We start from the raw sequence: 57,671 nt of genomic DNA on the forward strand, positions 1-57,671 counted from the left end.
TACTTTCGTACCCATTAGTAACATTCCAGGTGCCCCACGTTATTCCAACAAATGGTCGCGCACCGATCCCCCTGGACATAGCCTGCCGTTCGAAGCGCTGACGCAAGTTGTCGCGACCGCTCCGAAACAGTTGCCCAGTCAGATCGACTGGGATTTCCATCCGTTCCTATCGACACAATCTCAGCGTCTCCATGGTAGCGAGCAGCATGGTCGATCAAGGAATTCACGGTGAGCTCCATGTTCATCATTTGGCCAAGCACGTTTATCTCCTCTCCATTTCTACTGCTCGTGGGACGGAATAGTTGGCGTCAGTAGTGTCCGCGGTGGGCGTGGGCGTCATAACCCGAGCCTGAACCGTGACATTTCCCAGGAGGATGTCGGCTGCATTTTCGGCAATCATCATGGTGGGTGCGTTGGTGTTACCGGCAACCAAACTGGGCATTATCGAAGCATCGACGACTCTAAGCCCTTCAATGCCTCTGACTTTCAACTCTGGATCAACGACTGACTCCGGATCCACGCCCATACGGCAGGTGCCAACGGGGTGGTAGATAGTCTCTGCATTTTCCCGGATGAAGTCCGCAATCTGATCGTCCGAGGACACAGAGTTTCCGGGCATGACTTCTCGCTTACTATGCAAAGCCATTGTCGGTGCCGCGAGTACTCGTCGCCCGAATTTAACGGCGGAAATCATTGTCTTGATGTCTTCGGGGTCACTCAGATAATTGGGCTGAATCAACGGATCGGCTAATGGATCAGGGCTTTTCAGTCCAATAAAACCCCGGCTTTTGGGCAGCAGATCGCAAATGTGTAAGGTGTAGCCATACCCGGTCATCACTTTTCGCCCATGATCCTTCAAAAAAGTTGGCAAAAAATGGAATTGCACATTCGGTCGTTCACACGAAGGGCTGGATTTAACAAAGCCTCCTGCCTCGGCTACATTACTGGTGAGAAACCCGCGTCGCGCAAAAATATAGGAAAAAAGTGCGCTCACTCCCCGAAGCAGGAAGCTGGGGGCAACACCAATAGGCAAACGTGAGTTCGCCGCGTGCATCAGCGTAATATCCAAATGATCGACCAGATTCTTGCCCACCTCAGGAAGGTGATGGACCAGAGGGATTCCGTGTTTCCGAAGCTCTTCGCGATCACCGATTCCCGAAAGCATAAGTAGTTGTGGTGAATTAACCGCACCACCAGACAATATGACTTCACCGCCGTTATTGAGTCTAAGCTGGCGATATTCGCCCCCCTGGTTCAGTGTCACGCCGACTGCCCGCTTACCGTCCATTACCACCCGGGTTACCCGAGCGTCCGTTAGCACATCGAGGTTAGGCCGTTTCTCTGCGCCACGCAGAAACGCCTGCGCCGAACTCCAGCGCCGACCATTTTTTTGTGTCACCTGGTAGAGGCCCAGTCCCTCTTGCGTTTCGCCATTGAAATCCGTGTTCACCGGGACATCCACATGGGAAGCGGCGCGAACAAAATCCCGACTTAACGGATTGACCGATCTCAGATCGCTTACGCTGAGTTCACCGCCCTTGCCGTGGTAAGCATCCGGTCCGAAACGTTCGTTATCTTCCAGTCGGCGAAACAATGTTAATGCGCGGTCCCATCCCCAAAGGTCGGTTCCGGCAGCCTGACCCCAGTGTTCATAATCGGCTTTGTGGCCCCGGATGTAGACCATGGCGTTGATGGAGGAGGAGCCGCCAAGAGTTTTACCCCGGGGCCAGAACAGACGGCGCCCCTTGAGATGTTCCTGAGGCTCGGTTTCGAAGGCCCAGTTCACCTGCTTGCTATTGGCAAGAAGTGCAATACCCACAGGCATATGTATGAGCGGGCTCTTATCCTTTGGCCCTGCTTCAAGTAACGCTACTCGCTTCGAGGGATCGGCAGTCAGTCGGTTAGCCAATACACAGCCAGCCGACCCGGCGCCAACAATAATGTAATCGTACATAGTGACTCTCTTGTTATTGGATTATGCTCAGCCCAGAATACGAACAGCAGCATCTATGAGCCGCCGGACCCAGCGTGTATAGGGAGGAAAAAGCAGGTGGATGAGAGAATGCTTATCCTCCATCAGCGCCTTTTCATGGGAAAAAGCGCGGAAACCGTATTCACCGTGTGCCGCCCCTATCCCGGAATTATTAACTCCACCAAACGGCAGGCCCGGATGTAGAAAATGCACAACTGTAAGGTTGACTCCTACAGCGCCGGAACTTGTTCGTTCGATAATACTCCTGGCAAAAGACTTGTTTTTGTCGAATACGTAAAGCGCCAGCGGCTTGGGGTTATCATTTATTTTATTGATAACCGAATCAATATCATCGAACTCAATAACCGGTAATATCGGGCCGAATAACTCCTCACGTGAGATATCCATGTCGCTGGATACATTTGCAATCAACGTCGGAGCAATAAAATTTTCTTCAGCATCTGTAACGCCACCTTCAAAGACTTTTGCGCCTTTGCTTTTGGCATCATCTATAATGTTTGATACGCGCTGGAAATGACGGGCATTTACAATCCGGCAATAGTCAGCCGTCGATTTTTGAGCTTCCGGTGTTTTTCCGTAGGTGCGCCCGATTTGCTTTTTAAGTGCTTCATTGAATTGGTCTGCGATACTTCTGTGTACAAAAACGTGGTCTGGAGCGATGCAGGTCTGGCCGTTATTGGCAAACTTCCCCCAGACAATATATCTGGCAGCCTTCTTTATGTTGGCATCCGGGCCTACGATGGTCGGGGATTTCCCGCCCAGCTCCAGTGTCACTGAGGAAAGGTTCCTGGCAGCAGCCTCCATGACCAGCTTGCCTACCGCAGGGCTACCAGTGAAGAATATGTGGTCGAAGGGCAAGGTCAACAGTTTCTGCGCTACCGCAGCATCCCCCTCAACCACGGAAACCAGGTCAGGAGAGAAGGTTTCGGCGACAATATCAGCGATCACCTTTGAGGTATGGGGTGTCATTTCCGAGGGTTTGATGATCGCACCGTTTCCTGCAGCCAACGCCGAGACCAGAGGTCCCAGCGCGAGATTGAGCGGATAATTCCACGGTGCAATGATCAGGCACACCCCCTTTGGTTCTGGCCGAACATAAGATTTCGTACCCAGAACGCCAACGGAGGCAGCCACCCGCTTCGGACGCATCCATTTACGCAAGTGTTTTTTAGTGTGTCGAATTTCCTGAAGCACCGGCAGAACTTCGGTTAATTTGACTTCGGGAGCGGGTTTCCGAAAGTCTGCCGCGCACGCCGCAATAATTTTTGGTTCGTGGCGTTTAATCGAATCCCGCAGTTGGTCGAGCTGCGCTATTCGAGCCTCCAGGGTAAAACTGCCGCGGCGTGCAAGCTGTGCCTGCTGCATGGCCGTGAAAGTTGCTTCAATTGTATCGGTGGTTGACCTGTTGGTGGCCCCGACCTCAACCAGGCTGGCAGTCTGCATTATAAATTACCTCTTGCCGAACGAGACTGTTGTTATTTTCCATCGGATTACTAGTCTTCATAGAGGACATAGTCCTCTTTTGTGGCACCACAGTCCGGACAGCACCAATCGTCTGGAATATCTTCAAAACGAGTGCCGGCAGGGAAGCCTTCGGCTTCATCTCCGAGAGCTTCATCGTAGATATGGCCGCAAGTGATGCAGACCCACTTCCGATAGGTATCTTTTTGAGTCGAGTCTTTGGGCGATTTTGAAGAGGTAGGCTTCGGTTTCGCTTTGGGCTTTGTTTTATTTTTAGCTGAAGGAGTAGATGCGTCCGTTGCTTTCTGCGATGCTCCCTCGGTCTTAGCTTGGCTGGCAGTACGGACCGCTATATTGGTTGCGGACACCGAAAGTTCCGAGTTCGCTTCTTGAAGCGCAACGAAGTCAACCTTATCCCTGACGGCACAGTCTGGACAGGACCAGTCTTCAGGAATTTTTTCCCAGGTCGTTCCTGCAGGAAAGCCTTCGTGCGGATCACCAACCACTTCGTCGTATACATAACCACAATCCGGGCATTGATGTTTAGCCATTTAAAGCACCTTTCAAACGATATTATTGTCTTTGTTTTGGTAGCGCCCGACGCGCACCCTCTTTCAGGTGCACGTCAGAGGCTCTTTTTCTGCAACGTAAATAAAGTAAACGACGTATATAAGTTCTAATTAGCCGATCATTTAGACGCTGCGGTATCGACTGATTCAGAATCAGTCCCACCAAATTTACGCACATAGAATTCACGCTTGCCGGGTTGAATCTGAATCTTATCGAGATCTCCTTTAGCCCAATCCAGCACCCGGTGGTCCATTATCGACCGAAACCATGAGGGAAACATTGCGACCAGGAACATTCCGGGATATCCCGATGGTAAGGAAGGCAGGTCTTTGAAGTCGCGAAGCGATTGATAGGACCTTGTAGGATGGGCGTGATGGTCGGAATGTCGTTGCAAATGAAACAGAATCAGGTTCGACATAATATGGTTTGAGTTCCATGAGTGGTGCGGTTGTTGACGCTCATAACGTCCATCCGACATCTTCTCGCGCAGCAATCCGTAATGCTCAATGTAGTTGGCGCTGGTCAGCTGCCACCAGCCAAAGGCCATCTGGATGGGCAGGAAGATCAGCATTAACGGACCAAAAAACGCCAGCAATGCGGCATACAGCACGACCGTCAGAATCATCGGCTGAAGCACTTCGTTCTCCAGGCTCCAGACACTTTTGCCGCAACGGCTCAGGCGCTGCTCTTCCAGCGTCCATGCCCGCTTGAAAGCACCGGGAATTTCACGCAATGAAAATGCGTAAATGGACTCGCCCATGCGGGATGTCGCCGGGTCCATCGGTGTTGCCACATCACGATGATGCCCCTTATTGTGCTCAATGAAGAAATGGCCGTACCCGACCACGGCGAGAACCAGTTTGGCCATCCAGCGGTCAAACGTCTCTTTTTTATGGCCGAGTTCGTGGCCTGTGTTCAGAGCCAGGCCATTGATGATGCCCATGGAAAAGGCCAGTGCGACGAACTCGAAAACATTCATTGGATGCGTGGCCACCCACCAGCAACTGACAATCAGAGATGCGTAGTGAACGGGCACGGTCAGGTAGGTCAGCACCCGATAGTAACGGTCCTGCTCAAGCCGGGGCACAGCCGACTCGGGGGGGTTGGAAAAATCTTCTCCGAACATGGCATCAATCAAGGGAACGGCACCATACCAGAAGATTAATACCAGCCCGTACCAGATGCTCCATCCGGTCTGGGCGACCAGATAAAGGCTGATAAGGGGTGTCGCTGGCCACAGCACGGAAAGGACCCACAGGTGGCGCTTTCTGTCCACATAGTTTTCGGCACCAGGGTCCCTCTGAAGAGACTCTGTTACTACATTTTCTGACATTGACATCAGGATCACCTTATTGTTATCGGATTCATCATCTTTTTACATCTTGTTCTGACCGGGCCACTCAGATGAGCGGGACGGTTGTGCACAGTGACAGGATTGGCTATAAACTGAGGTCAGACAACTACCCGAACGGGTAGGTTTGGGTCAGAGATCTGTCGATATGCGTCATGCCCTGGCGCGGGCGCGTTCCGGGCTGGCAAAGCAGGAGACTTGACTGTCATGACACGCCATAGCCTGGAAGATTGGTGCAGAAAGATGTCCGCCCGGATGTGGGGTCGTCAGCGTTTCATCACTCAAGGCTGTACAGACCGCCAGCGCCTGAGTGCTTCCGCGGTGCCTGGAGCAAAAGTCGTTCTGTACCGGGCTCCGCCGGGCTCCGGAAAATCTGTACAGGTAGCCCTGGCAGCGAACATCCGCGATCCGGAACACGAGAGTGCCGTCTATATCAATAGACGATCGTACCCGGACCCGCGCGAAGTCACTGACAGCCTGTTTGCGGCGTTGGTTTTATATCAGCTTGAAGGACCTGAATCCCGGGGAGCGCTGAAAAGCGACACCGACACCATCGAAGCGCTTCGGGATGCCTTATTCAATGCAAAAAAGACCATAAGAATTTGCCTTGACGGGCCCGGTGAAGGGGCGGATAACGGGGATCTGATTGAGGATCTGATCTGTGAAACACCGGACAATGTAAAATTTTTTATTGCGCCTGGCAGCACCGGGGCGTTGCCACGTTTGTCGCTGATGACGGGTGTTGTGACCTATGGTGCTGATGAGCTTGCCTTTACAGAAGAGGACCTAAAGGAGCCGGAGAAGCTTGGTGAGGTAACGGGTATAGGTGGCTCCGAAGCAGGCAACATTATACAAGCCACGGGCGGATGGCCCGCACTCGTCAGGCTGATGTGCCAAACCCCGAACCCGGACCTGCCTCCCGAATCCTGGCCGGAAACCCGCTCGTATTTCAGGGACAATCTCTTGTCCGTGCTACCCAGACATGCGCGAAGGTTTGTTTGCAACGCCGCGATGCTCGAGGAGGTCAGCGCGGAGTGCTATGACTATGTCTATAAAACGCAGCAGGCTGATCAGGAAATTTCGTTTGTTAACGAAAAATTTGCACTTTTAGCCCCCACCGTTTCCTCCGGCGAGCGCCTGGCCATGCACCCTGTGCTGAGAGGGTATTTGCGTAGTGTGTTTAATGCCACTCAACGGGAGCGCCGTTCGTATGTACTGAAACGCGTCGCCTTCTGGCATTGGCGCAGGGGGGAGTACCTCCATTCAATCAACGTCGCCCTGGAAGCCAGTGACCATCGCTGGGCGCGCGTGGTCAGTGACAGCATTATTCTGGACGTGGCGCTCCGGCAAGGTGAAATCGAAGTGCTTCGCACATGGTTTGAAAAGGTGCCGGCCCGCACGATAAAAAAAATCGCTTCCTTAAGCATAGGCTATGCCTGGACTCTGTATTTCAGCCAGCAAGCGCGGCAGGCAGAGGAAATGCTGGCGAGTTCCCGCCATCCGATTTCCAGGGGGCTGGGCAGCCTTGATGAGGAAGGGTGGCGGGAACTGGTTAAGGCAATAGGTAAAGCCACACACGATGAATTGTCGGAGAGCCAGACGCTCTGTGAAAAGTGGATTGACGCCTTTGGCGATCGCAATATGGTCGGTAAAGGCGCGGCCCTTACATGCCAGGCATTCATTGCCTCCAGCGATCGCCGCTTTGAAGAGTTAGAAGAACTATTGCACAGAGCGGCGGTGGCCAACCAGTCATCCAATCAACTCTACGCGTTTATCTGGCTTAAAACGGCGGAAATCCAGACAGAATTGTTCAAAGGCGACATGGTCCGGGCAATGTACCTGTTGCGTCAGGCGAATAAAACCGCAGAAAAGATTGGCGTACCAAAAAGCTTTTTAAGCAAGATGCTTGGTGTTCTTGAGGTACAAATCCTGCTCGAACAGGATCATCACCTGGTTTCCCCGGAATCTGCACAGGCATCCTTTGATTTCGCCTTGAATTATGGCGTTACCGACATTCTGTGGGGATGTACACAGACCTGCAGCCGTTTGCTGTACCACCAGGGATTCCGGGACAGAGCCATGGCCCTGTTGGAGCAAGCCCGCCTGGCCGCCAGCGAGCGCGAGCTCCCGCGCCTCAATATCCTGACGAAAGTTCAGCTGGCTGAGTTCACTCTCCTGAACAACGAGGAATTGGAGCCACCGATACTTCCCGATGAATCCGAGCTGATATTTACGCCGAATCAAAACCGGGCCATTCAGGCGCACATTGCTTTAGTGCGCTCAATGTACAGGCTAAGGCTTGGGAAGCAGTTTGGTGTGGCCGGGAACTATGCCAGAGAGGCGCTTCAGGCTGCCAGTGCCATCTCAGATGCCAGAACCAGGGTCGCCGCCCAGTATTGCCAGGCCCTGGCAGCCTTTGCCCTCGGTTCCTCAAAACCGGCAAAGCGCCTGATTCTTGATGCCAACCTGCATGCGGAGCATCTGAATTGCCACTTTACACCGCTGTGGATAAAAGAAGCGCTGCTTTCCCTGAGTCCCCTTGCCCGGAATCTTTTTGATGACCTGCCGGACACCGCTGAAGCAGCCACTACAAAGGACCCCGAGGTCCGGGCAGACGACCTCAGCGCTGCACCGGTACCGGGACATACCGACTCCGTTATCACGGTCAGGCAGATTTCCATACTGAAGTGCATAAGTAATGGAATGACCAACAAAGCGATCGCTGAGCGGCTTCTTGTGACCGAGGATGCTGTCAAATGGCATCTGAAGAAGATTTTCAGCGAACTTGGAGTAACCAACCGGGTTCAGGCGGTCACTGAAGCGCGACTGCGCGGACTCTTATAGTGAGACGTAACCGGTGCTCTGCTGGTTGCGGAGCCGGGGTATGGGCAGGGGTGTATGGGCAGGGGTGTATGGGCAGAGAGTGCCACCTTTTCGCGGCGCTGGCAGGCGGCCCGGCTTCGCCGGGCAAACAAAAAGCCCTGGCTGGTAAGCCAGGGCTTTTTGGGGTTACTGCTGTGTCGTTGGTGAGAGATAGGTGAGAGAAAGCATCTCTTGCGGGATTTCAAGATGGATGACGGTGTCTGCGTTCAGTCCCAGAAGATCGATGATCGGGTTACAAAGGTCAGGAACCAAGCTGCAGAGGCCATCGACGTTGTCCGATGTGAGCGTAATATCTCCTCGCACTTCAACGTCAATCGGGACTGCCTCGACATTGGCCAGTTTGATCTGTATACGGCCATCCTGGAGAAATATCACCGGCCCTCTTACCGTCAAGGAATCAAGAGGATAGCTGTATAGGTTATGGTCAAGATAGGCCGGCCCAATGCTTGGATTGAGGTAAGGGGCATCCAGGTATACGTCCAGATTAAGCTCGAAGGTAAACTGACCCTGATCATTGGTATAGAGAAAGCCATTCAGCGGTTCGACATTGCCACTGGCATCCCTTGGGTACCTCATGCGCATCATGAGCGGGCCGGTCGGGATGAGTTCTTCGGCCTCAATGCCGGTGTCTGCAAGCCCAATTCTTGCAAACGCATCCAGCAGTTGAGTATCTATTTTGACCCACACATCGCTGGATGTGGTGGCTAACACAGAGGGCAGAATTTCCACCGGTACCCGGCCCTGGTCGTCCGGCTGTCCTGCTACGATGGTATCGAGCATGGCTGTCAGATAAATGAACTTGTCTTCGGGGCAGATGTCGGGGGATCCATCTCCTCCTTCTTGCTCTGTGGCGAATCCACATCCAATGTTAGCGTCAACAACAAGAGAATCCTGTTGAGGAGGATCCAGTGAGCTGACCCCATTGGATGCCAGGCCTACCGCGTTGGCAACGCTTTCTCCTGCTTGAGAGCCGGCCTCAAGATCTTTTGTATAGTCCAGATCCGCATTGGCATCGGCCGCCGGCAGGTTTCTCAGCGGCAGGTAGGTGGCATTCTTTTTCTCGATGCCGGTGAAGTAGTTCACCAGCGCCGTGCCGCCCTCGGTTCTGTGGGTTGCCTCCCATTTATCCTGGGTGAGCAGGACGGTTTGCAGAGGCAGCCCCGCGGCTGACTCTATCGCGGAGTCATTGGCATTCAGCGTATAGCGGTAAAGCCTGCCTGTCTCCCACGGAACCAGGGGCGTAATGGTCAGGGACCGTGGCTCGGTGGTGAGGGTGTATTCGGAGATATCAAGTTTTTCCCATTGGCCAGTATCCGTTTGCCTTTCAACGGTCAGACTGTCGCCGGGGATGATGGTTTCCGGGTTCATGTTCTGGGAGAAACGGACGATAATGGGCTTGTCGGTTTCGAGTTGACCAATGGGTAGCAGGTCGTCATCGTCTTTGCCCCCGGTACAACGTCCCTGGTTACCATTACTGACATTCGTATCGGTAATATCTTTGGCACAGGGGAACCCCGGGTGGGTTATCAGGGCAAGCGGTGACTGGTCCGTTGGCGTGCCCGGTTCGGTCGGGCTGAGTTGGAAGGGGAGGGCAACCTGGCTGGCAAAGGTGTTTCCGGCCAGATCCCGCAAACCGGACCCGTTTTGCGACGAGGCACCATCGGGATTGAGCCTGAGAACGTAGGCCGGACCATGCTCCAACGGCTCCACGGGATCAATGACAACACTGCCGCCATTGGCTTTCAGGTTCGCATCAACCGGTACTCCATTCTTTTCCAGCTGAATGTTGTCTGAATGGATGGATGAGGGGAGCAGCGGTTCGTTGAAGTAGACCACCAGATTATCGCCCGGGCGAAGCTTGTCCTGATTATCATCCCCGGGCACCCAGCTCTTGATGAAGGGCGCTTCGGTGTCCGCGAAGCCGGCCTGCAGCGGGGCATCTTCGACGTTGCGGAAGCCGTTCAGCTTGAAGGAGATCAGGCCTGAGGCCGTGTCAATGCCCATCACGTCCGGCTCAATAACGCCAACGGCTTCGATGCTCAGCTTGCCGTCCTCGACGATGGCGGTACCCACCAGCTGCACGTGCATGAGCTGCTGGCCAAGGGCACCGTTGGCAATGGTGTTCCCGGTATTGAGGGCCATATCGACGTAGAGTTCGAGCGATCGGGGTGCATCCACTGCATCGGTGTAGGGATTGGGCATCAGGAAGCCATTGGCGTCCGAGAGAAAGCGAACCTCGACGGCGTCGGATTCAAACCCGGCCGGTACGGCACCGGCGACCTTGACCACTACGGAACTCCCGGTCAGCAGGGTGCCCCGGTCGATCCTCAGGGGAATGCTCTGGCCGGCCGCTTCAAATTTGGGAATAAAACCCAGCTCCGCGAACACGGTGCCGGTGACGGCCGTCGGGTTGTCCGGGCCCAGAAGGGGAGAACTCAGGTTCACCGAGTTGTAATCCTCGCCCGTCAGCGGTAGCTGGCCAGACAGGGTTTCAGCAGCCTGGGCCATAATCTGCCGCTTGCCCGTCGGGGAGCGGGAGTCGATCGGGTTGAAGGTCAGTGTGCGATCTTCGGACAGGGCATCATCGAGCAGAGCGCTTTTGATGCCGGTAGTCACTTTCAGGGTATAGGTTTTGGTGGGGTCCAGGTAGCCTTCCGGGTCCACCGTGACCCGGTGACCCCTGACGTATACTTCGGCATTCACCGGTTCACCGGCCTGGTCCGTCAGGCGGATGGTGTCGCCGTAAACCACCGATTGCGGGTCGACGGGCTCGGTAAACTGAAGCCGGAATGACGTAAAGTCCGTGACGGGGTAGTCGCTTCCTCCGTCCGGAATGGTCCGCGCCAGTTCAAATCCGGTGCCTTCGGTCTGGCTCAGAATCGGGCCGGATGTGGCCGGTGCTGTCCTGAATCGGATGCCATCCGCGGTCAGTGACACCGGTGTGCCGCCAACCTCAAGGCCCTCTGCGGTCAGGGTGTAGCTGGTTCCCGGCGCAAGCGCCGTGTCCGGCTTTGCCGCCAGCCCCATCTTGTCTTCACCAGTGAACATCACGTCGGTGAGGGTAACCTCGTTCCCGGTGGCATCCTTCAGGACCAGGACATCGGGAAGGTCAGTCAGCGGTGTATCGATGGACTTGTTGAAGCGCAGGAAGACCGGTGCTGTTGTGGGGACGGTGGACGTGACACCGGGCTGATCGCCGCCGGGGGACGTACTGTCAGCCGGATAGGTAAATGTCAGCGATCCGGGTGTCGGAGCCCGGGTAACGGTCTGCTTGTCTCCGCTACCCCCGCAGCCTGCGAGTGCTGTGGTGACAATCAATGCAATGGTTGTTTTTTTCATGCCGCACCTCTTCAGAATTTCAGCGTAACCGAACCGCTGAACACGTGAATGTCGCCGTCTGCGGTAACGTCTTCTTCATTGCCGTTATAGTCGACAATGGTGAAATCACGCTCTTGCAGCTTCTGGTACTGGTAACCAAGGTCCACGCGAACGGGGTAGGCCAGAAGACGGGTGCGGTTGAATGTGGCGCTTAAGCCAAGCCCGACAGAAATCTTGTCTGTGTCCAGGTAGTTGATTTCCGGGTTTCGGGTGGTTTTCAGAGGGGATTCTTCATAGGCGACGCCGGCACGCAAACTGAAGTTATCGTTCAGCATAAACTCGCCACCGAGACGGGGAATCAGGGTGTCGTCAAACTGCATGCGGGCAGCAGGGGAGAGGCGGTTCTGATCCTTGATGGTGTCGCTGGCAAATTCATCTTCCAGTTCTGACCAGTTCTGTTGTTCTACGCTGCCCCCGATACGCCAGCCGTCACCCTGATACTGGGTACCAATGACCCAGATTTCCGGCTGAAAGGAGTCTATCGTGGTAACCGCAAGCGCAAGCCCCGGATCGGGAATCGTCTGGTCGACAATGACGTTTGCGTCGATACTGGTGGAAGCCGATGATTCTGCCCGGTAAGCAAGGGCCGTTTCCCAGCCGCTCAACCAACAGCCGCTTTCAGGGCAGAAAGTTTTGCCCCAGTCGATGGAGGTACTGAGAATCGACTTTACAGAGGGTTCGGCATTGACTGACAGGCGCTCACGTCGTGTCTCACCGGCCAGGTTCGATAACGTATCCAGCTTGGCTGTGGCTTCGAGGGTGACTCTTGCCGAGATTCCGGCGTCAATACCTCGCCAGATGTTGGTGGCACCACCGATATTGAGGAACAGGGGTTCCCTGCCATACTCCATGAACTGGCCGCTTTCTGATGTGTTTGAACTGAAGGCCAGCAGTTCCTTGCCATACTTCTCTACTCCCGCGATGAAGCCAAAGTAAATGGGGTGCTTAAAACGGGTCAAGGAAGAAAGATTTGTTTTCATGCCGATGAGCACATGCTGACTCGGTGAGTCGGCGAGTACGTCGCCATCCCGCAGGGGGCCATCCGCTCTCAGTTCCTGTTCTGCATGAAGCAGGCCTAGGGTCAGCTCTCCCCGGGGATCTTTTGTCAGATAAGCCGGGTTATAGTAAGTGGCAGACACCTGATCGTTGAACATAGACAGGGATTGCGCTGTAGCCACGTCGGCTGCCATTACCCCGTAGGTGGTGCCGATGTTGCCCATGCTGGCCTGAGTGGGAAAAGAACCCCCAGCGGACAGAATTGCGATTGCAAGGCAAGAGGTAGGGCCCTTAGTAAAAAGGGGAGTCTTAGGCATTAATATGCTCCGTTTTCTCGTTATTGTTGTCAGTACATCTATACAGCGCTTGTTGAGGCGGTCAGATGCTGTTCAGCAAAAAAGCTTACTTAAACTGTTTTTTCGGAACATTGGCCCTCTTGACGCCACAGATCGTCTTTAACTCAGCCAGGCTTTTTCGTGAGAAAGGTTTTGAAAGGACGTCGCTCAAGTAGATTGCCGAAGCGCTGCTTGTCGAGCTGATGCGCCGGGGAGTCGACCTGGTTACCGCAGAGGTCGAGTCGGCTTACGCCAGCTCGGACGACCCGGTTGAGCGTTTGCGTCTTTGTATCAACGCACATCTGCGAGCCCTGTTGTTAGGTTCGGATGCGGTTTACGTGCTGTTGTTTGAATGGCGGGCGCTGGGCCCGGAGGCTAGTAAGGAAATCATCGAACTGCGTGACCAGTACGAGTCCCTGTGGGCCGGTATCCTCGAAACAATGATTGCGCAGGGCGTGGTCCGGCAGAATGTTGACGGCCGTTTGCTTCGCCTGATCGGCCTTGGGGCGCTCAACTGGGTTGCAACCTGGTTCGACCGGAACGGAGTCCATTCACTCGACGCCATTGGTGATTTTATCTGGCAGATCGCTATGGACGGTGTCATCAATAAAGGTGTCCAGGCATAATCGGGATTCGCCGGCATGGACGTACCAGCCAAAGCAACAGCGCTACCGCCAGCAGTCGCTCTGGCAGTGTCCCAGCGATCAGATCGGCAGTCAGTCGGATCAGTTATCGCTGCTGTCCGACAGGTAGGCGCCGTCCTCGTCATGGACTTCCTGGCCGGTCACCGGCGGGTTGAAGGCGCAGATCAGGCGCATGTCCTCGGTGCCACCGTACAGGGTGTGCTTGTCGTGGTTGTCCAGGGCGTAGAGGGTACCGTCGGTAATCTCGTGAACTTCACCCGTGGCGAGGTCCTTGATGCGCCCGTTACCGGCAACGCAGTAAACGGCTTCCAGGTGGTGCTTGTACCAGAAAGTGTGCTCGGAGCCTGCCTTGATGATGGTTTCGTGGAAGGAAAATCCCATTCCGTCCTTCTTGAGCAGCAGGCGGCGGCTGGTCCACTGCTTGTCGCTGACTTCACGCTCGGTACCAATGATGTCCTGAACTTTAACGATTTTCATGGGCGTATCTCATGGTTGGTTGGTCAGAATCGGGTGAAACAACTTTATAGTATAAACATTAGGCATCTATATATTTCAAGTGGCCCTTTCCTCCTGCCACTGGTCATACCCCTCTAGCGCTTCCCGGCTGTCATTGCCCGGTGTGGCCCGCTCCGCACGCCGCGAGAGGCTTAACGTACGCTATTTTCCGTTTCGTGAGGTGGCCCCTTGACACGTGCGTCACCGACTCTGCTGAATCGCGTTCTGCGACGATGGCGGGTGACGCATGGCCTCGCTGGCCGGCAGCGCCGGAGGCGTGGACCTCCGGCGCATCATCAGCGCCGGAACAAGGGCGGCCAGGAAGATCGCGCCGACGATAAAGAAGCTGTCCCGGTACCCCAGCATGTTGCCCTGGCTGTAGATCACGCGGCCAAGATAGTTCATCGCCCCGGCCTGGCGTATCGCCTCCGGCACGCCAGCCTGTGCAAACAAGCCGGTTACTTCGTGCAGCATAGCGGTCGTTGCACTGTTGCCTGCATGCTGTGCCGCCGTGAAGCTGTCTACGTAGAGCTGAGATCGCCGCTCCAGAGCGATGGAGAGCAGGTTGACACCAAACGCCCCGCCGAGTTGGCGCACGAAGTTGATGGCGCCGGAGCCCTGACTGAGTAGCGTCATGGGGAGCGCCTTGAGGGCGCCGGCGTTCAGGCTCGGCATGATGAAACCAAGGCCGATACGCCCCAGCATGATCCACCAGGCGAACAGCCAGAACGAGGTATTGGTATCCACGTTGCTCATAAGAAACGATGACAACGCGAAAATCACAAGCCCAAACATGACCGTGGCATAGGCGGGTGTCCTGTCAGTCAGCCGCCCCGCGATGGGGAAGACCAGGGCCAGAATCAGCCCCGCCGGCATTAGCAGCAGGCCCGAGCGGGTCGGCGTGTAGCCCTGGATCGTCTGGACGAACAGCGGGATCAGGAAGGTCGAACCGAAGATGCCTGCTCCGAAAATGAAGGCCACGACGGAGGCGCCCGCATAGACCCGGTTCGTGAAGAGCTTGAGATTGAGCATGGGTGCGGACGTGCGCAGCTCCCAGACGATGAAGCCGATGCCCGCGACCAGGGCGATGGCGAAGTCGCGCAGGATGGGGTCGGAGATCCAGCCGTCACGCTGCCCGTTCGACAACCCGTTGAGCAGGGTCACGAGAAACACCGTCATCAGTCCAAAGCCGATCCAGTCGAATTTGCGCGGCGGACCGGAGGTTGCGCGCCCCGGCATCAAGATCGCGGCCATAAACAGGCCGATGAAGCAGAAGGGCACGGCCATGAAGAAGACATAGCGCCAGCTGAAGCTGTCGACCATGATGCCGCCAAGCGTCGGGCCAAGCGCCGGGGCCAGCACCACGCCGATGCCGTAAATTCCCATGGCCGACCCGCGTTTCTCCGGCGGAAAGACCTGGAAGATCGTCTGCATGGCGAGCGGCTGGAGGATGCCGGCCGCGCCGCCTTGTAAAACACGGGCCAGGATCAGCACGCCCTCGGCGGGGGCGAGCCCACCCATGATGGAGGCGGCGATAAAGATGGTTATCGCCAACATAAAGGTCGCGCGCTGGCCGAGGGTATCGACCATCCAGGCATTGAGCAGCATGGTCCCGGTCATCGCGGCGAGGAAGCCGGTGGAGAGAAGTTGCGCCTTGTCCTGGCCCATGCCGAAAGCGCCCATGATATCCGGCAGGGCTACATTGACGATGGTGGCGGTCAGGATAGTGGCGATCGTGCCCATCATGACCGTCGCTGTGACCAGCCAGCGATAGGACGGGCCGAAACGGGCGAATAGCCCCTCGATACTGTCCGGCCGGGGCGCGCTAGTCATCGGCTCTCGCCTCCAGCTCCACCATCATACCCGGCTTGAGTTCGCCGCCGTCCTGCTGCACCGCGATGCGCACTGGCAGGCGCTGGGTGATCTTGGTGAAATTGCCGCTCGGGTTGGGGTTGGGCAGCAGGGCGAACTCGCTGGTGGCGGACTGCCCGACGCGCGTGACCCTGCCCTCAAAGCGCCGCCCCGGCAGGGCATCGACAGTGATCATCACGCTCTTTCCCGGCCGGAAGAAGCGGATGTCGGTCTCCTTGACGTTCGCTTCGACACGCACCCGCTCGGGATCATGCACCATCAGCAGGCGTTGGCCGGGGGTGACATATTCGCCCTTGTCCACAAATACCCGGTCCACCACGCCGTCGAATGGCATGACGATGGTGCGATCTTCCAGGTCGAGTTCGGCCTGGGCTTTTTGTGCACGTAGCCGCTGCTCCTCCGGGCCGAGTTCGGCGAGCTGGGTGCGCAGCACCGTGAGTTCCCCGCGCGCGGCTTCAGCCTCGGCCAGGGCGGCGCGGGCATTTTCCAGGTCCGCCTGGGCGCTCAATGTCTGCTGCTTTGCCGTCTCCAGCGCCGCCCGCGTCTGGTCCAGGCGCGCACGGTTGATGGCACCGCTCGGCGCCAGCTTCTCCGCCCGGTCATTCTCCTGTCTGGCAAGATCGAGTTGCGCTGCCGCTGCTGCCAACCTGGCCTCTGCCGCCCTCACCGCTGCCTGTTTGGCGGTAATGCGGCTCTGTGTCTGACGGTCGGTGAGTGCGATGCGCGCTTCGATCTCCTCGCGGCGGCGGGCAATCCCGGCGAGTTGCGCGTCAAGCGCCTCGACACGGAGACGGCTTTCCCGGTCGTCGATCCGGATCAAAACCCTGCCTCTCTGCGCGGCATCGCCATCGGTCACTTCAAGTACCGTCACCCAACCGGGAACCCGGCTGCTCATGGCAACAATGTCGGCGGCGACACGGGCATCCGTCACAACGACATGGGTGAGCTGCTGATACAGCCACCAGCCGCCACCTCCGAGAACGATCAGCGTCGCCAGGATCGCGCCATACCATCGCCATGGCCGAGGGCGGGCAGGAGGTAAAGCCGTCTCTGACTCAGCCTCCCTCTTCTTGTCGGGGGCGGTGCGTAGATCGGTTTCCTGATCGTCGTCCTGGTGTTCCCGGTGGGTCATATGCTGGTTCACGCTCTAGCTCTCATCAGTTTTTGTCCACAGGCTGCATCGCCCTTGGGGTGCCGCCCAGCTTGTCGGCGATCTTCTCGAAGACCTTCAGACAGGTCGCCACCTCGGCATGGGACAGGTCGGATAAGATTTCCGCCCGCACCGCCGCTGTGGTAGCTTCGATCCGTTCCAGAACAGGGGCAGCCTCCGCACGCAGGTGAACCGATTTGGTGCGCCGGTCGGCGGCTTCCGTGCGGCGTTCGATCAGCCCCTCCGCTTCCAGCCGGTCCAGCGCGCGTACCAGGGTCGGCCCCCGCACCCCGACCGCCTCGGCCAATTCACGCTGGGTTGCCGCCTGGGGCAGGCGAGAGAGATGTAACAGGGTCAACCAGCGGGACTCGGTGAGGCCAAAGGTGGCCAGCCGCCGGTCGATTTCGGCGCGCCACAGCCGGGCGACCAGCCCGAGGCGAAGGCCGAATTGTTCCTGATCGTGAAGTGGCTTCGTCATCTCATTGCCTGCATCATTATGTAGCTGTACTATAATCAATAGATAGCTAAGTATCAAATGGCGAGGGATGTAGCCCCGAAGGCAGCACTGTCTAGAGCAGAGGACCGGGAAAGGCGTTCCATCCCGATCACAGAAAGGAGCACCACGATGTACAGGACGATCCTCCTAGCCTATGACGGCAGCCGGCAAGGCCGTGAGGCGCTGGACCAGGGGGCCGAGCTGGCTTCGCTTTGCCAGGCTCGTGTCTATCTCCTCGCCGTCGTCACCCATGAACTGGGTGTCGCGCTCGCTGAAGCGGCGGCACCCTCAGACCTGCCGGAGCGAGAATATCAGGAAGTGCGCCGCGTGCTGACGGAGGGCGCGGAAGCGCTGCGGCGGGCGGGGCTTTCCGTCGACACGCGCCTCGCTGCGGGCAACCCCGCCGAGGAGATCGGCCGAATGGCGCACGAGGTCGGCGCGGATCTGGTCGTGGTCGGTCACCGTGAACAGAGCGCGATGGCCCGGTGGTGGCACGGCTCCGTCGGCGCTTCGCTGCTCGCCCACGCGCCATGCAGCCTGCTGGTGGCCGTTGCGGACCGGTAGTTGTCAAGGAATATGTCGCAGGGTCTTCATCAAGGTCTTCGCCGGCTAGGCTGAGGAGAAAGCCCTTGATTCAGGTGTTAATCGGTTGGCGGCCACTGCTGCGCAGCATGTAACACGCGCAGTATTCGTACCGTCAAGGCATCCTCCTGGTACACGAGGATATAGTTCGACCAGGCGACGAGTTCCCGGGTCCCTTCAACCCGACCAGGGCGGCCTATTGTGGGGAACTCCGGCAGCTTTTCAGCTTTCATCTCGATATCATCTTTTACGCGCTGTGCTGCATCGGGATTGTCATCAGAGATGTAATCGACAATCCCTAGCAGATCGGTACGAGCCAGTTCCAGCCATTCCAGTTCAGGCACGGCGACGCTTTCTGTCGATCAACGCTTGTGCCTCATCCATTACCTGTTGATGAGGAACGGTAGGTCGGGCATCAGCCAGGGCCTCTTTCACTTTATCGCGGAACCAGGCGTCATGGGCTTCCGGATCAGCCGTTAACCCAACGGGCAATCCGCCCTCTTTGGTTACGCGGGTTAGAAGGATGCGGACGGCATCTGATACCGTCAAGCCGAAGCTGGCGAGCTTTTCCGCTGCATCAGCCTTCAGCTCGTCGTCCACACGAACGTGCAGCATTGAAGTGTGAGCCATGATGAATTCTCCGTTTGTCATGCGTAACTCTACTTTGTATCTCAAATGCGATACAGTCAAGCTGTAGATATTAGCAAAATCACTGCGTTTGGTCAGATGCCAGTATTTTATAGATTGTTGACCGGCCTATCTTTAACCTCCTGGCGATCTCCGTAGCCCCCACTCCCTGGCTGTGCAGGGCACGGACTCTATCCTTGTCCACCCTGGGTTTACGGCCAAACTTGACCCCTTTGGCCTTGGCCTCCAGGCGGCCCTCGTTGGTGCGTTCCAGTATGCGCTGACGCTCGGGCTTGGGCCACGGCCGACAGGATGGTGACTACCATCTTGCCCATGATCCCCTCGGTGCTGATCCCATCGTCGAGGAACCGGATAGCCACACCCATGTTGTCGAACTCTTTGATGAGCTGGCCCGGAGTTGCGTCAATACAAGATCGAATAGCACTGGGATGACATTATTCACATTGCCGGTTCGCTCAAACTGGGGACCGTGCAGGCCTCCGTGGGATGCGCTGGAAGCGTAACTGGAAGCGTTTTACCCCAAAGGCGGTGGGCCGGGGGCGCCCACCCATGGGCCTGGGACGAATGTTGCGGCTGTATGTTAGTGGCCCCAACAGTGCTTTGGCTTCTCGGACCAAGGCATCGAGGATGCGATTTACGACAATCAGGCGATCCGGCGTTTCGTTGGCATTGACCTTGGCCGGGAGTCAGCACCGGATGCGACCACCTTGCTCAAGTGTCGCCGATTGCTGGAGCGCGAAGGGCTCACCGGCAAGCTGTTTGAGGCGATCAACGCTCATCTGGCTGGGCAGGGGCTGATGCTACGCGAGGGCACCGTGGTGGACGCGACGCTGCTTGCCGCATCGCCGTCCACGAAAAACCGGGCCAGAAAACGCGATCCGGAAATGCACCAGGCTCGCAGCCTGCTTCACGGCGAAGAAACAGACGTTATGTACCTGTGCTGGGTTGTGTCAGCCAGCGGTTAAGCTAACATCCGGCACAAGCTGATTTTTCTTCTGCTGGCATTGAGCCTGCTGGGGTCCGGATTTGCAGCATTGCCAACACCTGGATCAGCCTGACCGCTGCCAATTGAGAAGACGCGATGAAAAGATATCCTTACGGTTTTTCAGCAGCCTGGGCGCTTACGCTGATGTTCGCGATGGCCAGCCCCACGGTGGCAGCTCAGGCTGCACCGGATGAACAGAAAGAAACCGTTAACTGTGCGTTGATCCGGGACGGCATCCAGCGACTTGCCTGCTATGACGCCCAGAATGACCCCATTGCCGCCAGAAAAGCGGCGGACGAAGACACGTTACAGCAGGCGGATGAGGAAGCCGCTATTCCGGTGGCTGATGATGCCCGGCGGGAGCAGATCGTCAGCGATGCTCTTGAGGACGACTCAGACACCGGTCTGATGACAGCCCTGGTGGATAATTACCTGACCGCGGAGAAGGCAATTTTTTCATTCACCGGCAGTTTTGTGACCCACCGCCCCAACTACATCCTGCCATTCACCTATGTGGACGACCCTAACCCAAGGCCCACCAGCCCGAGACTGGGCCCCGCCGGCTATGACTTCGCTCTGGAAGAGGAAGAGGCGAAATACCAGATCAGTTTCAAGATTCCACTGCTGACTGGCATTTTTGATGATCGAACCACCTTCTGGTTTGGCTATACCCAGCAGTCCTACTGGCAGGTGTACAACACCAAAGACTCCGCTCCCTTCCGTGAAACCAACTACGAGCCCGAGATTTTCTTCCGGCACCGGCTGGACTGGGATCTTGGGCCTGGCACTCTGAGTGCGGTGTCTCTGAGCTTCAATCACCAGTCTAACGGTCAATCAGAACCCCGGTCGCGCAGCTGGAACCGGATCATGGGCACCGCGGCTTACAGCTATGACCGCTGGCTGTTTATGGTTAACCCCTGGTTCCGGCTGCCGGAGAGTGGCAGCGATGACGACAACTCGGATATCGAGAAGTATCTCGGACATGGTAGTTACCACGCGGTTTACAAGCTGACAGAGGACCGCACGTTCTCGCTGAAGCTTTTGAACAATATGCGTTCTACCAATCGGACGTCGGTGGAGTTCGGGTACAGTTTCCCGATGGGGGATACGATGAAGGGCTTTTTCCAGTACTACAACGGGTATGGGGAGAGTCTGATTGATTATAACGAGCGTATCGAGCGGTTTGGCGTGGGGATTCTGCTGAATAACTGGTTCTAGTCGGAGTGTGCCCGGCGCAACTCCACGCTGCCATGCATCAGGTCCGTCAGGCCATGGTGCTGAGTGTTCGCCGGAAGCGGGTCAGGGCCAAGGCAAAAAGGGTACTCCCGATAACGGCGATGGCCAGGAATTGCGGCCACACGGTGGCGAGGCCCGCGCTACGATACAGAATGGCCTGGGCCAGCATTACAAAGTGGGTGTTGGGCGCGGCGAGCATGATGTACTGGACGGCCTCCGGCATGCTCTCGCGCGGCGTCGAGCCCCCGGAGAGCATCTGCAGCGGCAGCAGCACCAGCATCAGCAGCAAGGCAAACTGCGGCATGGACCGGGCGACGGTGCCCAGGAAGATGCCCATCGAGGTGGTCGCGAACAAATGCAGCGCAGTCCCGACCAGGAACAACGCGAGCGAGCCTTCGATGGGCACGGACAGCCAACCCTGCACCACCGCAGTCAGTGCGAAGGCGGTGGCGGCAAGGACGACCAGCGCCATCGCCCATACCTTGCTGCTCATGATCTCGAAAGGCGTGACCGGCATGACCAGCAGATGCTCGACGGTGCCGTGCTCGCGCTCACGGATGAGCGCCGCGCCGGTGAGGACGATGGAGAGCATGGTCACGTTATTGATGACCTGCATGATGGCGCCGAACCACGACTTGTTGAGCTGGGGATTGAAGCGCATCCGCAGCGCCAGATCGACCGGCAACTCCGGAACCTCGCGATAACGCTGCGCGAAGGCGCGCACCTCGTCGGTGACGATGGTCTGGATATAGCCGCTGCCGGTAAATGCCTGGCTCATGCGCGTGGCATCGACGTTGAGCTGGACCGTGGGCCGCTGCCCTGCCAGCAGGTCACGCTGGAAGTTGGGCGGGATGTCAAGAGCGAAGGTGTCGAGGCCGGCATCCATGCGGGCGTCCATCTCGGCCTGCTCGATCACCTCGGGGAGAACAAAGTACGGCGGGTAAAAGGCGCTGACGATGCGCCAGGACAGCGGCGAGCGATCCTCATTCACCACCGCGATCGGCGCCTTGTTGAGGGTCTCCGGCATGGCCGTGGCCGCCGTGTAGACGGAAACGGTGAAGGCGTAGACGATCAGCACCAGCATGATCGGGTCGCGGACAAGGCTGCGCAGCTCCTTGACACCGAGATGGCAAATATTGGCAAGGCGCATAGACTATCGCTCCTGCTTCTTGAGCAGCGCGGCGGACAGCCCGATCAGGACCGGCACGGCCAGCGCCAGTGGGAGAAAGGCGCCATGCAGGTCGGAGAAGTTGAGGGCCTTCGAGAAGGTGCCGCGCGCGATCGTCAGGAAATGCGTGGTCGGATAGACCTCGCCGATCAGCCGGCCCATCCCTTCCAGGGACGAGACCGGGTCGATCATGCCGGAGAAGTTCGCCGCCGGCAGGATGGTGAGCACTGCCGTGCCGAAGATCGCCGCGATCTGGCTGCGCATGAAGGTGGAGATCAGCAGCCCCACGGCCGTGGCGGCACCAATATAGAGCAGCGCACCCACCGCCAACGTCAGGAAGCTGCCCTTCAGCGGCACGCCGAAGACGGTCACCGCGAGCAGCGTGAGCAGCAGGAAGCTCAGGAAGGACAGGACCACGTAAGGGAACTGCTTGCCGAGCAGGAACTCGAGCCGCGTAGTGGGCGTGACGTAGAAGTTGGTGATCGAGCCGAGCTCCTTCTCGCGCACCACGCTGAGCGCCGCGAGCATGGCCGGGATCAGCATGAGCAGCAGCGGGATCACCGCCGGTACCATTGCCACCAGGCTCTTGACGTCCGGGTTATAGCGGAACCGGGTCTCGATATTGACGAGCCCCGCCAAAGCCTCGCCGTAGCCGGCCTCGCGCGCCTTGGTCGCCAGCCAGTGGGCATGAATCCCCTGCACATAGCCGCGGACGGTCTCGCCCCGTGTCGGCATGGCGCCGTCGATCCAGGCGCCGGTCTCGACCCGCCGGCCCCGGGCAATGTCGCGCGCGAAGCCCGGCGGGATCTCGATCGCCAGACTGATGTCGCCTTCGCGCATTCGCCGGTCAAGATCGGCATAATCGGTGATCGGCGGCCGCTCGACGAAGTACCGGGAGCCGCTGAGGTTGAGCGTATAGTCGCGGCTGACGGTGGTCTGGTCGCGATCCAGCACCGCAAAGGTGAGATCCTCAACATCGAGGCTGATCCCATAGCCCATCACGAACATGAGGATGACGCTGCCGAGCAGCGCCAGCGTCAGCCGGATGGGATCGCGGCGCAGCTCCAACCCTTCACGCCGGGCGTGGCTGATCATGCGCCGGGGATCGAACATGCGCCGCCAGCCCTGGGGTTCGCCATGGCCTGCCGACGCGTTAACCGTATCGAGCGACGCTGTTTGCTCCTCTCCGCCTTCGCCCTCCCCCGACGCCTCCTCCAGATGCGCGACGAATGCCTCTTCCAGGGTCTCTGCGCCCCGCTGCTGTACGATATTCGCCGGCGTGTCGGTGACCAGCACCCGGCCCGCATGCATCAGCGAGATGCGGTCGCAGCGCTCGGCCTCGTTCATGAAGTGGGTGGAGATGAAGATGGTCACGCCGTCGCGGCGCGACAGCTCGACCAGCTGGCGCCAGAAGGCGTCGCGCGCCACCGGGTCGACGCCCGAGGTGGGCTCGTCGAGGATCAGCATCTCGGGCTTGTGGATCATGGCGACCGCCAGCGACAGGCGTTGCCGGTGGCCGAGGGGCAGCTGGCCCGGCAGACTGTCCACCACGGCGGTCAAATCGAAGCGTTCAACCATTTCGTCCACCCGCCCTGAAATCTCGGCAGCGGGCACCTGGAACAGCCGGGCATGCAGCTCCAGGTTCTGCCGCACCGTCAGCTCGGTGTAGAGCGAGAAGAACTGCGACATGAAGCCGACTCGGCGGCGGGTCGCGAGGTCGTGCGGGTCCACCTCGTGTCCGAACAGCCAGGCCCGGCCTTCGCTCGGCGGAAGGAGGCCGGTCAGCATCTTCATGGTCGTGGTCTTGCCGCAGCCGTTGGAGCCGAGAAAACCGAAGATCTCACCCCGGGGGACACGCAGGTTCACATGATCGACCGCGATGAATTCGCCAAAGCGCATGGTCAGATCCCGGGCCTCGATCGCGGGGTCGCCATCGTCTGCCGACCGCGGCGGAATCTCGACCGGCCGATAATTGCGGCGCTTGTCTTCCGGCAGCAGCCGGATGAAGGCCGCCTCCAGCGAATCCGCTCCCGTGCTGTGCAGCAGGCCTTCGGGCGTGTCGCTGGCCAGCACCGCCCCACCGTCCATCGCTGCCAGCCAGTCGAAGCGTGCCGCCTCATCCATATAGGCGGTGGCAACCAGCACGCTCATGCCGGGCCGGGAACGACGGATGCCGGCGATCAGATCCCAGAACTGTCTGCGCGAGAGCGGATCGACACCGGTGGTCGGCTCGTCGAGGATGAGCAGGTCCGGATCGTGGATCAGCGCGCAGCAGAGGCCGAGCTTCTGCTTCATCCCACCGGATAGTTTGCCCGCCGCCCGATCGAGAAACGGCTTGAGCCCGGTGGCCCCGGTCAGCACCTCGATGCGGCGCGCCCGTTCGCCGCCGTCATGCCCAAATAGGCGCCCGAAGAAGTCGAGGTTCTCGAACACCGTGAGTGTCGGATAGAGGTTCCGTCCCAGGCCCTGTGGCATGTAGGCGATACGCGGGCCGACTCTGCGGCGATGGCGCGCATCGGCCATATCGCCGCAGAGCACCTCGACTCGTCCTGTCTGGACCGCGCGGGCGCCTGAGATCAGCGCCAACAGACTGGACTTGCCGACCCCGTCCGGGCCGATCAACCCGGCCATGCAGTTTGCCGGGATGTCGATCGTGACCTCGTCGAGCGCACGCGCCTTGCCGTAGCGCAGGGATACATCGCGCAGGCGGGCAACCGGCACGTCAGCCCCCCCGTCATCCTCGATCAGTGTATCTGCCTCCCGGCTCATTGCGGCAGTCTCGTCTGCAGTTCAGGCGGCCAATCCACCCGCGGGTCGAGCCGCACATAGGCCATGCCCGGCAGGCCGGTCTTGACCTGGAGGAGGTGCTCTCTGAGCAGGTCCGGGGCAATCCGCGCCTTGATGCGGAACATCAGCTTCTGGCGCTCTTCTTGCGTCTCCACCGTCTTGGGTGTGAACTGCGCGACGTCCGCCACGAAGGAGATTTCGGTCGGGACCACGTATTGCGGGGCGGCGTCGAGCACGAGCCGCGCCTCGGCCCCGAGCGCGATCCGCCCGGCCTGTTCCGTCGGCAGGAAGAAGGTCATGTACACATCGGTGAGATCGACCATGTTCAGCACCACGCCGCCCGGGGAGAGAACCTCACCGGGCTGAGCGACACGGTACTGGACACGCCCGTCACGCGGCGATTTCAGCACGCTGTCGTCGATATCCGCCTGAATACGCTGGAGGGTGGCCCGCGCCGCTTCCACCGAGGCCTCCGAAGCAATGACATCCGACCTGGCCCGCCCTATGGCGGCTTGCGCGGCCGCCGCCTGCGCCTCCGCGGCGCCGACCGCAGCCTTCGCCGCCGCAGCCGCGGCACGGTCGTCATCGAGCTGCGCCTCGGAGGCGGCATTTTTTGAGGCGAGCTCCCGGGTGCGGGCAAGCCGTTTTTGCGCGGCGTCGAGCTCGGCCTTCCTCTGGGCTATGAGCGCTTCGGCGGCCTGCTTCTCGGCCTCACGCTGGGTCACCAGGCTTTGCGCGGTCTCGATGCCGATGAGCGCCCGTTGCAACTGCGCCTCGGCCTCCCGGAGCTGCGCCTCCAGAACGGCCGTGTCCATTTTCGCCAAGACCTGGCCGGCGCGGACGAAGTCGCCCTCGTTGACCAGGATCTCCCGGATCCGGCCTGCGGTCCTGGCTGCGATATCGATCTCGACCGCCTCGATCCGGCCGTTTCCGGCGGCGAATCCGTCGGGCAAGTCCTGCGGTTGAAAATGCCACCAAGCCCAAACGCCCAGCCCAATGACAATCGCAGCGGCGACGCCTCGAATACCTGCTTTCATGAATTTTTTCACGTCTTGGATTGCTCCACGCCAGTTGGCTCACTCATTCTTGACCATTGAATTCAGGCTGAGCGCGATCTTTGTAGACCCACATCTTAAGCTGTATCTTACGCACGAACCACAGCAATTAGGCTGATCCACATCATTTTTGTCGACAAACAAATATCCGGGCGAGATTCCCAGTTTCCCTATTATCCCAGTTTATAATCATGGGTAGTAACTACGCGGACTGCTCAGAGATAGAGTTTCTATCCATGGGTAGTAAAATGGGTAGTATTGAGCGGCGATGGCTGTGAAAAATACACCAAGCAACTGTTTATAAATGCTTTTTAATTTTTATTCGTCGAGCAGGTGCAGAATCTGGAATGAGGTATGAGCCGGGGCGGTTGGTGCTACCCCGGCGTTCGTGCGGTTTACTCCGACGGCTTGATGGCGAGCAGGTCGGTCCGCAAATGCGTCAGCACCTTTTCGGCCGTGTTGCCGATGACACGGGCGGCCAGGCCGGTTTTGCCAGTCGTACCGATCACGACCATGTCGGCCTTGATCCGGTTGGCAACACTGGGAATGATCTTTTGAGCAGGGCCAGATTCGATGTGGACCTGTTCCGGCATCAGGTGCCAGGTGTTGCACAGGTGTTCAATCTGCGGTTTCAGGGCCGCTTCCCGTTTTCTGGCGTGGGCCAGAGGGTCGATGATGTCCAGGTCGGCCAGAACCACCGAGGTATGAAGTGCGTGCACCAGGTGCAGCTCTGTTTCCAGAGCCTTCGCCAGATGCCAGGCGCGATCAATGATGCGATTGTTCAGGGCTTTCTTCACGGGCTTGTCGGAGCTCAGGTCCACCGCCGCCAGGATTGGCCGAGCCTTGTTCCATTTGTTCTCCGCCACCAGCATCACCGGTGACGGGCACTCGCGAATCAGGTGCCAGTCGGTCGGGGTATACAGGAAGGTTTCTGAGCGATGGCCCGTCTTTACCACGACACCAACGTTCTCTTTCTGGCACTGGGCAATTACCCACAGGTGAATGTGCTTTTCCCAGACCGTTCGGGCATGGATCTTCAGATCATTGCAATCGGCCAGCGCCAGCATCTGTTCCAGCCATTTCTGGCGATGTTCCATGAGCGCCTGTCGGGCCCGTTGTTGTACCTCCGGATCGCCCGGCAGTGCATCCAGATATTCATGCACAAACGCCACGACCTCCACCGCTGCGCCCGTTGCCCGGGCCAGTGCCACGCCACGGGCGAGGGCGGTTTGGTCTTTATGGTGGTGATCCATGATGATCAGGAGTTTTTCCATGGCGGTATCCGTTTACTGTGGGTGTTTGCTGCCATACTAACAGCTGAACCCGGGCCGGGATGCGGAGATAAGTCAAACCCCGTATAATTTGCCGCTTTCTGGCCATGCGTGTTGGCCGCAAACTGTTGTTCAGGAGTCTTCAAGCCATGAAGCAGGCCGGTGGGCAGGGTACTCTGTTTGTGATTTCCGCTCCTTCCGGCGCGGGCAAGACCAGCCTCGTGTCGGAAATGCTCCGTCAGGATTCCCGGCTGGGGGTGTCGGTATCCCACACCACTCGCCCGATGCGCGATGGAGAGCAGGATGGCGTGAACTATCACTTCATCAGCCGGGATGAGTTCGAGGCCATGATTGCCCGGGGTGATTTCCTGGAGCATGCGGATGTTTTCGGCAACTACTATGGCACCTCCCAGGTGTGGGTGCGGGAAACCCTGGCTACCGGGCAGGATGTGATCCTGGAGATTGACTGGCAGGGGGCGGAACAGGTGCGCCGGCTGATTCCGGAATGTGTGAGCATTTTCATTGTGCCGCCCTCGGCTGAAATCCTCCGCCAGCGACTTGTTGGGCGTGGTACTGACGCGCCGGAAGTCATCGAACGGCGGCTGTCGGAGGCGGAGGAAGAGTGCCGGCACGCGGTCGAGTTTGATTACCTGGTGGTCAACGATGACTTTGCGGTGGCATTAGCTGATCTGCTGGCCATTGTCCGCAGTCAGCGGCTGAAAATGGCCACCCAGCAGGTTCGCCACGGTGAGTTGCTGCGGGACTTGTCCGCTCACGGGTGATGGTGGTTTTCACTGTATACAAATTGAGCCGGGGTCAGTAAACTACGCGGTCTGCTAAATCAGTGATTCTTTTTGTTCGGGGAAGATAATGGCACGAGTTACCGTTGAAGATTGCCTGGAAAACGTAGATAACCGATTCCAGCTGGTCATGCTGGCCACCAAACGCGCCCGCCAGATCGCCACCAAGGGTGCCGAGCCGATGGTTGCGGAAGAGAATGATAAGCCGACCGTTATTGCCCTGCGTGAAATTGCAGAAGGCAAGGTGACCCGCGATCTTCTGCTGGAAGAAGACGACGACTGAGTTCGTCCGGTTGCCGGCGATGCGTAAAAATACGTGCCGGTAATTGAGAAGCATTGAAATCTGCCTCCGCAGTTTTATAGTGTAACTATAGAACCTGCCAGGAAGGACAACGGAAGCCCGGATGCACGCATTCGGGCTTTTTTGTCCCCGGTATACTGAGAACAATGGAGGCGCGGTGGTCGCAGCAGAGGCAACGGTAGAAGAACTGGCCAGAGAGCTCAGTTCCTACCTCGATACCAATCGCATCAATCAGGTGCGACGGGCTTACTATTACGCCGAGCAGGCCCACGAAGGCCAGATGCGTAAAAGCGGCGACCGTTATATTACCCACCCCCTGGCTGTGGCCGGAATTCTTGCCGACCTCCGGCTCGACCATCAGAGCCTGATGGCAGCCATGCTTCACGATGTCATTGAAGATACCGGCATTCCAAAAGATGCGCTGGCGGAACAGTTCGGAGAGGATGTGGCCGAGCTGGTAGATGGTGTCTCCAAACTGACCCAGATTGAGTTCCGCTCCCGGGCGGAGGCCCAGGCGGAAAACTTCCAGAAGATGACCCTGGCCATGGCCAAGGATATCCGGGTGATTCTGGTGAAGCTGGCGGATCGTCTGCACAACATGCGCACCCTTGGCCCCATGCCGTACGAGAAGCGCCTGCGTATTGCCACTGAAACCCTTGATATCTATGCGCCCATTGCCAATCGCCTGGGCATGCATTCCATCTGTACCGAGCTTGAAGATCTGGGCTTTTCCTCGCTTTATCCCATGCGCGCCAAGTACATTTCCAAGGCGGTGGAGAAGCTTCGTGGCAGCCACCGGGAGATCATTGAAGACATCCGGGGAAAATTGCAGGAAAAGCTGGAGGAGCGTGGGCTTCCGGGCCGCATTCTGGGGCGGGAGAAACACCTGAACTCCATTTATAACAAGATGAAGTTCAAGCAGAAATCCTTCCATGAAATCATGGATGTGTATGCGTTCAGGATCATTACGGATACCGAGGATAACTGTTATCGCATACTTGGTGCCGTACACAGTCTCTACAAGCCACTGCCCGGGCGTTTCAAGGATTACATTGCCATGCCCAAGTCGAATGGCTATCAGTCCATTCACACTACCTTGTTCGGCATGCACGTGAACATCGAGATCCAGATCCGGACCGAGGAAATGGAGCACATTGCCAACAATGGTATTGCTGCCCACTGGATGTACAAAAACGAAGCCTCCGGCGTGACCACCATCAATCAATCCCGGGTAGATCGGTGGGTGAAGGGGCTCATGGAAATGCGCGAACGCGCGGATGATTCCATGGAGTTCATTGAACACGTCAAGGTCGATCTGTTCCCGGACGAGATCTATGTGTTTACGCCCAAGGGCCGGATCATGGAGCTGCCAAGCGGGGCCACCCCGGTGGACTTTGCCTATGCAATCCATACCGATATCGGCAATGCCTCTGTGGCGTGTCGGATCAATCGCAATCTGGCATCTCTGAGTCAACCGCTGCAAAGCGGGCAGACGGTGGAAATCATCACCGCGCCCGGCGCCCGCCCGAATCCTGCCTGGCTCAGCTTCGTGGTGACCGGCAAAGCCCGAAGCAGTATTCGGCATGTGCTGAAAACCCGTAAGCGGACCGAGTCCATGGAGCTGGGTCGCACCCTGCTCAAACGTTCGCTCAAGGGTTTTGGTGCCAAACTGTCGGATATCAGCGATGCCCAGAAACAGGCGGTGGTTAATCACAACCAGGTCAACAGCTTTGATGATCTGATCAGCGATATTGGTCTGGGTAACCGTATGGCCTATCTGGTGGCCCGTCAGTTGGTGTCCGGCAATGACGTGATGGACGCGCCGGCCAACCTGGAAAACGCCCCGGACAGCAAGCAGGGCGCCGTCACCATACGCGGCACCGAAGGGCTCTTGGTACGCTTTGCCAATTGTTGCAAACCCATTCCCGGGGACCCGGTGGTTGGTGTGATGGACTCCGGCAACGGCATGGTGATTCATTCAGATACCTGTTCCCGCCTGCCGGAGGACGATGAAGGCCGTGCCCGGCTGACCCACCTGAAGTGGGCCAAGGACATTACCGATGAATTCTCGGTGGAGCTTCGGGTTGAACTGGAGCGCCAGCGCGGGGTGATTGCCGAAGTAGCGAACGCCGTTGCCATGGCAGACGGAAACATCGAGCGCATCAGTGTGGAAGACCAGAACGCGCGCTTCGGCATCGTCAGCCTCGTGGTGCATGTGAATGGCCGCAAGCATCTGGCGCGGGTGATGCGCAGGGTCCGGAACATTCGTGCAGTGACCCATATCGGCCGGGTTCGGCACTGAGACCTTTGCGTGGTTGACAGTGGCTACGCCCAAAGGTGACGATTGGCGTTTTGGAAAAGAGGAAATTGCAGGTCATGACCAACAAATCTGTTATCCAGACCGAAAACGCCCCTCAGGCGATTGGTACCTACTCTCAGGCTGTTAAAGCCGGGGACACCGTGTATCTGTCTGGCCAGATTCCGCTGGACCCGGAAACCATGGAAGTGGTGGCGGGCGACTTTGCCGCCAAGACCCGTCAGGTGTTCGAGAACCTGAAAGCCGTGTGTGAAGCGGCCGGTGGCGAGCTGAAGGACATCGTCAAACTGAATATCTACATGACGGACCTGGCCAACTTCGCCACTGTCAACGAGATCATGGCCACCTATTTCCAGGAGCCGTATCCGGCACGCGCCGCCGTCGGTGTAGCCGCGCTGCCGAAAGGCGTTCCGGTGGAAATGGAAGCCGTTATGGTGCTCAGCTAAGCGTCAGAGCTTGCTGATCATCTCCCGGTACCCCGCCCGATAGTCGGGGTACCGGAATTCAAAGCCACTCTGAAGCAGTTTTCGATTACTGCAGCGCTTGCTACCGGCCCGCCCGCCTTTACGGGCGCCTTCCACCGGGGCTTTGCACGGCACCTGAGAACGCACCCAATCAACCACCTCATCCAGCCGAACCGGCTCGCAATCACTGGCGACGTACAGTGGCTCCAGGTCCTCACCGTTCAGGGCTTTTTGCGCAAGCCATGACACAGCGTTGGCGGCATCCACTTCGTGTATGCGATTGCTGAAAGGTGCGGGTGGTTGGGGGTTCATGCGGCCTTCCAGGACTTCCTCAAGAAAACGCTGACGGCTGGGGCCATAAATGCCACTGAAGCGAACAACGGTGGCTGGATGCCCGCTGTTCAGGGCGGTACGTTCGCCCTGGAGGATTTGTTGACCAGTGAACCGGTCCGGATCGGCAGGGCTGTTCTCATCGACCCAGCTGTCATCATTCTGCGCAAAGACGCTGGTACTGCTGATGAAGATCAGCCGTTTGAGGGATTGCTCACCGATGACGTTGAGCAGGTTCTTGAGACCAGTGACATAGGCTTGATGATAACCCTCTTCGTCGTAGCTGGATGGCGTCAGGCAATAGACGACGATGTCCAGGTGTTCCGGAAGCTTGCCGGCCATGGATTCCGGGCGGGTCAGATCTGCCCCGATCCCGGTCACTCCCTGAGGGACTCGATCCGGGTTGCGGCGCAGCCCGTATACGTCTCCGGCGCCCAGCAGAACCGTGGCAATGTCACCTCCGAGCTTGCCGCAGCCCGCCACCAGAATTTGTGCCTTTTGCTTGTCATCAGTCATTGCCATAGACAATTTCAATCCTTATCCTTTGGCTGATAAAGTAAGTGAAACTTCGACCTGAGTACGTCAACCGGAGCTCACCATGACCCTCACCGAGTTACGATACGTTGTTACGCTTGCCCGGGAAAGGCATTTTGGCCGTGCCGCAGAGCGCTGTCATGTCAGCCAGCCGACCCTTAGCGTTGCGGTTAAAAAGCTTGAGGATGAGCTCGGTATCCCCTTGTTCGAGCGCAGCAAAAGCAGTATTCGGGTGACCGAGGTTGGCCAGCGTATCATTGAGCAGGCCCAGCGGGTTCTGGACCAGGTGGGCGTGATCAAGGATATGGCGCAGGACGGCAAGAATCAGCTCAATTCGCCATTGAAGGTCGGCGCGATTTATACCATCGGACCCTACCTGTTCCCGCATTTATTACCGGAGCTGCGCAGAGCGGCGCCAGACATGCCCCTTTACATAGAAGAGAACTACACCGCCAGCCTGCGCCAGAAGCTGCGGCACTCAGAGTTGGATGCCATCATCATTGCCCTGCCGTTTGAAGAGCCGGAAGTAGTAACCCTGCCGCTTTACGATGAGCCGTTTGTGGTGCTGCTGCCAGCGGATCATCCGCTGACAGAGAAGGAGCAGGTGACGGCCGAAGAGATGGCGAAAGAGCAATTGTTGCTGCTCGGGCCCGGCCACTGTTTCCGGGATCAGGTGCTGGAGTCATGTCCGCCCCTGGTGGATGCCATCACCAAGCGGGCGGACAACGGCAGACCGGAGCTGGTGACCGAGGGCAGTTCGCTGGAAACCATCCGGCACATGGTGGCCTCCGGACTGGGAATCACGGTACTGCCGCTGTCGGCCGCCACTGCCATCAAATACCAGGAAGATATCCTTGCGGTGCGGCCTTTTGCGGCGCCGGTGCCTTTCCGAACCGTGGCGCTAGCCTGGCGTGTAACCTTCCCGCGGCCCAAAGCCATCGATGTACTGTCACTGGCGGCTAGCCAGTGCCGGGTGATAGAAAAAGCCAAAACCGACACACCGGCGGTTGCTGAAAGCGCCTGAGGGCCGTATGACGTCACTGGAGGACATCCCGGTAACCCAGCTCAAGGGCGTAGGAAGCGCCCTGGCGGAAATACTTGCCAGGCTGGGCATCCACTCCATTCAGGATCTCCTGTTCCATCTTCCCTACCGTTATGAAGACCGCACTCGCGTAGTGCCCATGGGCAGCCTGCGTATCGGCGATATTGCTGTGGTGGAAGGTGAGGTCATGAAGGCCGACCTGGTGATGGGCCGCCGGCGCAGCCTGCAGGTGACGTTGCGGGATGACACCGGGTTTCTGGTGATGCGGTTTTTTCACTTCAATGCCGCCCAGAAAAACCAGCTTGCTGAAGGCACACGAGTGCGCTGTTTCGGCGAGGTGCGCCCAGGCCGGGCCGGCTACGAATTCTACCATCCGGAATACCAGACCAATCCTCCTGCCATGCCGCCGGCCGAACAGGCGACGCTCACGCCGGTGTATCCTCTGACCGAGGGCATTCAACAGCCCAGGGTCAGGGGGCTGTGTCAGCAGGCCCTGAGCTATCTGGATCGCTACCCCATCAAGGACTGGCTGCCCCCGGCACTGCTGGCGGACTACCAGTTGCCCGGCATAACCGAGGCTGTTCGCCTGGTGCATTTGCCTCCGGCCGGCGCCCCGGTGCATCTGCTGGTAGAGGGAAAGCACCCGGCTCAGCAGCGGCTGGTGATGGAGGAGTTGCTTGCGCATCAGCTTAGCCTGTTGCAGGTCCGGAAGCAGATACAGGCCCGGGAGGCCTTGCCGCTGCTACCAGCGGGAGACCGGGCAGAGCGATTTCTGGAGCAACTGCCGTTTAGTCTGACCGGTGCCCAGCGCCATGTGATTGCCGATATCCGGCAGGATCTGAGTCAGCCGGTGCCGATGTTACGCCTGGTTCAGGGAGATGTCGGCTCGGGTAAAACCGTGGTTGCTGCCTTATCTGCTCTGCAAACCATCGAAGCCGGCGCCCAGGTTGCCTTGATGGCACCTACCGAGATTCTGGCGGAGCAACACTATCAGAACTTCCGAAATTGGCTGGAGCCATTGGGTGTGGAGTTAGCCTGGTTGTCGGGGAAGGTGAAAGGCAAAGCCCGACAGACAGCGTTGAGTGCGGTCGCCGAGGGTCGTGCGCAGATTGCCATTGGTACCCATGCCCTGTTTCAGGATGACGTGGTATTCCAGCGCCTGGCGCTGGTGATTGTCGACGAACAGCACCGGTTTGGCGTGCACCAGCGGCTGGCCCTGAGAGAGAAAGGGGTTGGCGGAACGCTGGCACCGCACCAGTTGATCATGACGGCGACGCCCATACCGCGAACCCTGGCCATGAGCGCCTATGCCGACCTCGATACCTCCGTGATTGATGAGCTGCCGCCGGGGCGCAAGCCCATCGAAACGATTGTGCTGCCGGAGAGCCGCCGGGACGACATCATTGAGCGGGTACGCAAGGCCTGCAGGGAAGGTCGGCAGGCCTATTGGGTCTGCACTCTGATTGAGGAATCCGAGGCGCTTCAGTGCCAGGCGGCGGAAGTGACCGCCCAGGAGTTGGTTGAGCGGTTGCCGGATCTGGCCATTGGCCTTGTTCATGGCCGCCTGAAAGCCCAGGAAAAAGCCGCGGTAATGGAGCGCTTCAAAAACGGCGAACTGGATTTGCTGGTGGCCACCACGGTGATCGAGGTCGGCGTGGACGTGCCCAATGCCTCTCTGATTATTATCGAGAACCCGGAGCGGCTCGGGCTGGCGCAGTTGCATCAGTTGCGGGGCCGGGTTGGCCGCGGTGAGCAAGCCAGTTTCTGCGTGCTGATGTATCACCCGCCCCTGTCCAATAATGGCAAGGCCAGGTTACAGGCGCTGCGGGACAGTCAGGATGGCTTCTTTATCGCCGAAAAGGATCTTGAGATTCGAGGTCCTGGAGAAGTGCTGGGTACTCGCCAGACTGGCTTGATGCAGTTTCGCCTGGCCGATTTTGAACGCGACAAGGGTTGGATTGCTCCCATTCGTGACATGGCGCCGAGCCTGATGAAGGAGCCTCGGGTAGTCTCAGCACTTATCCGACGGTGGCTGGGTGAGAAAATTCGTTATGGCGACGTATAGTGTTGGTCATGAATTTCATAACGCCTGTGCTCGTGGCCGATATTGGCCTGTTAATGTCGCGTTAATGACTGCAAAATGCATGAAAACTGATTGATAACCTTTGTCCGGAGAATGCTATGGAACTTCCTGTTGTGGTACAGCAGGCACTTGGTGATAACGCCCCCGGTGTATCGTTCCGGAGCGTAAGCCAGATTGATACCGGCCATTTGCTCCGAATGGTACTGCTCAGCGACGATCAAGGTAATCTGCAGGCCATCTGCCGTCGCAACGATATGCTCGATCTGGAAGCCCTGAACAAGCGTCTGGGGCGGGATCTGAGAATGATGCAGCGGCGCGAGCAGGTTCGGGTCCGCCAGAAAGCCGGGCTTCAGGAGTTGCCGGCGCTGCCATCACTCACCGGTTGGCCGACCGTAGTTGACCGGCGTGTGGATGAACTCGAGGCGGTCGCGCTGGAGTTGGGGGAACAGGACCTGGGCCTGATGATGCCGGGCGAAGATTTCCGCCAGTTGACGGCAAAGGCCGCCCGACACGATTTTGCGGTGGATACCGCGAATATATCCGTCAATCTTGACAATCACGCCGCCGACCGTGACCAGCTGCATTCCGCCATCAAAAAGTTCACCGGCTTGCGTATTCAGCAGCGACTGGAGGATACGCTGGAGCTGCCGCCCTTGCCTGAGACTGCTCAGCGCATCATTCATCTGCGGGTAAACCCTAATGCGGTAATGGGGGACCTGGTGGATGTGGTGGAGAGCGATCCGAGCCTGGCAGCCCAGGTCGTGAGTTGGGCATCATCATCGTTCTACGCCGCTGCAGGGCAGGTGCGTTCCGTCCACGATGCGGTGTCCCGGGTACTGGGTTTTGATCTTGTGATGAACCTGGCCATGGGCCTGGCGCTGGGGCGTGCCCTGAAGCACCCGAAGGATCATCCGGACGGTTATGTGGATTACTGGCAGCAGGCCATCTGGCAGGCTCAGTCTGCGGGCATTCTCGCGAGCATGATGCCTCGAGGGCAGCGACCTCTGTTTGGCCTCGCCTACCTGGCTGGTTTGCTCCATAACTTCGGGCATTTGGTACTGGCTCAGGTGTTCCCGCCGCATTTCAGGCTGGTCTGCCGGTCGCTGGAGGTGAACCCGCACATTGATTCCAGTGTCATTGAGCATTACCTGCTGGGGATCACCCGGGAGCAGATTGCAGCGCAGTTGATGGAAAACTGGGGTATGCCGGACGAGGTGACACTGGCCATTCGTTACCAGAAGAATCCTTCCTATGACGGTCCCCATAGTGTTTATGCTCGTTTATTGTGGCTGGGACGGCAGTTACTGACGGAACGTGGTGTTGCCTTGGGCGCAGGTGAGCCGGCAACTCAGGCCGTTTATGATGAGCTGGGTCTGGACAGGGAGCTGGTTCAGGAACAGTTTGATGAGCTGGTAAGCCGCAAAGACAGTATTATGGCCATGGCCGGGATGATGAGTCAGGGCGGATAAAAAAGGGCCGGCCATTGAGGCCGGCAAGTTCACCCGCTTGTTGCAGAGTCGTCCAAACTTGTCAGGAGAAAACAACGGGGAGGCTGATCCAGTGTGGTGGGAGCGGCCTCCTGTTTTTAAATTTAGACAAGCTCCAGGAAAAGGAAAGGCGACTGCATGCAGATTACATAAATGAGCATGGTGTCAGCTTTCCTTGAGGCTTAAAGCTATTGATTTGCTTTGACATATTTTTGAGGCGGGCGTCCGGTCGGTAACAAAAAGTTACAAAACCCTGACGTCAGTCAAAACGATGATGCCGGATTGCGGTAGCGGCCCGACGGATTTCATCGGAATACTCCCTTTCCACCGCAAACCGTTCTTTGTCCATTTCCCGGATGGTCGCGGAGTCGGTATTCTTCCTCGCCCGATGGGTGGGCATATGCTGAATCTTGTCGTGCACCGTCTGGAACACCTGAAAGGGTGGCTTTTCCAGCAGTTCCGGGGCCAGGTAATCCAGCAGACCCTTGAATCTCAGACAGGCCTCGGAATACTCAACCTGGTCTTCCTCTACCGCCATGGCGATAATCCGGATACTTTCAATCATTTCGTCCCGGCGCCGGGCCTGAAACTCCTCAGTTTTCTTCTGGCGCAGCCGCTGTTCGGACAGCAGCCTGGATTGGCGCCAGATATAAACCAGTAACACACCGATAATAACCAGCCCGATGGCAATAAAGACCAATTGCAGCCCTCTGGGCATGGTTACACTCCTGTTTGTTCAAGAGGCCACTATCAGGCCTGTTTCTGTTGAGGTTCGGGTTGCCAGACTCTGACATCAACCGCCTGGCCGTTCAAGACCGAGGTTCCCGAAACCGGATCCACCAGGGCATCATCCAACAGATCGTTGATGCTGACCCCGGCGTGGGACGATGCCACTGATTGGCCGGTGCCTGATCGATGGTGACCCCAACCGTGGGGGATGGACACCACACCCGGCATAATGTCTTCGGTGATTTCCACCGGGATCACCACGTCTCGCCCCTGAACCGAAACCTCGGCATGATCTCCGGGGTTCAACGCTCGTTTGCTGACGTCGTCCGGGTGGATAAGCAGGGTGCAGCGGCCTTTGCCTTTGACCAGACGCTGGCTGTTGTGCATCCACGAGTTGTTGCTGCGGACATGGCGACGGCCAATCAACAGCAGGCCGTCAGCGGGTGCAGATTCAAGGGTAGCCTGCATGCGCTCCACATCCGCGAGATAGCGGCGGGGTGCCATCTGAATCAGACCATCGCGGGTGAACAGCCTTTCCGGTAACGCCGGTTGCAGGGGACCGAGGTCGATGCCATGCGGTGCGGCTTTCAGAGCAGAAAGTGATAGGCCTTTAGGTAATTCATCCCAACGTCGGTTGAGTGGGCTCAGCCGGGCCAGGCCTTTGAGGGGGTTACGCTCCGGAAGAATGTCCATCACCAGTTCGATGGCGGTTTGGGCGAATGGGCGCACCGGGCCGGCGTCGGCACCATAGGGGCCTGTTCGCAAGAGCAGATCCAGAATAGGATCTGGTCCCAGTTTTTTGAACGCCCTCCAGCCCATTTCCGAGCGTAGGGGCAGGCGCCCGCCTTTACGCTGTTGTTCCAGACGGTGTGCGAGCTCCAGCAGAATCTGCCAGTCGTGGCGGGCGTCGTCCGCTGCCGGAAACAGTGCTTCGCTGTACTTGGCTACGTTGCGTACGGCAAACTGGCTGAAGATCAGATCATAGTGACTGCGCTCCAGGGCCGCCGTTGGCGGCAGAATGACATCAGCATGGCGGGTGGTTTCGTTCAGGTAGTAATCCACGGACACCATGAAATCCAGCCCCTCCAGGGCTGACTCCAGTCGCTGGCCGTTAGGGCTTGATAGCACAGGGTTGCCGGCCACGGTCACAAAGGCACGGACCTGACCTTCGCCCGGTGTAAGCATTTCATCGGCCATGGTGCTGGCCGGATACTCTCCCGCAAATTCCGGTAGACCGCGAACCCGGCTGTGGCGCTTACCGAAATGCCCTCGCTGCCCGGACATGGCGCCGAGTGCCACCAGATCCACCGCCGGTTGGGTGAACAGTACGCCACCGGGTACATCCAGCTTACCGGTCAGGATATTCAGGCAGTAGGCCAGCCACGTGGTGGTGCCGCCAAACGCCTGGGTGCTGGTGCCCATTCGGGTATACAGGGCTGCCCGTGGCGTTTTGGCCAGCTGTCGTGCCAGCTGTCGGATGGCCTCAGCCTCAATGCCGGTGTGCCTGGTTACCGCTTCCGGTGAGAACGATAGGGCGGCCAGGCGCAGAAGATCCACGTCTTTCACCAGCCGCTCGGCCGCGCCGGGATCCACCAGGTTCTCTTCGAACAGAGTGTGTACCATGGCCATCAGCAGGAAGGCATCGGTGCCGGGCCGGATAAAATGGAAGTTGTCGGCCAGGCGGGCGGTTTCGGTGCGTCGGGGGTCAATAACGACGAGTTGCCCACCGCGTTGCCGCAGTGCTTTAAGGCGGCCCCGGATGTCCGGTACGGTCATCAAGCTGCCGTTCGAGGCCATCGGGTTGCCGCCAATACAGATGAATAGGTCAGTATGGTCGATGTCGGGAATCGGAAACAGAATCTGGTGACCAAACATCTCCAGGCTGGCCAACATGTGCGGTAGCTGGTCGTTGGACGTGGCAGAGAAGCGATTCTGGGTGCCGATGGCCCGCAAAAACGGCATGGTGGTCATCAGCGCGCCGTGATTGTGAACATTGGGGTTGCCGAGGTAGACCCCGATACTGTTCCGGCCGTAGGTTTTCCGAATTCCATGAAGCTTCTCGGCAACCAGATCAAAGGCGTCCTCCCAGGATAGCTCTTCCCAGCCCTGGGCAGTTTTGCGTATCGGCTTCTTCAGGCGCTCCGGGTCTTCATGCAGATCCTGAAGTGCGACGGCTTTGGGGCAGATGTGGCCCAGGCTCAGAGGATCCTGATCGTCGCCCTTGATACTGGTGATTTTGCCGTTGTTGACCTCAATGGCAACGCCACACATGGCTTCGCAGAGGTGACAGGTGCGGTAGTGGACGCCGTTTTCCATGCAGGCTCTCCCGGAATTCTTGTTGTTGGGTTTCATATTGCAACCAGATTATCAGGAAAACGACCCGGAATGAAAAACCGATTGTGATTGTGGCCCCAAAAGGCCCATAAAAAAGGCCAGTCCGGAGACTGGCCTGAGGAGGGTAGACCTGAGTAACCTGTGTTCTATTCGTACTGAGCCGGAATTTCCTTCACCGGGTTGGATATAAAATTCAGGTAGACGCCTTGCTCGGGGATGATCAATGGGATTTCCGTATTGATGATTCCGAGGGCGACAGCCTCTACGTCGATGTGGGGGACATTGAAGTTCCGTTGTTCGATCTGCATCCGGCCGTCATCAAAGAACACCACACGCCCTTCCAGTTCCAGAGTGAAAGGATAGCCAAAGAGGTTGTGAGTCAGTGGCAAGTCTGTGGGAATTCCGAGGATGGACGCGGTTGCCTTCAACCCGGGGGCATCAAGAAACAGCTCGGCTTTGGTTTTGAAAATCGTCTCACCCTGATCATTCTCGGTGATGTAACCCGGAATCAGGCTGTTTCTGGCGCAGGATGCTCCCGTACATTCAGGATCGTCCTTGGCGTAGCGCATTCTTAATACCTGGGGCCCGGTGCTGGAAACCGTGCTCAGCAACGACAGGTGAACGTCGAGAGACGTGGTCGCCAGTTGGGTTGGGTAAAGCAGCACTTTGACGGCGTCTCGCCCGGTGTCGGGATCCACGGTAGGTCCAATAACCTCCGTATTCAGAGCGTAGGTCTGATAGATGAATTTTTTGCGGGGGCAATCGGCACCGTCAACCGCACAACCAACCCGGGCATCCTCGGCATGGTCCTGGGTTACGAGCAGTTTTGCGGCGTTTGCCGAGGGCAAAAAGCCTTCACTATCGCTCCCCTGGTGATTAAATGGCTCAAGACACGATTCGCTGCCGAGGTCATCGCAGTCAATCGCAAGATTCGAATTGGTGTCCCGAATCGGCAGATTCCGCAGCGGTGTGAAGACTGTGGAGCGCGCTTCTGAACCGGTAAATACGATCTCAAGATTATCAGGGCCATTGTTCCCGTCACCATCATTGAGGCCTTCCAGCAGATCCGTTTTCAGTGGTATGCCGTCCTCGTCGCAAATCGACGTGTACTGTCCAGGAGTGCAAGTGCCGCTCTGCTCTGAGGAGGCCAGAATGTAGCGGTAATGCGCACCGACCTGCCACGGCTGCTCTGGGTAGAACCGGATGCGCTGGTTGTTTTTCTCTAATCGGCCTGCCACCTGTTGGTTCAGGACGGTAACGGTACCGTTTGCTTCCTGTGCAATTTCCTGAACGGTAAAGGTCTCACCGACGATGACTGAATCCAGATCGAGAGACTTGGAAAACACGACCGTGATTGGCCGGTCCGCCGGCATTTTGCTGACGGGTAACACGTCACCGGCGTTGTTGGCGTCGGCGGTCCAGCATTTCCCGAATACGCCGTTTTCCAGATCCAGGGTGTTTTCGTAGTCGGTTTCACATGGGTAGCCAGGGTAGGTCGTCAACGCCAGGGGGAATCCTTTATTTCCCGGGCTACCGTTTTCTTCAATGCTATCGAGCTCAAAGCTTAACGGAGAAACCATCGCGCGGTTGCCCGCCAGGTCTGTAAGTCCGTCGACAGACACGGAATACGGTACGCCATGCTTCAAGCCACCCTGCGGATTAAGCACAAGCGCTGTTCCATCCAACCGAGCCTGAAGGTTAGTTACCGGTGCACCGTTTTCAATGAGTTCGACACCATTCTCGACAGATGCCGGATCAAGCGGCTCATCAAAGAACAGAATGATCGGGTCGCCCGGGCGCTGCATGGACTGACGGGTTGGCGGAACGGCGTTCGCAGGGCCGGGCATCCAGCTCACCAGGCTGGGTGGTGTGGCATCCAGTTCCCGCAGGTTTTCGGCATCCAGAACCGAGTCGGCATCGGTTGCGGCCTGCAGATGGAAGGCAATGGTGGAATCGGTGAATTCCTGGCCCAGCAGGTTTGGTTCCACCATGCCGATGGCGTCGATGGTCAGAACGCCGTCCCGAACCAGAGCAATACCGCGCAGTTCAACACCCATCAGATCCTGGGACAGCGCGGCATTCGGCTGTGCTGCCTCCGTGTTCATGGATACGTCCATGAACAGGGTGATATGCCGCGGGGCATTGATGTCATCGGTGTACTGGTTCGGGCTCATGTAGCCGGATGCATCCGAGAGCATGGTCACTTTGATGGTGCCGGTTTGCTGGTCTTCGCCGGTCGCGGCATCCAGAACCTGTACCTTGCCACCCACGAGTACGTTCAGGCTGGTGCTTTCCAGCACACTGCCTTTGGGAATACGCAGCGGCAGTGCTTCGTCAGCATCAAACGCCGGGGCGTAGGCGAGCTCGGCAAACAGGTCCCCGGTTTGTTGAGAGGGGCCGGCTTCGCCCTGGAGTACCGAGTTGAGCGTTACGGCATTGAGGGCCTGGCCGTTGAGCACGGAGCTCAGTTCACCGTTGCCGGAATCTACGGCGGTTTGTTGCAACACAACCGTTGGGCCGGTCTCTCTCGGGGTAAAGGTGAATTCCCCGGTGAAGCGGTTCTCCTCACTGCTGTCGGTCAGGCTGGCGAGGTTGGTCAAATGCAGGGTGTAGGTTTCACCGGTGTCGAGAATATCCTGTTTGCTGCCGCACTGCGACAGTTCGGGGGTTACGCAGGGGTCAACCGTAATGCGGTTGCCTTTAACCAGTACGGTCGCCGGAACCTCTTCACCGTTGGCATCCTGCAGCTGAATACTGCCGCCGAGTGATTGCCATTCAGGATGCACCGGTTGCGTCATGGCAAACCGGAAAGTCGAAAAATTCATGGCCTGGAATGGGCTGTCGCTGGCGGGTACTTGCCAGGCAATGTCGAAAGTGTCTGCGGTGTTGGCCAGCCCCGCGAGACCCGCATAGGCGCCACGGGTTGCGAACTGGATGCCGTCATCACCAGTAGCGTTCGGAGTAGTGATTTGCCGGCCGCCCTCGGCGGCCAGCGGCTCCTGGAAGGTTACGGTGAATTCTTCGCCGGTCGCAAGCGGGTTAGCAGGCTCAAGCTTCAGACTTTTGCCATTATCGATCAAGGTCACGGTAAATGGCTGGGGCTGGTCGTTACTCTGCAGGGTGATCTTGTTCTGCAGGGTTGCTTCATCATCGATAATCGCATGAGAGAAGCGCAGCACGATGTCGGCTTTCGGGCTGATATCAGCCTGCCCATCCATCGGGAAGGAATAGACCATCGAGCCGGGTCTGGGTTTTCGTCAATGGACTGTTTGTCGCCACCGCCGCAGGCGGCCAGCAAAATGGCCGGAATCAGTGCCAGGGTCTTGTTGTACTTCATGGCAAGCCTCCTCAGAACTTCAGGGTGATGGATCCGCTGAATACGTGGATATCACCATCGGCAGTGACACTGGTTTCGTCACCGTCGTAGTCCACCACGGTGAAGTCGCGCTCCTGCAGTTGCTGGTACTGATAGCCCAGGTCGAGCCGCACCGGGTAGGCGAGCAGGCGGGTTCGGTCGTAAGTGGCACTGATACCAAGGCCAACCACCAGTTTGTCGGTATCCAGGTAGTTGAGCTCCGGATTACGAGTGGTTTTAAGGGGAGACTCTTCGTAGGCAACACCGCCACGAAGGGCGAAGTTCTTGTTCAACTGATATTCCGCACCAAGGCGGGGAATCAGGATGTCGTCGAAACCGATCCGGTTTCCGGAGGCCACGGAACCTTGATCCTTGATGGAGTCGCCGCTGAATTCGTCTTCCAGTTCCGACCAGTTCTGTTGTTCGATACTGCCGCCGATGCGCCAGCCGTCACCGGAGTATTGTGTGCCGATGGCAATCGTTTCCGGCTGGAATGAGTCGATGGTTGTCACAGCCAGGCTGAGCCCGGGATCCGGGATAGTCTGGGTCACGATGATGTTGGAGTCGACTGTGGTTGAGGCCGATGACTTCGTCCGGTAGGTCAGCGCCGTTTCCCATCCGTTCAGGAAACAGTCAGATTCAGGACAAAATGTGCTGCCCAGATCGATGTTCGTGCCCAGAATGGTCTTCAGAGAAGGCTCGGCATTGACCGCAAGGCGCTCACGGCTGGTTTCGCCGCCCAGCGTCGAGACGGCATCAAGATTAGCGGTCGCTTCGAGCGTTACCCGAACCGAAGCACCGGCGGAAATACCGCGCCAGATCGGGGTTGCACCACCGATGTTAAGGAACAAAGGTTCTTTCCCGTATTGAAGGAACTGTCCGCTCTCGCTGGTTTCAGAGCTGAAAGCCAGCATCTCCTTACCGTACTTTTCCACGCCCGCAATAAACCCGAGATAGATGGGGTGCCCGAACCGGGTGAGTGACCCAAGGTTGGTCTTCATGCCGATCAAAACGTGTTGGCTCGGAGAGTCGGAGACAATGTCCCCGCTGGCGTTGGGATTATCGGAGCGCAGCTCCTGTTCAGAATGAAGGATACCCGCCGTAAGCTCGCCACGAGGATCTTTCGTCAGTGCTGCCGGATTGTAGTAGGTGGCAGAAACCTGCTCATTGAACATCGAAAGGGACTGGGCGGTGGCCACATCGACCGGCATTACACCATAACTGGTGCCCAGGTTGCCCATACTGGCACTGGTGGGCATGGACAGGGAGGCGGAAACTGCTGCAACGGCAAGGGATACCGCCCGTACTGAGAATCGGGGGGAAAGAACCATGTATACACTCCGTTCACTCATTGTTTTTGTGCTCAGTCCCGAGGGATTCCTTTCAGGACTGGTACGCTTGTTCAGGTTTTAGTGTATGAGGCTTGTCTGATCGGGACGTTGGCATTTTTGACACGACAGGGTGTCGGTAGAACCGCGTACCTCAAGAATTGTCTAAAACGGCCGAAAACTCATGAGCTTAAAAGGTGGGCTTCCGTGTATTTCTGTTACTTAATGTTTGCGGTTTTGTGAACGGGCACAAAAAAAGCTCCCCAAGGGGAGCTTTAGTGGCATGTAAAAAATGTCGACACTCAGGCGGATTTTTGTAACTTTCTTCTGATTGTGAGCATGCCCAGAATGCCAAGTCCCAGCAGGCCCAGTGTTCCTGGCTCAGGAACCTGTACAGGAACGGACTTGCCAAAGATCGCTACATGAGAAATGGCGCCTCTGTTTGGATAAAAGCCCTGAAGATCCAGTACGTCCTGGCCATTCCAGCTGCCGATGTTGAACAGGTATTGTGGCTCGTTGCCGTCTTTGACAACCAGGTAACACTCAGGGCACACAATGTAGTCCGGGCCATCCCAGCTGATCACCGCGTTGTTAGGGTCTCCGGTGAAACTGGTGGAGTAGAAGGATTGGTAGGAGCCTTCTTCCGGGCCTTCGTAGTTGGACTTGTAAAGCAAAGTGAGGTCGGACGTTCCAAAAAGGGCTGCAACGTCACCGGCGTCAAGCGCTGGATTTGGGGGGCCTACGTCGACAGTTTTGTCGGCGTCTGCGGGGCCAAGGATCAGGGCCATAGCCCCAGCAGACCAGGTTAATGCCAGAGCCGCAATAACGTGTGTTATCTGCTTTGTAATCTGTTTCATTTTTCACCTTCTCTCAGGGCAAGCCCTGAACGCAGTGCGGCGAAGCCGCGATCTGTACTTACGTCTGACTTTCAGCACAGTGTGTGCCAATAGGATTATTTGACGTTAAAACAGAGGCTTGGGCAGTGCTTAAGAGAAGGTTGGAGGCGTATGTGTAAATAAGTTGGACAGGAGTGAGTTGGGTGCGGGTTGGGGGAGGAGTTTGGGAGATGGTGGGCCCAGCTGGACTCGAACCAGCGACCAAGGGATTATGAGTCCCCTGCTCTAACCAACTGAGCTATAGGCCCGGAAAAGAAAACGGGCGCCATTATACCCACGAGGGGTGGCGCCCGCTACTGTCTTGGGGATTAACCGTTGCCCTGGTCGTCAATGAAGCCGCGCAGGTGATCGGAGCGGGAAGGGTGGCGCAGTTTGCGCAGGGCCTTGGCTTCGATCTGACGGATACGCTCCCGCGTAACATCGAACTGCTTGCCGACTTCTTCCAGAGTGTGGTCGGTGTTCATCTCGATACCAAAGCGCATGCGCAGTACTTTGGATTCCCGAGCGGTCAGGCCGGCCAGCACGGAGCGGGTGGCTTCGCGCAGGCCTTCAGCCGTGGCTGAATCCACTGGCGACAGAGCCTGGATATCTTCGATGAAATCGCCCAGATGACTGTCTTCGTCGTCACCAATGGGTGTTTCCATGGAGATCGGCTCTTTGGCGATCTTCAGCACCTTGCGGATCTTGTCTTCCGGCATGTCCATGCGCTCGCCCAGCTCCTCGGGTGTGGGCTCGCGGCCCATCTCCTGCAGCATCTGGCGGGAGATGCGGTTGAGCTTGTTGATCGTCTCGATCATGTGCACCGGAATCCGGATCGTGCGGGCCTGATCCGCGATGGAGCGGGTGATGGCCTGGCGAATCCACCAGGTAGCGTAGGTGGAGAACTTGTAGCCACGACGGTACTCGAACTTGTCGACCGCCTTCATCAGGCCAATGTTGCCTTCCTGGATCAGATCCAGGAACTGCAGGCCGCGGTTGGTGTATTTCTTGGCGATGGAAATAACCAGACGCAGGTTGGCCTCAACCATTTCCTTTTTGGCGCGGCGGGCTTTCGCCTCGCCGATCGACACCCGGCGGTTGATTTCCTTGATGTCGGCCACGTCCAGATCCACTTCGGTCTGAACGTTCTGGATGCGCTTCTGCAGGCGAACGATTTCATCTACACGCTCACCGATAGCGGCCGCATAGGGCTTTTTGGTGGCGGCAATTTCGCCGGCCCACTCAAGATCAGTTTCGTTGCCCGGGAACCATTTGATGAAGTCTTTGCGCGGCATTTTGCAGTCGCGTACACAGATCTGCATGATGGCGCGCTCATTCTCGCGGACCAGGTCGTTGGTTGAACGAACGACGTTCACCAGTTCGTCAAACGCCTTGTTGGCCAGCTTAAACGGGGCGAAAACCTGGCCCAGTTCGTTCAGGGCTTCCTGGGTTTTCTTGTGCCCACGGCCGTGTTTGGCCAAGGCCTTCTCGGCAGCGTCCAGCTTCTCTTTCAGCAGCTCGAAGCGCAGCCGGGTTTCTTCCGGATCTGGCCCGTTGTCGTTGTCGTCTTCGCTGGAGGTGTCGTCATCGTCGTCATCGCTGCTGGTATCGCTGTCATCAGCAGAGGTGTCTTCGGTGCTGGTGTCTTCACCCATGAACGGCTCGGCGTCGTCCGGGTCGAGGAAGCCGGTGACGATGTCGCTGATGCGACCTTCATTCTCGATGATGCGGTCGTAGGCCTGAATCACGGTGCCGGCGGTGCCCGGGAAATGTGCTACAGCGGCCATGACATCGCGAATGCCTTCCTCGATGCGCTTGGCGATGACAATTTCGCCTTCGCGGGTCAGCAGCTCAACGGTGCCCATCTCGCGCATGTACATGCGCACCGGATCGGTGGTGCGGCCAGCGTCGGTCTCAACGGCGGCAAGAGCAGCAGCGGCTTCGGCGGCAGCAGCTTCGTCGGCAGTGGAGTCACCTTCGGTCATCAGCAGGGTATCCGCGTCTGGTGTCTCTTCGCACACCTGGATACCCATGTCGTTGATCATCCGGATAATGTCTTCAACCTGATCCGGATCTGCGATATCTTCCGGGAGGTGATCGTTTACCTCGGCGTAAGTCAGGTAACCTTGTTCCTTGCCTCGTGCGATGAGGTCTTTCAAACGTGATTTCTGCGAATTGCCTGACATAGACACCCTGTGAACTCGCTTTTAAAAAGGAAAAAAGTTAAACAGCCATTATAGCTGTCGCTCGGTTGCGCTGCCACCGAATGGTTAGATGGTGATCAGGGCAACAGGTTTCAAGTGCTCAGCTTTCAGCCTTCGGATTTAACGTACCGGCGCTGAGCGTTCGCAGCTCCTCCCGTTCTTCCGGGGAAAGCTGTGCCAGGTTCCGGAGCAGGGTTGCCAGCCTCTGCTGACGCGCGGCCTCTTCATTCGGGCTTAACAGCTCTCTGGCAGCCGCCAGTGTGCTTTCCCGGGCCGGTATGTGCTCCAGTTCGTCAAACAGGTTGTAAAACCTGTCCCTGGCCTGTTTGTTCGTGGCCAGCCCCGCGACCAGTGTCTTGCGGGTCTGAATTTTTTCTTCCAGTAACCAGCGGGCAAAACGCCCCGCGCGTTCAAGCTGCCGGGTGCTGTCTGCCAGAGCTTTCACTTCGGTTGCCAGTTCCGGTGCTTCCAGCAAGGCCAGGCACAAGGTGCTGTCTTTGCTGAGTTTTACGTCAATCCGCTCTTCCGTGGGCCGGCTCTGGCCTTCACCGCGCCAGCCCCGTGCCTTGTAATTCTGGCCCTGCTGGCGGTTCTGCCACTGGTTGCGGCCGCCGCAAAGGCGCAGCATTTCGTGCCACATGGCGTCCCGCAACGTGCTGCGGGGCATCTTGTTCAGCAAGGGCTCAACCCGTGCCCGAAGTTCGCCTCGGTGTTCGGGCAACTGCAGATCAAGGCCCTCGCTCTGGCGATCAAACAGATAGCGTGAGAAGGGTGTGGCGCCCTCAATACGCTTCTGAAATGCGTCCGGCCCTTCTTTGCGCACCAGTGTGTCCGGGTCTTCGCCTTCTGGCAGCATGAGGAACTGCAGGTGCAGCCCGTCTGCCATCAGTTCCAGGGCATTCTCCATGGCCCTGTCCGCTGCCCGAAAACCTGCCTGGTCGCCGTCAAAACAGAACACGATATGCCGAACGTGCCGAAGCAGTGCGGTCAGGCTGTCCTGGTTGGTGGCCGTCCCCAGAGTCGCCACCGCGTAATGGATGCCGTGCTGGGCCAGCGCAATCACATCCATATAGCCTTCGACCACCAGCAACTTGTCCAGTTGTCGAATGGCTTGCCGGGCCTCGAACAGGCCGTAGATTTCCCGGCTCTTGTGGAAAACGTCCGATTCCGGCGAGTTAATGTACTTGGCCTTGTCGTCACCCAGCGTGCGCCCGCCGAAGGCGATGGTTTTGCCTCGGGTGTTCCGGATGGGAAACATAACCCGGTTGTGGAACAGATCCCTGGGGCGGCCGTACTGGTCCGACACCGTGCGGGTCTCAATCAGTGGTGCTTTTAGATCCTTCGGGGCGGCGTCGTAAAGTGCCGTGCCGGTGCCCGGTGCAAAACCAATCTGATACTGCTGGATAATGTTTTCATCCAGTCCCCGCTGCTTCAGGTAGTCCCGGGCATAACCGCCTTGCTGACTGGTCAGTGCTGAGTGATAGAACCGGTTGGCAAACTCCAGGGCATCGGTCAGTGTCCGCGCCTGTTGCATTTCCTGTTTGGCAGCTCGGTCGTACGGCACTTCCAGCCCGGCACGCTTGGCCAGTTCTTCTACCGCTTCGGTAAAACCCAGGCCCTCAAATTCGCGAACAAAGCTGATGGCATCGCCATGGGCTCCACAGCCAAAGCAGTGATAGAAGCCTTTGTCCGGTCGAACGTTAAATGATGGCGTCTTCTCGTCGTGAAACGGGCAGCAGGCCTTGTAGTTGGCTCCGGCTTTTTTCAGCGTGATGCGCGAACCGATCAGCTCCGCCAGATCAATGCGATCCAGCAGGTCTTCAACAAAGCGTTGAGGGATCAATCCGCTCATGGTGGCTCCACTTCAGCCGGGGTGCCGGGTGCGAAGGCATTTTCGCCATAGCCAAAAATGCCGCCGAAGCCAGGCCTCGGCGGCATTTTCAGCTTGCCGGGTGGGGCGAAACGCCGTTCCGGCAATCAGTTGTGCAGTCGATGCGCGCCTGAACTCAGTACAGACGCTCGAACTTGCGCTGTTCCCGCTGAAGCTTCTTGAGATGACGCTTAACTGCAGCAGCTGCTTTACGCTTACGAACAGCGGTCGGCTTCTCGTAGTGCTCACGACGACGTACTTCAGACAGTACACCGGCCTTCTCGCAGGAACGCTTGAAGCGACGCAGTGCTACGTCAAACGGCTCATTCTCTTTCACTTTAACAGCTGGCATTCGAAAATCACCTACCTGATAGATTCGGTTTCAATTTGTTCCGTCGGCCAGTGCCGTACGGGCTCGATCCCTGGTCAGATTGGCTAAAACTCGACCAGTGCTAATTTAGGGCGGCAATGATAGCCGCTGGGCTGGCCAAGGTCAATCACTGTTCAACGAAACTGCCGGAAGCTTTCGGGTTTCTGCTAAAATGCCGCCCACGTACCCGACACCCCTTGGATGTAGTGCCCATTATGCTGATTCTTGGTATTGAAACCTCCTGCGATGAGACCGGTGTAGCCCTGTTTGACGCTCAGCAGGGGCTGCTGGCCCATGCCCTTTACAGTCAAATCGGTATGCACGCCGATTATGGCGGCGTGGTGCCTGAGCTGGCCTCCCGGGATCATGTCCGCAAGCTGCTTCCTTTATGCGATGAGGTGCTGGCTCAAGCCGGCAAAGCTCGTTCCGATATCGAAGGTATCGCCTATACCGCCGGGCCCGGGTTGGTGGGTGCCCTGATGGTGGGCGGCTCGGTGGCGCATGCATTGGGGTTTGCACTGGGGGTTCCGGTGTTGGGCGTGCATCACATGGAAGGTCACCTGCTGGCGCCCATGCTGGAGGACAATCCGCCGGCCTTTCCGTTTGTAGCGCTGTTGGTGTCTGGCGGCCATACCCAGTTAGTGCGGGTGGATGGCATTGGTGAGTACCAGATGCTGGGTGAATCGGTGGATGATGCTGCCGGCGAGGCGTTCGATAAAACCGCGAAAATGCTGGGTCTGGATTATCCGGGTGGCCCCCGGGTAGCGGCCCTTGCCGAAAAAGGCAGAGAGGGGCAGTACCGTTTTCCCCGCCCGATGATCGATCGTCCCGGCCTGGATTTTTCCTTCAGCGGTCTGAAAACCTATACCCTGAATACCGTTAACAAGGCTAAAGATAAAGGCACGCTGGATGAGCAGCTAAAAGCAGACATTGCTCTGGCGTTCGAAGCTGCAGTAGTTGATACCCTGGTCATCAAATGTCGCAGAGCCCTGGAGCAAACCGGGTGTAAGCGGTTGGTCATTGCCGGCGGGGTCAGCGCCAACAAGCGGTTGCGGGCGTCACTGGAAGCCATGGCAGAAAAGCTGCGTGGTTCGGTGTTCTACGCTCGTCCGGAGTTCTGCACCGACAACGGTGCCATGATTGCCTATGCCGGTGCGCAGCGGCTAAAGGCCGGTCAGCAGGATGGCGAGCGGATTGTGGCGGTACCCCGGTGGCCGATGAATACCCTGCCGCCGGTGGCGGAACCTCGTCACAACGGCCTTGTGGACTAGCCGGGCGGGAACTCAGAGCCCGGTTTCCCGCCCCTGGGCCAGGCGAATCAGGTTGTTGCGGTGACGCACCACAATCAGCAGGGTCAGCAGTCCGAACAGGGGCAGGGTTTCCGGTTCCAGCAGGGCGCTGATGAGTGGGCCGCTGGTGATCGCCACCAGAGAGGCCACGGCTGAAATGCGCCAGCGCCACATCACGCCCAGCCACAAGCCCGCCATGATGGCGGTGGTGAGCGGTGCCAGCGCCAACCCTGCCCCGAGAGCCGTGGCAACACCCTTGCCGCCTTTGAACCGATAGAAAGCCGGGATCATGTGTCCGGTCACCGCGCACAGGGCAATCATGGCCTGCACCAGAATGGACATGCCAAGACTGTGGCCGAGCCAGACGGGCAGCCAGCCCTTGAACGCATCCAGCGCCAGGGTTGCCAGCGCAGGTTGCCAGCCACCTGCCCGGTACACATTGGTGGCTCCGGGGTTGCCGGAACCCAGGGCGCGAGGATCTGGCAGTTTCCAGAGGCGGCACACTGGTATCGCGAACAGCACGGAACCCGCCAGATAAGCGCTGGCGCAAAGCAAGACAATCGCAACGGGTTGGCTAAAGACGTCCATGGCGTAACCGCTGTACAGAGACTGGGCCCTGTGTTCTGTGAGAAAATGCCGCCCGCATCAAGGCAGGCTGATTGTCCGTCACAGTATCGTCTGCCTGGGTAATATTCAATCAGCCATCAGTGGAAGGCTCGGGAGACCGGTTTGGCAAATGGCAAATGGGACACAGTCCTGATCGAAGGACTGGCGGTGGAAACCGTGATCGGGGTGTACGATTGGGAACGCGAAGTCACACAGCGGCTACTGGTGGATCTGGAACTGGCGTGGGATAACTCGGTGCCCGGCGCCAGTGACGATGTTGCCGATGCACTTGATTACGCCGCCGTTAGCGAGCGGGTCAGTCAGTGCCTGAAAACGCTGCAGCCGGAGTTGCTGGAGCGGGCCGCAGAGGAAGTTGCCCGTTTGCTGCAGAGCGAGTTTGGCGTGCGTTGGCTGAGGCTGACGTTGAGCAAGCCCGGTGCTGTGCCGGCCGCACGCTCGGTGGGCGTGAGAATTGAGCGGGGGGCACGGGCATGAAACGTGTATACATCAGTATCGGCAGTAATATTGAACGCTATCGCCATGTCAGCGCGGCGCTGGATGCTCTGGCCGGTTGGTTTGGAGAATTGGCCATTTCTCCGGTTTACGAGAGCGAATCGGTCGGCTTCGATGGCTCGGATTTTCTGAACCTGGTGGTGGGTGTGGATACCGATATGTCGGTAGGAGAGCTTTCCCGGCGCTTCAAAAAACTTGAGGCAGACAACGGCCGCAAAGCTTCGGCGCCCAAGTTCAGTCCAAGGACTCTGGATCTGGATATTCTCACCTGGGGCGATGCGACCGGCACCCTTGATGGGGTTGAACTGCCCCGGGCTGAAATCCTAAAAAACGCATTTGTCCTGAGGCCGCTGGCCGATATTGCTCCGGACGAATTGCACCCTGTGTGTGGAGAGAGCTATCGCAGCCTCTGGCAGTCTTACCAGAAGGACCAGAAGCTCTGGCCCGTCGATTTCACCTGGCAGGGGCGTCAGATCTCAAGTTCCGGAGCGGTCGCGGAATAACCGGATCAGGTTGTCGGTGGCGCTGTCTCCAGCGCTGCCATCTTCACTCTCGCCCAGCAGTTTCGGAAGAATTTCGTTGCCAATCTGTTTGCCCAGCTCCACGCCCCATTGATCAAAGCAATCAATATCCCAGATCACGCTCTGCACGAAGGTGCGGTGTTCATAAAGTGCAATCAGTGCCCCCAGGGTGTGCGGAGTCAGGCGTTCCATCAGCAGGATGTTGCAGGGCCGGTTACCGGGAATGGCCTTGTGTGGGGCCAGTTGGCGGGCGGCATCACCATCAAGACCGCCGGCCAGCAGTTCCTGTTCGGCCTCTGCTTCCGTCTTTCCGGCCATCATGGCCCGTGCCTGAGACAGACAATTGGCAAACAGAGCAGCATGGTGGCTGGCCACCGGATTGTGGGACCTCAGGGGAATGATGAAGTCGGCAGGAATCAGCCGGGTACCCTGATGAATCAGTTGGTGATAGGCGTGCTGGCCGTTAGCGCCCACGCCGCCCCAGAGCACGGGCCCGGTAGGGTAATCCACGCTGATGCCATTCTGGGTTACGCGCTTGCCGTTACTCTCCATATCCAGCTGCTGAAGGTGCTCCGGCAGGTATTTCAGGTATTCGTCATAGGGCAGTACCGCATGGCTCTCGGCGCCCCAGAAATTGTTGTACCACACGCTGAGCATGGCCATGATTACCGGCAGGTTTTCCCGCTCGGGCGCTTCCCTGAAATGGGTGTCCATGGCATGTGCACCGGCGAGTAGCTCCCGGAATGCCGCCATGCCAAGCGTTAACGCAATCGGCAGGCCGATGGCGGACCAGAGGGAATAACGACCACCTACCCAATCCCACATGGGAAAGGTGTTGGCGGGTTCGATGCCGAACCGGGCCGCTTCTTCGACGTTGGCCGTGACTGCCATGAAATGCTGGGAGACCGAGGCTGCGTTGCCACCATTATCGAGAAACCATTGCCGGGCGAGCAGGCTGTTCTCCAGGGTTTCCTGGGTACGGAAGGATTTTGACTGCACCAGAAACAGCGTGGTGTCCGGGTTCAGGCGGGTGAGGGTTTCAGTAATGTCGGTGCCGTCGATGTTGGCAACAAAGTGACAGTTAATGGAACCCTGCCAGTAAGGGCGTAGAGCTTCGACGGCCAGCTTCGGCCCGAGAAACGAGCCGCCGATGCCAATGCTGACAACGTCGGTAAACCGGGCGCCGGTGTGGCCGGTGCGTTCACCACTGTGAATGCTTTCAACCAGCGCTTTCATCTTCCCCAGTGTGCGATGGATTTCGGGAATGATGTTGTCGCCGTTAACCCGAACCTCGCCCTGTTCACCCTCACGAAGGGCGGTGTGCAGGGCGGGGCGTTGTTCCGTGAGGTTCACCAGACCGCCCCGGAACAAGGCCGTGCGACGTTCCTCCAGACCACAGGCCTGGGCCAGGTTGAGCAGAGCCTCCAGCACTTCGTCCGTCAGCCGGTTGCGGGAGAAATCCAGCGACAGGCCGGCACCCTCTACCAGGTAACGCTGGGCACGGCCCGGATCCTGCTGAAACAGCTCCCGCATGGGTAGATGTTCGAGCCGGGCTTTGGCGTCGTTGAGAGCTTGCCATTCTGCTCGGCTGGTGAGCGCAGGGTGTTTCTCAGGCATCAGGGGGTCCCTTCCGTTGTCTGGGGGTGAGGCTCCATAGTAAGGTTTCAGCGCGTGATCGAGAGGTTATCAATCAAACGGGTGGTACCCAGGAACGCTGCGACCAGTAGTGTGAGCTCGCGGTCATCCTTGCTGGCGGGCTTCAGGGTCAGGCTGTTGACGATGTTGAAATAGTCCGGCCTGAGCCCTGCCTCAGACAGTGCATCGCGTGCCTCCTGCTCGAGGATGCTGTAGTCGGTGCGTCCCTGTGCCAACTGGTCAGCGGTATGACGGAGTGTCCGGAACACCACCGGAGCGATGCCCCGCTCCTGCTCGGACAGATAGCCGTTACGGGAGCTTTTCGCCAGGCCATCGTCTTCCCGCACCGTCGGCGCGCCAATCACTTCCACCGGAATCATCAGATCCCGGGCAAGTTTGCGTATCACCGCCAACTGCTGAAAATCCTTTTCGCCAAACACGGCAATGTCGGGCTGAACCATGTTGAACAACATGGTAACCACGGTGGCCACGCCTTCAAAGTGGCCCGGCCGGCTGGCGCCACAGTGGCCCTCGCTGACTTCGGGAACCACCACCTTGGTCTGATTGGCGAGCCCTTCCGGGTAGATCTCTTCAACGCCCGGGGCAAAGACCAGAGTATTACCCGCTGCCGCCAGCTTTTCCTGGTCTTCAACCAGGGTTCGCGGGTAGGTGTCCAGGTCTTCATTGGCGCCGAACTGCATCGGGTTCACGAAAATACTGGTGACGACGATATCGGAGGCCTCGGCCGCCTTGCGCACCAGCGAGATATGGCCCTCGTGCAGGTTGCCCATGGTGGGTACCAGACCGATGGTCTTACCCTGCTGGCGATAGCCCCGCAGAATCGTGCGCAGTTCTTTGAGTGAGTGTACGGTTCTCATGCCTTGAACGTATGCTCCTCGGCTGGGAAAGTGCGTGCTTTGACGGCTTGGGCATAAGCCGCAATGGCTTCCGGGATGGAGTCGGTCTCGGCGAGGAAGTTCTTCACGAAACGGGGTTTGCGGCCGGTGGTGACGCCCAGCATGTCGTGCAGTACCAGTACCTGGCCATCGGTATCCGAGCCTGCTCCGATGCCGATGACCGGCGCCTTCACGGCCTGGGTGATACGAGCGGCGAGCGGGGCCGGTACACACTCCAGAAGGATGAGATCGGCACCGGCGGCTTCCAGTTCGCAAGCATGCTCAATCATGGCCTCGGCGGCCTTCTCATCACGTCCCTGTACCTTGTAGCCGCCGAACTTGTTGACGAACTGTGGCGTCAGGCCCAGGTGGGCACAAACAGGCACACCACGTTCACTCAGGGCTTCGATGGTGTCCTTCATCCAGTCGGTGCCTTCCAGCTTGACCATGTGGGCGCCGGCGCGCATCAGCTCCGCAGCATTGTCCAGTGCATCGGCAACGGTACCGTAGGACATGAACGGCATATCGGCCATGATCAGGGCGCCTTTGTTACCGCGGGCGACACAGCTGGTGTGATACACCATCTGATCCATGGTGACCGGGAGCGTACTGTCGTGGCCTTGCAGCACCATACCAAGAGAGTCGCCAATCAGGATGACATCAACGCCAGCCTCGCTGACAACCTGAGCAAAGGTTGCATCATAGGAGGTCAGTGCAGAGAAGGCTTCGCCTTTTTGCTTGTATTCCCGCAGGGTATTGATGGTAACTGCCATAGAATCCTTGCCTTTTGGGTGGATGGGCCAGTTTTGGACCGGGGTCGACCGGTGCTCAGAGCGTTAATGTAAATCCCGGGTATATCAGACACAAGAGTAGCATGGTCTTCCTCACCTGGATGCCATAAGGAACCTGGTCAGGGGTGCGCCTGGGCTGGCAGCTTGCGCAGCTGGTTGTCCGGGCAATCTCGGCGCAGTTCCGCAACGGTGGTGCCGTCCGGCAGTGCCAGTTCCGGGGCCAGGTCCAGCAGGGGTTGCAGGACGAAATCACGGTTGGCCAGTTCCGCGTGGGGAACGGTCAGGCGCGCGTCGTTGAGGGTTGTCTGACCAAACAGCAGCAGATCCAGATCCAGGGTGCGTGGTCCCCAGTGCCTCAGCCGCTCACGGCCGTGGGCCTGTTCAATAGCTTGCAGGCAATCCAGCAGTTCGTGGGCAGAAAGATCGGTACGCAGATGAACGGCACCGTTAACGAAATCTGGTTGATCCTGCGGGCCGACGGGGCGGCTGGCATAGAACGGAGATTGCGCGACCAGTGTGGATTTGGGTAAGCCCGCGAGTTCCGACACGGCTCTTGCCAGTTGGGCTGCAGGCTGTTCCAGATTGCTGCCCAGCCCAATATAGGCATCGACTGTCATGGCTGGGGCGGTTTTCTTGCAGGTTTGCGCTTGCGACGGCGCTTTTTCGGACCACCGGAGCCCAGCTCGGAAAGCATTTTTTCCTGCGCACGCTCATCCGCCTGCTGGAATTCCGTCCACCATTGCCCGAGGCCCGGCTCAATTTCGCCCGCGGCTTCCCGCACCAGCAGAAAATCGTAGGCCGCCCGGAAGCGCGGATGGGTCATGGTACCGAACGCACGTTTGCCCTGGCGACGGGGTAGCCGCATCTGCAGTTCCCAGATTTCTTTCATGGGGCCCGAGAAACGTTTCGGTATTGCGGTTGCCTGCACCTGGCGCCCGATCACCTTGCCGATGGCGCCGTGCAGCGCGGGCTGAACCGGATCGCCATTGTCCTGGCGCCTGCGCCATTCCACCTGCAGAGCCGGCCAGAGCATGGCCGCAAACAGGAAATACGGGGTCACTGATTTGCCCTGGGCAATCCGGGCATCGGTGTTGCGAAGGGCTTGCAGTATCAGTTCATCGGGTTCGCCGGCAACCAGTGCCCGGGCGGTCTCCGGGAACAGTGGGGCCAGCAGCCCATAATCCTGAAGCAGGCGATAGGTTGCCTCGCCGTGGCCGGCGGAGAACAGTTTGAGGACTTCATCGAACAGCCGGGCCGGAGGGATGTGCGCCAAGAGCGGGGCCAGCTCCCGAATGGGGGCCTCTGTTTCCGGTTCAATCTCGAAATCGAGTTTGGCCGCAAAACGAATGGCGCGCAGCATTCTCACGGGATCTTCCCGATAGCGGGTTTCCGGGTCGCCAATCAGGCGGATCTGACGGTTTTTCAGATCCTGCACACCGTTGGCAAAGTCGATAATGGAGAAATCCCGGATGCAGTAATACAACGCATTGATGGTGAAGTCGCGCCGCAGTGCGTCTTCTTCCTGATTGCCATAGACATTATCCCGCAGTAACAGACCATGTTCACTGGTCTTGTGCTCGTCGTCGGCCAGGTCGTCATCGGTATCCCGGGCATTACCACGAAAGGTGGTTACTTCGATGA

At 58.1% G+C, this 57,671-nt stretch carries 45 protein-coding genes, 1 tRNA gene and 3 pseudogenes (1 of these 49 running past the window's edge); 16 read left to right on the top strand and 33 right to left on the bottom strand.

Going from position 1 to position 57,671, the window contains the following annotated elements:
* Positions 1 to 232, top strand: a 232-nt coding sequence (locus tag Q675_RS38430) for a hypothetical protein (protein WP_227499576.1), incomplete at its 5' end; no start/stop codon positions are given.
* Positions 233 to 262: 30 nt separating this feature from the next.
* Here the strand turns inward: Q675_RS38430 and Q675_RS31715 are convergent.
* The 4 genes from Q675_RS31715 to Q675_RS31730 all read right to left on the bottom strand — a co-directional run bounded on the left by Q675_RS31715 (position 263) and on the right by Q675_RS31730 (position 5,363).
* Complete coding sequence (locus Q675_RS31715) at positions 263 to 1,954, bottom strand: GMC family oxidoreductase (protein ID WP_023011586.1); 1,692 nt, start codon at positions 1,952 to 1,954, stop codon at positions 263 to 265.
* Between the two features lie 27 nt (positions 1,955 to 1,981).
* Positions 1,982 to 3,436: an aldehyde dehydrogenase family protein gene (locus Q675_RS31720; RefSeq protein WP_022991860.1), complete on the bottom strand. Its 1,455-nt coding sequence runs from the start codon at positions 3,434 to 3,436 to the stop codon at positions 1,982 to 1,984.
* A 50-nt stretch (positions 3,437 to 3,486) separates the two neighbouring features.
* On the bottom strand, positions 3,487 to 4,005 hold the full coding sequence (locus Q675_RS38655) for a rubredoxin (RefSeq protein ID WP_011784149.1): 519 nt from the start codon (positions 4,003 to 4,005) through the stop codon (positions 3,487 to 3,489).
* Positions 4,006 to 4,142: 137 nt separating this feature from the next.
* Positions 4,143 to 5,363: an alkane 1-monooxygenase gene (locus Q675_RS31730; protein ID WP_023011587.1), complete on the bottom strand. Its 1,221-nt coding sequence runs from the start codon at positions 5,361 to 5,363 to the stop codon at positions 4,143 to 4,145.
* 501 nt (positions 5,364 to 5,864) lie between these two features.
* Between Q675_RS31730 and Q675_RS31735 the strand changes: the two genes are divergently transcribed.
* A complete protein-coding gene (locus Q675_RS31735) occupies positions 5,865 to 8,219 on the top strand; it encodes a helix-turn-helix transcriptional regulator (protein WP_227499577.1) in 2,355 nt (784 codons plus the stop codon).
* 165 nt (positions 8,220 to 8,384) lie between these two features.
* Here the strand turns inward: Q675_RS31735 and Q675_RS31740 are convergent, their stop codons facing one another.
* Together Q675_RS31740 and aupA (Q675_RS31745) are read right to left on the bottom strand one after the other, a co-directional pair.
* Positions 8,385 to 11,597, bottom strand: coding sequence for an Ig-like domain-containing protein (locus Q675_RS31740; RefSeq protein ID WP_023011589.1), 3,213 nt, complete (start codon positions 11,595 to 11,597; stop codon positions 8,385 to 8,387).
* An 11-nt stretch (positions 11,598 to 11,608) separates the two neighbouring features.
* Entirely contained in the window at positions 11,609 to 12,949 is a 1,341-nt protein-coding gene (gene aupA / locus Q675_RS31745; protein WP_031211540.1) for an alkane uptake protein AupA, read from the bottom strand.
* A 221-nt stretch (positions 12,950 to 13,170) separates the two neighbouring features.
* On the opposite strand from aupA (Q675_RS31745), the gene Q675_RS31750 reads away from it, so the two are divergent.
* The gene (locus Q675_RS31750) at positions 13,171 to 13,593 is read left to right on the top strand and encodes a TetR/AcrR family transcriptional regulator C-terminal domain-containing protein (protein ID WP_011784155.1); all 423 of its coding nucleotides are present in this window, start codon (positions 13,171 to 13,173) and stop codon (positions 13,591 to 13,593) included.
* Between the two features lie 99 nt (positions 13,594 to 13,692).
* Here the strand turns inward: Q675_RS31750 and Q675_RS31755 are convergent, their stop codons facing one another.
* The 4 genes from Q675_RS31755 to slyA form a co-directional block, all read right to left on the bottom strand.
* On the bottom strand, positions 13,693 to 14,088 hold the full coding sequence (locus Q675_RS31755) for an ectoine synthase (RefSeq protein WP_011784156.1): 396 nt from the start codon (positions 14,086 to 14,088) through the stop codon (positions 13,693 to 13,695).
* Between the two features lie 219 nt (positions 14,089 to 14,307).
* Positions 14,308 to 15,939 (bottom strand): DHA2 family efflux MFS transporter permease subunit, encoded by a 1,632-nt coding sequence (locus Q675_RS31760; RefSeq protein WP_011784157.1) that lies wholly within the window; start codon positions 15,937 to 15,939, stop codon positions 14,308 to 14,310.
* Positions 15,932 to 17,122 carry an HlyD family secretion protein gene (locus Q675_RS31765; protein ID WP_198324799.1) on the bottom strand — a complete coding sequence of 397 codons (1,191 nt, stop codon included), beginning with the start codon at positions 17,120 to 17,122 and terminating at the stop codon, positions 15,932 to 15,934. Before Q675_RS31765 ends, Q675_RS31760 begins: the two co-directional genes overlap by 8 nt.
* A gap of 13 nt (positions 17,123 to 17,135) precedes the next feature.
* Positions 17,136 to 17,606, bottom strand: coding sequence for a transcriptional regulator SlyA (gene slyA / locus Q675_RS31770; protein ID WP_011784159.1), 471 nt, complete (start codon positions 17,604 to 17,606; stop codon positions 17,136 to 17,138).
* A 147-nt stretch (positions 17,607 to 17,753) separates the two neighbouring features.
* Here slyA and Q675_RS31775 point away from each other — a divergent pair, with 147 nt between their 5' ends.
* Entirely contained in the window at positions 17,754 to 18,188 is a 435-nt protein-coding gene (locus tag Q675_RS31775; protein ID WP_011784160.1) for a universal stress protein, read from the top strand.
* A 77-nt stretch (positions 18,189 to 18,265) separates the two neighbouring features.
* Here Q675_RS31775 and Q675_RS31780 read toward each other — a convergent pair whose 3' ends face one another.
* From Q675_RS31780 to Q675_RS31790, 3 genes and pseudogenes are all read right to left on the bottom strand, one after another.
* Positions 18,266 to 18,550: a type II toxin-antitoxin system RelE/ParE family toxin gene (locus tag Q675_RS31780; protein WP_011784161.1), complete on the bottom strand. Its 285-nt coding sequence runs from the start codon at positions 18,548 to 18,550 to the stop codon at positions 18,266 to 18,268.
* The gene (locus Q675_RS31785) at positions 18,543 to 18,836 is read right to left on the bottom strand and encodes a type II toxin-antitoxin system RelB/DinJ family antitoxin (protein ID WP_011784162.1); all 294 of its coding nucleotides are present in this window, start codon (positions 18,834 to 18,836) and stop codon (positions 18,543 to 18,545) included. The genes Q675_RS31780 and Q675_RS31785 overlap by 8 nt, the downstream gene beginning before the upstream one ends.
* Positions 18,837 to 18,915: 79 nt before the next feature.
* A pseudogene (locus Q675_RS31790) lies at positions 18,916 to 19,243 on the bottom strand (helix-turn-helix domain-containing protein); the annotation flags it as partial.
* Positions 19,244 to 19,340: 97 nt separating this feature from the next.
* Between Q675_RS31790 and Q675_RS31795 the strand changes: the two are divergent.
* Both Q675_RS31795 and Q675_RS31800 read left to right on the top strand, forming a co-directional pair.
* Positions 19,341 to 19,753, top strand: a pseudogene (locus Q675_RS31795) (transposase); the annotation flags it as partial.
* Positions 19,754 to 19,983: 230 nt separating this feature from the next.
* Positions 19,984 to 21,057, top strand: coding sequence for a phospholipase A (locus tag Q675_RS31800; protein WP_036149235.1), 1,074 nt, complete (start codon positions 19,984 to 19,986; stop codon positions 21,055 to 21,057).
* Positions 21,058 to 21,103: 46 nt separating this feature from the next.
* Here Q675_RS31800 and Q675_RS31805 read toward each other — a convergent pair whose 3' ends face one another.
* The 4 genes from Q675_RS31805 to Q675_RS31820 all read right to left on the bottom strand — a co-directional run bounded on the left by Q675_RS31805 (position 21,104) and on the right by Q675_RS31820 (position 27,359).
* Positions 21,104 to 22,225, bottom strand: coding sequence for an ABC transporter permease (locus tag Q675_RS31805; protein WP_011784164.1), 1,122 nt, complete (start codon positions 22,223 to 22,225; stop codon positions 21,104 to 21,106).
* Between the two features lie 3 nt (positions 22,226 to 22,228).
* Positions 22,229 to 25,012 carry a ribosome-associated ATPase/putative transporter RbbA gene (rbbA, locus tag Q675_RS31810; protein WP_023008018.1) on the bottom strand — a complete coding sequence of 928 codons (2,784 nt, stop codon included), beginning with the start codon at positions 25,010 to 25,012 and terminating at the stop codon, positions 22,229 to 22,231.
* On the bottom strand, positions 25,009 to 26,067 hold the full coding sequence (locus tag Q675_RS31815; protein WP_023011591.1) for an HlyD family secretion protein: 1,059 nt from the start codon (positions 26,065 to 26,067) through the stop codon (positions 25,009 to 25,011). The genes rbbA and Q675_RS31815 overlap by 4 nt, the downstream gene beginning before the upstream one ends.
* A 413-nt stretch (positions 26,068 to 26,480) precedes the next feature.
* The gene (locus Q675_RS31820; protein WP_023011592.1) at positions 26,481 to 27,359 is read right to left on the bottom strand and encodes a universal stress protein; all 879 of its coding nucleotides are present in this window, start codon (positions 27,357 to 27,359) and stop codon (positions 26,481 to 26,483) included.
* Positions 27,360 to 27,505: 146 nt separating this feature from the next.
* Between Q675_RS31820 and gmk the strand changes: the two genes are divergently transcribed.
* From gmk to Q675_RS31840, 4 genes are all read left to right on the top strand, one after another.
* Positions 27,506 to 28,138, top strand: a complete 633-nt coding sequence (gmk, locus tag Q675_RS31825; protein WP_023011593.1) for a guanylate kinase — start codon at positions 27,506 to 27,508, stop codon at positions 28,136 to 28,138.
* 88 nt (positions 28,139 to 28,226) lie between these two features.
* Positions 28,227 to 28,439 (top strand): DNA-directed RNA polymerase subunit omega, encoded by a 213-nt coding sequence (rpoZ, locus tag Q675_RS31830; RefSeq protein ID WP_011784168.1) that lies wholly within the window; start codon positions 28,227 to 28,229, stop codon positions 28,437 to 28,439.
* 121 nt (positions 28,440 to 28,560) lie between these two features.
* Positions 28,561 to 30,759, top strand: coding sequence for a RelA/SpoT family protein (locus Q675_RS31835; RefSeq protein WP_023011594.1), 2,199 nt, complete (start codon positions 28,561 to 28,563; stop codon positions 30,757 to 30,759).
* A 74-nt stretch (positions 30,760 to 30,833) separates the two neighbouring features.
* A complete protein-coding gene (locus tag Q675_RS31840; RefSeq protein WP_011784170.1) occupies positions 30,834 to 31,220 on the top strand; it encodes a RidA family protein in 387 nt (128 codons plus the stop codon).
* A 3-nt stretch (positions 31,221 to 31,223) separates the two neighbouring features.
* Here Q675_RS31840 and Q675_RS31845 read toward each other — a convergent pair whose 3' ends face one another.
* Positions 31,224 to 32,090 carry an NAD-dependent epimerase/dehydratase family protein gene (locus Q675_RS31845; protein ID WP_022991873.1) on the bottom strand — a complete coding sequence of 289 codons (867 nt, stop codon included), beginning with the start codon at positions 32,088 to 32,090 and terminating at the stop codon, positions 31,224 to 31,226.
* Between the two features lie 76 nt (positions 32,091 to 32,166).
* Here Q675_RS31845 and Q675_RS31850 point away from each other — a divergent pair, with 76 nt between their 5' ends.
* From Q675_RS31850 to Q675_RS31860, 3 genes are all read left to right on the top strand, one after another.
* Complete coding sequence (locus Q675_RS31850; RefSeq protein ID WP_011784172.1) at positions 32,167 to 33,126, top strand: hydrogen peroxide-inducible genes activator; 960 nt, start codon at positions 32,167 to 32,169, stop codon at positions 33,124 to 33,126.
* 7 nt (positions 33,127 to 33,133) lie between these two features.
* The gene (gene recG / locus Q675_RS31855) at positions 33,134 to 35,209 is read left to right on the top strand and encodes an ATP-dependent DNA helicase RecG (protein ID WP_022991874.1); all 2,076 of its coding nucleotides are present in this window, start codon (positions 33,134 to 33,136) and stop codon (positions 35,207 to 35,209) included.
* A 116-nt stretch (positions 35,210 to 35,325) separates the two neighbouring features.
* Positions 35,326 to 36,696, top strand: coding sequence for an aminoacyl-tRNA deacylase and HDOD domain-containing protein (locus Q675_RS31860; RefSeq protein ID WP_022991875.1), 1,371 nt, complete (start codon positions 35,326 to 35,328; stop codon positions 36,694 to 36,696).
* 277 nt (positions 36,697 to 36,973) lie between these two features.
* On the opposite strand, the gene Q675_RS31865 is transcribed toward Q675_RS31860, so the two are convergent.
* From Q675_RS31865 to rpsU, 9 genes and pseudogenes are all read right to left on the bottom strand, one after another.
* Entirely contained in the window at positions 36,974 to 37,432 is a 459-nt protein-coding gene (locus tag Q675_RS31865; RefSeq protein WP_014420409.1) for a DUF2489 domain-containing protein, read from the bottom strand.
* Positions 37,433 to 37,464: 32 nt separating this feature from the next.
* On the bottom strand, positions 37,465 to 39,759 hold the full coding sequence (locus Q675_RS31870; protein ID WP_023011595.1) for a molybdopterin-dependent oxidoreductase: 2,295 nt from the start codon (positions 39,757 to 39,759) through the stop codon (positions 37,465 to 37,467).
* 164 nt (positions 39,760 to 39,923) lie between these two features.
* Positions 39,924 to 43,114 (bottom strand): annotated as a pseudogene (gene aupB, locus Q675_RS31875) (alkane uptake protein AupB).
* A gap of 11 nt (positions 43,115 to 43,125) precedes the next feature.
* On the bottom strand, positions 43,126 to 44,463 hold the full coding sequence (gene aupA / locus Q675_RS31880) for an alkane uptake protein AupA (protein WP_023008010.1): 1,338 nt from the start codon (positions 44,461 to 44,463) through the stop codon (positions 43,126 to 43,128).
* A 299-nt stretch (positions 44,464 to 44,762) separates the two neighbouring features.
* Positions 44,763 to 45,317: a PEP-CTERM sorting domain-containing protein gene (locus Q675_RS31885; protein WP_022991880.1), complete on the bottom strand. Its 555-nt coding sequence runs from the start codon at positions 45,315 to 45,317 to the stop codon at positions 44,763 to 44,765.
* 210 nt (positions 45,318 to 45,527) lie between these two features.
* A tRNA-Ile gene (locus Q675_RS31890) sits at positions 45,528 to 45,604 on the bottom strand.
* A 60-nt stretch (positions 45,605 to 45,664) separates the two neighbouring features.
* Entirely contained in the window at positions 45,665 to 47,521 is a 1,857-nt protein-coding gene (gene rpoD, locus Q675_RS31895) for an RNA polymerase sigma factor RpoD (protein ID WP_011784189.1), read from the bottom strand.
* A 118-nt stretch (positions 47,522 to 47,639) separates the two neighbouring features.
* Positions 47,640 to 49,391: a DNA primase gene (dnaG, locus tag Q675_RS31900; RefSeq protein WP_023011597.1), complete on the bottom strand. Its 1,752-nt coding sequence runs from the start codon at positions 49,389 to 49,391 to the stop codon at positions 47,640 to 47,642.
* A gap of 154 nt (positions 49,392 to 49,545) precedes the next feature.
* Positions 49,546 to 49,761, bottom strand: coding sequence for a 30S ribosomal protein S21 (gene rpsU / locus Q675_RS31905; RefSeq protein WP_007153483.1), 216 nt, complete (start codon positions 49,759 to 49,761; stop codon positions 49,546 to 49,548).
* Positions 49,762 to 49,994: 233 nt separating this feature from the next.
* Here rpsU and tsaD point away from each other — a divergent pair, with 233 nt between their 5' ends.
* Positions 49,995 to 51,050, top strand: a complete 1,056-nt coding sequence (tsaD, locus tag Q675_RS31910) for a tRNA (adenosine(37)-N6)-threonylcarbamoyltransferase complex transferase subunit TsaD (RefSeq protein ID WP_023011598.1) — start codon at positions 49,995 to 49,997, stop codon at positions 51,048 to 51,050.
* Between the two features lie 12 nt (positions 51,051 to 51,062).
* On the opposite strand, the gene plsY is transcribed toward tsaD, so the two are convergent.
* A complete protein-coding gene (gene plsY, locus Q675_RS31915; RefSeq protein ID WP_022991893.1) occupies positions 51,063 to 51,656 on the bottom strand; it encodes a glycerol-3-phosphate 1-O-acyltransferase PlsY in 594 nt (197 codons plus the stop codon).
* A 141-nt stretch (positions 51,657 to 51,797) separates the two neighbouring features.
* Here plsY and folB point away from each other — a divergent pair, with 141 nt between their 5' ends.
* The gene (gene folB, locus Q675_RS31920) at positions 51,798 to 52,169 is read left to right on the top strand and encodes a dihydroneopterin aldolase (RefSeq protein WP_011784193.1); all 372 of its coding nucleotides are present in this window, start codon (positions 51,798 to 51,800) and stop codon (positions 52,167 to 52,169) included.
* Entirely contained in the window at positions 52,166 to 52,690 is a 525-nt protein-coding gene (gene folK, locus Q675_RS31925) for a 2-amino-4-hydroxy-6-hydroxymethyldihydropteridine diphosphokinase (protein ID WP_011784194.1), read from the top strand. Before folB ends, folK (Q675_RS31925) begins: the two co-directional genes overlap by 4 nt.
* Here the strand turns inward: folK (Q675_RS31925) and pgi are convergent.
* The 5 genes from pgi to pcnB form a co-directional block, all read right to left on the bottom strand.
* Positions 52,664 to 54,325, bottom strand: coding sequence for a glucose-6-phosphate isomerase (gene pgi / locus Q675_RS31930; RefSeq protein ID WP_022991894.1), 1,662 nt, complete (start codon positions 54,323 to 54,325; stop codon positions 52,664 to 52,666). The genes folK (Q675_RS31925) and pgi overlap by 27 nt on opposite strands.
* A 47-nt stretch (positions 54,326 to 54,372) precedes the next feature.
* A complete protein-coding gene (panC, locus tag Q675_RS31935) occupies positions 54,373 to 55,221 on the bottom strand; it encodes a pantoate--beta-alanine ligase (RefSeq protein ID WP_011784196.1) in 849 nt (282 codons plus the stop codon).
* Positions 55,218 to 56,012: a 3-methyl-2-oxobutanoate hydroxymethyltransferase gene (panB, locus tag Q675_RS31940; protein WP_011784197.1), complete on the bottom strand. Its 795-nt coding sequence runs from the start codon at positions 56,010 to 56,012 to the stop codon at positions 55,218 to 55,220. The genes panC and panB overlap by 4 nt, the downstream gene beginning before the upstream one ends.
* Before the next feature lie 137 nt (positions 56,013 to 56,149).
* On the bottom strand, positions 56,150 to 56,647 hold the full coding sequence (folK, locus tag Q675_RS31945) for a 2-amino-4-hydroxy-6-hydroxymethyldihydropteridine diphosphokinase (RefSeq protein ID WP_011784198.1): 498 nt from the start codon (positions 56,645 to 56,647) through the stop codon (positions 56,150 to 56,152).
* Positions 56,644 to 57,671, bottom strand: partial view of a polynucleotide adenylyltransferase PcnB gene (gene pcnB / locus Q675_RS31950; protein ID WP_023011600.1) — the 3' portion only. The gene runs 340 nt beyond the window's last position; 1,028 of the gene's 1,368 nt are visible here — the last part of the coding sequence; its start codon lies off the right edge, out of view; its stop codon occupies positions 56,644 to 56,646. Before pcnB ends, folK (Q675_RS31945) begins: the two co-directional genes overlap by 4 nt.

The organism is Marinobacter sp. EN3 (assembly GCF_000475315.1).
Classification (GTDB): Bacteria; Pseudomonadota; Gammaproteobacteria; order Pseudomonadales; family Oleiphilaceae; genus Marinobacter; species Marinobacter nauticus.

Excerpts from the sequence above, each read along its gene's own strand:
- rpoZ (WP_011784168.1), top strand. The coding sequence starts at position 28,227 with ATGGCACGAGTTACCGTTGAAGATTGCCTGGAAAACGTAGATAACCGA.
- tsaD (WP_023011598.1), top strand. The coding sequence starts at position 49,995 with ATGCTGATTCTTGGTATTGAAACCTCCTGCGATGAGACCGGTGTAGCC.
- dnaG (WP_023011597.1), bottom strand. The coding sequence starts at position 49,391 with ATGAGCGGATTGATCCCTCAACGCTTTGTTGAAGACCTGCTGGATCGC.
- rpoD (WP_011784189.1), bottom strand. The coding sequence starts at position 47,521 with ATGTCAGGCAATTCGCAGAAATCACGTTTGAAAGACCTCATCGCACGA.
- slyA (WP_011784159.1), bottom strand. The coding sequence starts at position 17,606 with ATGACGAAGCCACTTCACGATCAGGAACAATTCGGCCTTCGCCTCGGG.
- Q675_RS31785 (WP_011784162.1), bottom strand. The coding sequence starts at position 18,836 with ATGGCTCACACTTCAATGCTGCACGTTCGTGTGGACGACGAGCTGAAG.
- aupA (WP_023008010.1), bottom strand. The coding sequence starts at position 44,463 with ATGGTTCTTTCCCCCCGATTCTCAGTACGGGCGGTATCCCTTGCCGTT.
- Q675_RS31760 (WP_011784157.1), bottom strand. The coding sequence starts at position 15,939 with ATGACTAGCGCGCCCCGGCCGGACAGTATCGAGGGGCTATTCGCCCGT.
- folK (WP_011784194.1), top strand. The coding sequence starts at position 52,166 with ATGAAACGTGTATACATCAGTATCGGCAGTAATATTGAACGCTATCGC.
- Q675_RS31740 (WP_023011589.1), bottom strand. The coding sequence starts at position 11,597 with ATGAAAAAAACAACCATTGCATTGATTGTCACCACAGCACTCGCAGGC.
- Q675_RS31840 (WP_011784170.1), top strand. The coding sequence starts at position 30,834 with ATGACCAACAAATCTGTTATCCAGACCGAAAACGCCCCTCAGGCGATT.
- Q675_RS31720 (WP_022991860.1), bottom strand. The coding sequence starts at position 3,436 with ATGCAGACTGCCAGCCTGGTTGAGGTCGGGGCCACCAACAGGTCAACC.
- Q675_RS31860 (WP_022991875.1), top strand. The coding sequence starts at position 35,326 with ATGGAACTTCCTGTTGTGGTACAGCAGGCACTTGGTGATAACGCCCCC.
- Q675_RS31800 (WP_036149235.1), top strand. The coding sequence starts at position 19,984 with ATGTTCGCGATGGCCAGCCCCACGGTGGCAGCTCAGGCTGCACCGGAT.
- Q675_RS31845 (WP_022991873.1), bottom strand. The coding sequence starts at position 32,090 with ATGGCAATGACTGATGACAAGCAAAAGGCACAAATTCTGGTGGCGGGC.
- recG (WP_022991874.1), top strand. The coding sequence starts at position 33,134 with ATGACGTCACTGGAGGACATCCCGGTAACCCAGCTCAAGGGCGTAGGA.
- Q675_RS31885 (WP_022991880.1), bottom strand. The coding sequence starts at position 45,317 with ATGAAACAGATTACAAAGCAGATAACACACGTTATTGCGGCTCTGGCA.
- Q675_RS31815 (WP_023011591.1), bottom strand. The coding sequence starts at position 26,067 with ATGAAAGCAGGTATTCGAGGCGTCGCCGCTGCGATTGTCATTGGGCTG.
- Q675_RS31870 (WP_023011595.1), bottom strand. The coding sequence starts at position 39,759 with ATGGAAAACGGCGTCCACTACCGCACCTGTCACCTCTGCGAAGCCATG.
- pgi (WP_022991894.1), bottom strand. The coding sequence starts at position 54,325 with ATGCCTGAGAAACACCCTGCGCTCACCAGCCGAGCAGAATGGCAAGCT.
- aupA (WP_031211540.1), bottom strand. The coding sequence starts at position 12,949 with ATGCCTAAGACTCCCCTTTTTACTAAGGGCCCTACCTCTTGCCTTGCA.
- Q675_RS31850 (WP_011784172.1), top strand. The coding sequence starts at position 32,167 with ATGACCCTCACCGAGTTACGATACGTTGTTACGCTTGCCCGGGAAAGG.
- Q675_RS31750 (WP_011784155.1), top strand. The coding sequence starts at position 13,171 with ATGCGCCGGGGAGTCGACCTGGTTACCGCAGAGGTCGAGTCGGCTTAC.
- Q675_RS31835 (WP_023011594.1), top strand. The coding sequence starts at position 28,561 with ATGCACGCATTCGGGCTTTTTTGTCCCCGGTATACTGAGAACAATGGA.
- plsY (WP_022991893.1), bottom strand. The coding sequence starts at position 51,656 with ATGGACGTCTTTAGCCAACCCGTTGCGATTGTCTTGCTTTGCGCCAGC.
- gmk (WP_023011593.1), top strand. The coding sequence starts at position 27,506 with ATGAAGCAGGCCGGTGGGCAGGGTACTCTGTTTGTGATTTCCGCTCCT.
- Q675_RS31820 (WP_023011592.1), bottom strand. The coding sequence starts at position 27,359 with ATGGAAAAACTCCTGATCATCATGGATCACCACCATAAAGACCAAACC.
- Q675_RS31730 (WP_023011587.1), bottom strand. The coding sequence starts at position 5,363 with ATGTCAATGTCAGAAAATGTAGTAACAGAGTCTCTTCAGAGGGACCCT.
- panB (WP_011784197.1), bottom strand. The coding sequence starts at position 56,012 with ATGGCAGTTACCATCAATACCCTGCGGGAATACAAGCAAAAAGGCGAA.
- panC (WP_011784196.1), bottom strand. The coding sequence starts at position 55,221 with ATGAGAACCGTACACTCACTCAAAGAACTGCGCACGATTCTGCGGGGC.
- Q675_RS31715 (WP_023011586.1), bottom strand. The coding sequence starts at position 1,954 with ATGTACGATTACATTATTGTTGGCGCCGGGTCGGCTGGCTGTGTATTG.
- Q675_RS31755 (WP_011784156.1), bottom strand. The coding sequence starts at position 14,088 with ATGAAAATCGTTAAAGTTCAGGACATCATTGGTACCGAGCGTGAAGTC.
- Q675_RS31865 (WP_014420409.1), bottom strand. The coding sequence starts at position 37,432 with ATGCCCAGAGGGCTGCAATTGGTCTTTATTGCCATCGGGCTGGTTATT.
- Q675_RS38655 (WP_011784149.1), bottom strand. The coding sequence starts at position 4,005 with ATGGCTAAACATCAATGCCCGGATTGTGGTTATGTATACGACGAAGTG.
- Q675_RS31775 (WP_011784160.1), top strand. The coding sequence starts at position 17,754 with ATGTACAGGACGATCCTCCTAGCCTATGACGGCAGCCGGCAAGGCCGT.
- folK (WP_011784198.1), bottom strand. The coding sequence starts at position 56,647 with ATGACAGTCGATGCCTATATTGGGCTGGGCAGCAATCTGGAACAGCCT.
- Q675_RS31805 (WP_011784164.1), bottom strand. The coding sequence starts at position 22,225 with ATGCGCCTTGCCAATATTTGCCATCTCGGTGTCAAGGAGCTGCGCAGC.
- rpsU (WP_007153483.1), bottom strand. The coding sequence starts at position 49,761 with ATGCCAGCTGTTAAAGTGAAAGAGAATGAGCCGTTTGACGTAGCACTG.
- rbbA (WP_023008018.1), bottom strand. The coding sequence starts at position 25,012 with ATGAGCCGGGAGGCAGATACACTGATCGAGGATGACGGGGGGGCTGAC.